51 protein-coding genes and 1 pseudogene (2 of these 52 running past the window's edge) are annotated in these 57,216 nt (G+C 68.5%); 27 read left to right on the top strand and 25 right to left on the bottom strand.

Features of this window, described 5'->3' with window-relative positions:
• The 6 genes and pseudogenes from ACFVVM_RS09575 to ACFVVM_RS09550 form a co-directional block, all read right to left on the bottom strand.
• Positions 1–445, bottom strand: partial view of a TetR/AcrR family transcriptional regulator gene (locus tag ACFVVM_RS09575; protein ID WP_387615336.1) — the 5' portion only. It extends 179 nt beyond the left edge of the window; 445 of the gene's 624 nt are visible here — the first part of the coding sequence; its start codon is at positions 443–445; its stop codon lies off the left edge, out of view.
• An 89-nt stretch (positions 446–534) separates the two neighbouring features.
• Positions 535–2,624 (bottom strand): annotated as a pseudogene (locus tag ACFVVM_RS09570) (neutral/alkaline ceramidase).
• Between the two features lie 26 nt (positions 2,625–2,650).
• The gene (gene ald / locus ACFVVM_RS09565) at positions 2,651–3,748 is read right to left on the bottom strand and encodes an alanine dehydrogenase (protein ID WP_387615333.1); all 1,098 of its coding nucleotides are present in this window, start codon (positions 3,746–3,748) and stop codon (positions 2,651–2,653) included.
• A 29-nt stretch (positions 3,749–3,777) separates the two neighbouring features.
• The gene (locus ACFVVM_RS09560; RefSeq protein WP_387615330.1) at positions 3,778–4,929 is read right to left on the bottom strand and encodes an MFS transporter; all 1,152 of its coding nucleotides are present in this window, start codon (positions 4,927–4,929) and stop codon (positions 3,778–3,780) included.
• Entirely contained in the window at positions 4,926–6,203 is a 1,278-nt protein-coding gene (locus ACFVVM_RS09555) for an aminotransferase class III-fold pyridoxal phosphate-dependent enzyme (protein ID WP_387615327.1), read from the bottom strand. Before ACFVVM_RS09555 ends, ACFVVM_RS09560 begins: the two co-directional genes overlap by 4 nt.
• On the bottom strand, positions 6,200–7,066 hold the full coding sequence (locus ACFVVM_RS09550; protein ID WP_387615324.1) for a hypothetical protein: 867 nt from the start codon (positions 7,064–7,066) through the stop codon (positions 6,200–6,202). Before ACFVVM_RS09550 ends, ACFVVM_RS09555 begins: the two co-directional genes overlap by 4 nt.
• Before the next feature lie 339 nt (positions 7,067–7,405).
• Between ACFVVM_RS09550 and ACFVVM_RS09545 the strand changes: the two genes are divergently transcribed.
• Complete coding sequence (locus ACFVVM_RS09545) at positions 7,406–7,879, top strand: hypothetical protein (RefSeq protein ID WP_387615322.1); 474 nt, start codon at positions 7,406–7,408, stop codon at positions 7,877–7,879.
• Between the two features lie 62 nt (positions 7,880–7,941).
• On the top strand, positions 7,942–8,739 hold the full coding sequence (locus tag ACFVVM_RS09540; protein WP_387615320.1) for an SGNH/GDSL hydrolase family protein: 798 nt from the start codon (positions 7,942–7,944) through the stop codon (positions 8,737–8,739).
• Positions 8,740–8,773: 34 nt separating this feature from the next.
• Here the strand turns inward: ACFVVM_RS09540 and ACFVVM_RS09535 are convergent, their stop codons facing one another.
• Positions 8,774–9,625: a LysR family transcriptional regulator gene (locus ACFVVM_RS09535; protein WP_387615317.1), complete on the bottom strand. Its 852-nt coding sequence runs from the start codon at positions 9,623–9,625 to the stop codon at positions 8,774–8,776.
• 69 nt (positions 9,626–9,694) lie between these two features.
• Here ACFVVM_RS09535 and ACFVVM_RS09530 point away from each other — a divergent pair, with 69 nt between their 5' ends.
• Positions 9,695–10,984: a YbfB/YjiJ family MFS transporter gene (locus ACFVVM_RS09530; protein ID WP_387615315.1), complete on the top strand. Its 1,290-nt coding sequence runs from the start codon at positions 9,695–9,697 to the stop codon at positions 10,982–10,984.
• Here the strand turns inward: ACFVVM_RS09530 and ACFVVM_RS09525 are convergent.
• The 6 genes from ACFVVM_RS09525 to ACFVVM_RS09500 all read right to left on the bottom strand — a co-directional run bounded on the left by ACFVVM_RS09525 (position 10,895) and on the right by ACFVVM_RS09500 (position 17,567).
• Complete coding sequence (locus ACFVVM_RS09525; protein WP_387615312.1) at positions 10,895–11,650, bottom strand: alpha/beta fold hydrolase; 756 nt, start codon at positions 11,648–11,650, stop codon at positions 10,895–10,897. The two genes, ACFVVM_RS09530 and ACFVVM_RS09525, sit on opposite strands and share 90 nt — an antisense overlap.
• A complete protein-coding gene (locus ACFVVM_RS09520; RefSeq protein ID WP_387615308.1) occupies positions 11,647–13,146 on the bottom strand; it encodes a flavin-containing monooxygenase in 1,500 nt (499 codons plus the stop codon). The genes ACFVVM_RS09525 and ACFVVM_RS09520 overlap by 4 nt, the downstream gene beginning before the upstream one ends.
• On the bottom strand, positions 13,143–14,408 hold the full coding sequence (locus tag ACFVVM_RS09515) for an NADH:flavin oxidoreductase/NADH oxidase family protein (protein ID WP_387616803.1): 1,266 nt from the start codon (positions 14,406–14,408) through the stop codon (positions 13,143–13,145). Before ACFVVM_RS09515 ends, ACFVVM_RS09520 begins: the two co-directional genes overlap by 4 nt.
• Before the next feature lie 116 nt (positions 14,409–14,524).
• Entirely contained in the window at positions 14,525–15,511 is a 987-nt protein-coding gene (locus ACFVVM_RS09510; RefSeq protein ID WP_387615305.1) for an NAD(P)H-quinone oxidoreductase, read from the bottom strand.
• A gap of 84 nt (positions 15,512–15,595) precedes the next feature.
• Complete coding sequence (locus tag ACFVVM_RS09505) at positions 15,596–16,504, bottom strand: bile acid:sodium symporter family protein (RefSeq protein WP_387615302.1); 909 nt, start codon at positions 16,502–16,504, stop codon at positions 15,596–15,598.
• 214 nt (positions 16,505–16,718) lie between these two features.
• Entirely contained in the window at positions 16,719–17,567 is an 849-nt protein-coding gene (locus ACFVVM_RS09500; protein ID WP_387615299.1) for an alpha/beta fold hydrolase, read from the bottom strand.
• Positions 17,568–17,754: 187 nt separating this feature from the next.
• Between ACFVVM_RS09500 and ACFVVM_RS09495 the strand changes: the two genes are divergently transcribed.
• Positions 17,755–18,678, top strand: a complete 924-nt coding sequence (locus ACFVVM_RS09495; protein ID WP_387616801.1) for an acetoacetate decarboxylase family protein — start codon at positions 17,755–17,757, stop codon at positions 18,676–18,678.
• A 109-nt stretch (positions 18,679–18,787) separates the two neighbouring features.
• Here ACFVVM_RS09495 and ACFVVM_RS09490 read toward each other — a convergent pair whose 3' ends face one another.
• Together ACFVVM_RS09490 and ACFVVM_RS09485 are read right to left on the bottom strand one after the other, a co-directional pair.
• Positions 18,788–19,390 (bottom strand): TetR/AcrR family transcriptional regulator, encoded by a 603-nt coding sequence (locus ACFVVM_RS09490; protein WP_387615295.1) that lies wholly within the window; start codon positions 19,388–19,390, stop codon positions 18,788–18,790.
• A gap of 54 nt (positions 19,391–19,444) precedes the next feature.
• Positions 19,445–20,539, bottom strand: a complete 1,095-nt coding sequence (locus tag ACFVVM_RS09485; protein ID WP_387615292.1) for a saccharopine dehydrogenase NADP-binding domain-containing protein — start codon at positions 20,537–20,539, stop codon at positions 19,445–19,447.
• Between the two features lie 298 nt (positions 20,540–20,837).
• Here ACFVVM_RS09485 and ACFVVM_RS09480 point away from each other — a divergent pair, with 298 nt between their 5' ends.
• From ACFVVM_RS09480 to ACFVVM_RS09470, 3 genes are all read left to right on the top strand, one after another.
• On the top strand, positions 20,838–21,581 hold the full coding sequence (locus ACFVVM_RS09480) for a type 1 glutamine amidotransferase domain-containing protein (protein ID WP_387615289.1): 744 nt from the start codon (positions 20,838–20,840) through the stop codon (positions 21,579–21,581).
• Between the two features lie 129 nt (positions 21,582–21,710).
• Complete coding sequence (locus ACFVVM_RS09475) at positions 21,711–22,427, top strand: type 1 glutamine amidotransferase domain-containing protein (RefSeq protein ID WP_387615286.1); 717 nt, start codon at positions 21,711–21,713, stop codon at positions 22,425–22,427.
• Positions 22,428–22,494: 67 nt separating this feature from the next.
• Positions 22,495–24,093 (top strand): succinic semialdehyde dehydrogenase, encoded by a 1,599-nt coding sequence (locus ACFVVM_RS09470; protein ID WP_387615283.1) that lies wholly within the window; start codon positions 22,495–22,497, stop codon positions 24,091–24,093.
• 23 nt (positions 24,094–24,116) lie between these two features.
• On the opposite strand, the gene ACFVVM_RS09465 is transcribed toward ACFVVM_RS09470, so the two are convergent.
• Entirely contained in the window at positions 24,117–24,722 is a 606-nt protein-coding gene (locus tag ACFVVM_RS09465) for a TetR/AcrR family transcriptional regulator (protein ID WP_387615281.1), read from the bottom strand.
• A gap of 127 nt (positions 24,723–24,849) precedes the next feature.
• On the opposite strand from ACFVVM_RS09465, the gene ACFVVM_RS09460 reads away from it, so the two are divergent.
• The 4 genes from ACFVVM_RS09460 (at position 24,850) to ACFVVM_RS09445 (ending at position 29,369) form a co-directional block, all read left to right on the top strand.
• Positions 24,850–26,145 carry an NADH:flavin oxidoreductase/NADH oxidase family protein gene (locus ACFVVM_RS09460; RefSeq protein WP_387615279.1) on the top strand — a complete coding sequence of 432 codons (1,296 nt, stop codon included), beginning with the start codon at positions 24,850–24,852 and terminating at the stop codon, positions 26,143–26,145.
• 68 nt (positions 26,146–26,213) lie between these two features.
• Positions 26,214–26,831 (top strand): TetR/AcrR family transcriptional regulator, encoded by a 618-nt coding sequence (locus ACFVVM_RS09455; RefSeq protein WP_387615276.1) that lies wholly within the window; start codon positions 26,214–26,216, stop codon positions 26,829–26,831.
• Positions 26,832–26,895: 64 nt separating this feature from the next.
• Positions 26,896–27,564: a TetR/AcrR family transcriptional regulator gene (locus ACFVVM_RS09450; protein ID WP_387615274.1), complete on the top strand. Its 669-nt coding sequence runs from the start codon at positions 26,896–26,898 to the stop codon at positions 27,562–27,564.
• Positions 27,565–27,683: 119 nt separating this feature from the next.
• Entirely contained in the window at positions 27,684–29,369 is a 1,686-nt protein-coding gene (locus tag ACFVVM_RS09445) for an FAD-binding dehydrogenase (protein WP_387615272.1), read from the top strand.
• Between the two features lie 71 nt (positions 29,370–29,440).
• On the opposite strand, the gene ACFVVM_RS09440 is transcribed toward ACFVVM_RS09445, so the two are convergent.
• From ACFVVM_RS09440 to ACFVVM_RS09425, 4 genes are all read right to left on the bottom strand, one after another.
• The gene (locus tag ACFVVM_RS09440; protein ID WP_387615269.1) at positions 29,441–30,409 is read right to left on the bottom strand and encodes an alpha/beta hydrolase; all 969 of its coding nucleotides are present in this window, start codon (positions 30,407–30,409) and stop codon (positions 29,441–29,443) included.
• Between the two features lie 311 nt (positions 30,410–30,720).
• Complete coding sequence (locus ACFVVM_RS09435) at positions 30,721–31,203, bottom strand: SDR family NAD(P)-dependent oxidoreductase (protein ID WP_387615267.1); 483 nt, start codon at positions 31,201–31,203, stop codon at positions 30,721–30,723.
• 4 nt (positions 31,204–31,207) lie between these two features.
• Positions 31,208–32,110, bottom strand: a complete 903-nt coding sequence (locus ACFVVM_RS09430; RefSeq protein ID WP_387615264.1) for an alpha/beta hydrolase — start codon at positions 32,108–32,110, stop codon at positions 31,208–31,210.
• A gap of 76 nt (positions 32,111–32,186) precedes the next feature.
• Complete coding sequence (locus tag ACFVVM_RS09425; RefSeq protein ID WP_387615261.1) at positions 32,187–33,428, bottom strand: PucR family transcriptional regulator; 1,242 nt, start codon at positions 33,426–33,428, stop codon at positions 32,187–32,189.
• 141 nt (positions 33,429–33,569) lie between these two features.
• On the opposite strand from ACFVVM_RS09425, the gene ACFVVM_RS09420 reads away from it, so the two are divergent.
• The 6 genes from ACFVVM_RS09420 to ACFVVM_RS09395 all read left to right on the top strand — a co-directional run bounded on the left by ACFVVM_RS09420 (position 33,570) and on the right by ACFVVM_RS09395 (position 40,512).
• Positions 33,570–35,072, top strand: coding sequence for a flavin-containing monooxygenase (locus ACFVVM_RS09420; protein ID WP_387615258.1), 1,503 nt, complete (start codon positions 33,570–33,572; stop codon positions 35,070–35,072).
• Between the two features lie 288 nt (positions 35,073–35,360).
• The gene (locus ACFVVM_RS09415; RefSeq protein ID WP_387615255.1) at positions 35,361–35,702 is read left to right on the top strand and encodes an LGFP repeat-containing protein; all 342 of its coding nucleotides are present in this window, start codon (positions 35,361–35,363) and stop codon (positions 35,700–35,702) included.
• A 156-nt stretch (positions 35,703–35,858) separates the two neighbouring features.
• Positions 35,859–37,226 carry an MFS transporter gene (locus ACFVVM_RS09410; protein ID WP_387615253.1) on the top strand — a complete coding sequence of 456 codons (1,368 nt, stop codon included), beginning with the start codon at positions 35,859–35,861 and terminating at the stop codon, positions 37,224–37,226.
• A 46-nt stretch (positions 37,227–37,272) separates the two neighbouring features.
• Positions 37,273–37,932, top strand: a complete 660-nt coding sequence (locus ACFVVM_RS09405; RefSeq protein ID WP_387615250.1) for a response regulator transcription factor — start codon at positions 37,273–37,275, stop codon at positions 37,930–37,932.
• Positions 37,933–37,942: 10 nt separating this feature from the next.
• Entirely contained in the window at positions 37,943–39,592 is a 1,650-nt protein-coding gene (locus ACFVVM_RS09400; protein WP_387615247.1) for a sensor histidine kinase, read from the top strand.
• A 14-nt stretch (positions 39,593–39,606) separates the two neighbouring features.
• Complete coding sequence (locus ACFVVM_RS09395) at positions 39,607–40,512, top strand: TAXI family TRAP transporter solute-binding subunit (RefSeq protein WP_387616800.1); 906 nt, start codon at positions 39,607–39,609, stop codon at positions 40,510–40,512.
• A gap of 37 nt (positions 40,513–40,549) precedes the next feature.
• Here the strand turns inward: ACFVVM_RS09395 and ACFVVM_RS09390 are convergent, their stop codons facing one another.
• Positions 40,550–41,041 carry a beta-class carbonic anhydrase gene (locus tag ACFVVM_RS09390; RefSeq protein WP_387615246.1) on the bottom strand — a complete coding sequence of 164 codons (492 nt, stop codon included), beginning with the start codon at positions 41,039–41,041 and terminating at the stop codon, positions 40,550–40,552.
• Positions 41,042–41,295: 254 nt separating this feature from the next.
• Between ACFVVM_RS09390 and ACFVVM_RS09385 the strand changes: the two genes are divergently transcribed.
• From ACFVVM_RS09385 to ACFVVM_RS09360, 6 genes are all read left to right on the top strand, one after another.
• Positions 41,296–43,728, top strand: a complete 2,433-nt coding sequence (locus tag ACFVVM_RS09385; RefSeq protein WP_387615244.1) for a hypothetical protein — start codon at positions 41,296–41,298, stop codon at positions 43,726–43,728.
• A gap of 18 nt (positions 43,729–43,746) precedes the next feature.
• Positions 43,747–44,169: a hypothetical protein gene (locus ACFVVM_RS09380; protein WP_387615241.1), complete on the top strand. Its 423-nt coding sequence runs from the start codon at positions 43,747–43,749 to the stop codon at positions 44,167–44,169.
• Positions 44,166–46,715 carry an Hsp70 family protein gene (locus ACFVVM_RS09375; RefSeq protein ID WP_387615239.1) on the top strand — a complete coding sequence of 850 codons (2,550 nt, stop codon included), beginning with the start codon at positions 44,166–44,168 and terminating at the stop codon, positions 46,713–46,715. Before ACFVVM_RS09380 ends, ACFVVM_RS09375 begins: the two co-directional genes overlap by 4 nt.
• Before the next feature lie 187 nt (positions 46,716–46,902).
• A complete protein-coding gene (locus ACFVVM_RS09370; RefSeq protein ID WP_387615236.1) occupies positions 46,903–47,283 on the top strand; it encodes a hypothetical protein in 381 nt (126 codons plus the stop codon).
• A 206-nt stretch (positions 47,284–47,489) separates the two neighbouring features.
• Positions 47,490–48,314 (top strand): alpha/beta fold hydrolase, encoded by an 825-nt coding sequence (locus ACFVVM_RS09365; protein WP_387615233.1) that lies wholly within the window; start codon positions 47,490–47,492, stop codon positions 48,312–48,314.
• A gap of 167 nt (positions 48,315–48,481) precedes the next feature.
• Positions 48,482–49,708 (top strand): serine hydrolase domain-containing protein, encoded by a 1,227-nt coding sequence (locus ACFVVM_RS09360; RefSeq protein ID WP_387615230.1) that lies wholly within the window; start codon positions 48,482–48,484, stop codon positions 49,706–49,708.
• Between the two features lie 95 nt (positions 49,709–49,803).
• On the opposite strand, the gene ACFVVM_RS09355 is transcribed toward ACFVVM_RS09360, so the two are convergent.
• The 4 genes from ACFVVM_RS09355 to ACFVVM_RS09340 all read right to left on the bottom strand — a co-directional run bounded on the left by ACFVVM_RS09355 (position 49,804) and on the right by ACFVVM_RS09340 (position 53,391).
• A complete protein-coding gene (locus ACFVVM_RS09355; protein WP_387615228.1) occupies positions 49,804–50,739 on the bottom strand; it encodes a hypothetical protein in 936 nt (311 codons plus the stop codon).
• A 4-nt stretch (positions 50,740–50,743) separates the two neighbouring features.
• Positions 50,744–50,962, bottom strand: coding sequence for a hypothetical protein (locus ACFVVM_RS09350; protein WP_387615227.1), 219 nt, complete (start codon positions 50,960–50,962; stop codon positions 50,744–50,746).
• Positions 50,963–50,988: 26 nt separating this feature from the next.
• A complete protein-coding gene (locus ACFVVM_RS09345) occupies positions 50,989–51,969 on the bottom strand; it encodes an alpha/beta hydrolase (RefSeq protein ID WP_387615224.1) in 981 nt (326 codons plus the stop codon).
• 180 nt (positions 51,970–52,149) lie between these two features.
• The gene (locus ACFVVM_RS09340; RefSeq protein ID WP_387615222.1) at positions 52,150–53,391 is read right to left on the bottom strand and encodes a PucR family transcriptional regulator; all 1,242 of its coding nucleotides are present in this window, start codon (positions 53,389–53,391) and stop codon (positions 52,150–52,152) included.
• A gap of 320 nt (positions 53,392–53,711) precedes the next feature.
• Here ACFVVM_RS09340 and ACFVVM_RS09335 point away from each other — a divergent pair, with 320 nt between their 5' ends.
• The 4 genes in view from ACFVVM_RS09335 to ACFVVM_RS09320 are tightly spaced (at most 2 nt apart) and all read left to right on the top strand, a layout consistent with a single transcriptional unit that may run on beyond the window.
• Positions 53,712–54,521 carry an ABC transporter permease gene (locus ACFVVM_RS09335; protein WP_387616798.1) on the top strand — a complete coding sequence of 270 codons (810 nt, stop codon included), beginning with the start codon at positions 53,712–53,714 and terminating at the stop codon, positions 54,519–54,521.
• Positions 54,518–55,378, top strand: coding sequence for an ABC transporter permease (locus ACFVVM_RS09330; protein ID WP_387615219.1), 861 nt, complete (start codon positions 54,518–54,520; stop codon positions 55,376–55,378). The genes ACFVVM_RS09335 and ACFVVM_RS09330 overlap by 4 nt, the downstream gene beginning before the upstream one ends.
• A gap of 2 nt (positions 55,379–55,380) precedes the next feature.
• Complete coding sequence (locus ACFVVM_RS09325; protein ID WP_387615217.1) at positions 55,381–56,418, top strand: MlaD family protein; 1,038 nt, start codon at positions 55,381–55,383, stop codon at positions 56,416–56,418.
• On the top strand, positions 56,415–57,216 hold the 5' portion of the coding sequence (locus ACFVVM_RS09320) for an MCE family protein (RefSeq protein WP_387615214.1). The gene runs 206 nt beyond the window's last position; the window shows 802 of its 1,008 coding nt (coding positions 1–802); it begins with the start codon at positions 56,415–56,417; the stop codon falls past the right edge of the window. Before ACFVVM_RS09325 ends, ACFVVM_RS09320 begins: the two co-directional genes overlap by 4 nt.

The raw sequence follows: 57,216 nt of genomic DNA, 5'->3' as shown, positions 1-57,216 counted from the left end.
CGGTGCCGGATGCGATGCCGTCGCGAAAGACATCGGCCAGTTTGGCGTTCTGTTCCCGGGTGAGGTCGGCGATCCGCTCGAGCGTCTCCGGCTCGTGCGGGGGATTGGCCAGGATCTGGAACTCGTGCGGGCGCTCCCGGGCGAAGCGCACGTATTCGGCCGCGGCCCGCAGCAGCCGCTCCTCGGGGCGGCCCGGCGTGGCGTACGCGGCGTCCATGTAGGCGCGATTCTCCTCCATGGCCAGTTCCGCGACGGCGACGAGCAGCGCCGACCGGCCGCCGACGCGGTTGTAGATCGTCTGTATCGCGACATCCGCGCGCTCCGCGACGGCCTCCAGCGTGAGCGCCTCGGTGCCGTGGGTCGCGATGATCTCGCGTGCGGCATCGATGACGGACCGGCGGTTGGCCGCGGCACGCCGTTGGGTTCGGGTTTCGGAGGTCGGCACACGGTGAGTGTAACGAATGTCAATACTGGATGCCGGATCCATCATTGGAAGGGTTGGGTCACGCCGCCGACCAGCGCGACCCAACGGGGTCATCCGATCCGGAAGGTGTCCGTGCGGGCGGTGAACGGCGAAAGGGTTCCTGCCGCGTCGCGGCTGTCGCCGGTATAGGTGATGCGATAGTTCCCCGGTTCGGTCGTGGTCGGTACCGTCCAGTGGACGCGGATGACCGAGGCGGTCGGCTGGCCGTCGGGTCGTGACCAGTGCATCTCGGTACACCAATCGTTGTCGTCGAAGACCGGCACCCAGCCGGCCGGTGTCTCGCGCTGGACCTCGAAATATGTGTCGCCGGTGTGGAAGTCGTTGTTCGGATGCGCGCCGACGAACTCGACGGTGACGGTTCGGCCCGGCTGGTACTCGGGTTCCGGGGCGGTGAGCACATCCCCGAACCGAGTACCGCTGATCGGGTCGTCGGGGGCACCACCGCCAGCAGTGACGGTTGCGGCCCGGACGACCAGTCCAGGGGAGCGGGTCCGCGACCCAGGGACGCTCGCGCGGCCAGCGCACGCGCCAGGTGGTCGAACTCCTGCATGTACGCCGACAGCGTCCAGCGGCCGTACAGTGTCTCGCCGCCCTCGTATGCCTGTGCGTTGTACTCCTCCGGCGTCGTGACGTAGCCGTTGTAGCCGTTCGCGAAGCCCTGCACCAGGACGTTGTCCACCGGAACGCGCAATGCCCGTGCGACGACGCGCCGGATGCGCAGGCCCGCGACAATCGTGTATTCCGAAGGCCCGCAAGCCAAGACGAGATCGCCGATCCGCAGGAGCTGGATCGCGATGATCTGCGGGACCCAGGGGCGTGGCGCCAGGATCCCGAGCGGGACGCCGATCAGTTTGGGCGCCTGCGCGTCTCGCACCCACTGCGCGATCGGCGCCTCGATGCCACCGAACGCGTCGACCAGCGGGTTCGTCTGCCCCTCGTAGAGGAACGGGAGCTGACTGCGCGCGTTGTCCTCCGAGCTCGTCGCCATCGCCGAGGCGCCCATCATGGCCGGTGTCGTGCGGGCGGGTTCGCCGTCGGGTGTGTAGGTCCCGTCGATCGCGATATCGGCCAGATCGATGTAGCGCAGGACGGCGTCGACGCCGCCGGTGGCCATGGGTGTCGCCGAGTCGAAGGCGTTTCGGCCGGCTTGATATTGCCGTTCGCCGATGAGCGCGCAGTTGGTGCGGTTGTCGTCGGTGGGCCCGTTCGGCCGGAATTTGCCGAGTCCCAGATTGGGCGTCATGTCCCCGGCGTTGGTCTGGGCGAACGCGGCGACGAAGCCGGGCTGCCCGTCTCGATACCGCACGCCCCGCTCGTCGTGCTCCCAGCGGTAGCTGGCGTAACCCTTGTTGTCGGTCGCGATCAACCGGTTCTTGTCGGTGAGCGAGGTGCCGTGCGTGGCGAACCAGGAGACGGCGCCGATGTCGTTGTCGCCCTGCCGGAATCGGAGCACCGTGACCGCCGGATCCACCGCGTTCGGGAAGGCGTTCTTGTCCTCGGCCGGGTTGAGGTCGAACGCTTCCCGGGAACGGTTGGCGCTGGCATCGTGCAGTTCGGCCCGCCCCAGCGCGACCGTGCCCGGCGCGAGTCGTTCGTGTGCGCGGGCGATGGCCTCGACGATTCCGGCGACCTCGGCATCGTGCGAGTTCTGCTGAAACCCGTAGGCGGCCAGGGAATACGCGTACTCACGTGCCGTTCCGCCGCAGGAATTGTGATTGTGCGTCGCGTTGAGATTGACGTTGCGTTCGCTGTAGAGATCGCCGAAGCGCTGGGCGAGCCGCTGCAGGACGGCCAGGTGCACCGACTGGAACACACAGCCGATGTCGGCGGTGACGAATGCGACCCGATCTCCGGTCGCGGCATCGACGACGACGAAGGCGCGCGCCCAGCATCGCATCAACAGGCCCTCGGCGACCTGCTCGAGGTCGGAATAGCCCATCATGCCCTGGCCCGCGACCGCGCCGGTGAGATCGGCGATGCCGCAGCCGACCAGGAGCCCTGCCCCGTCCGCCGCGCGGCGAGCGGGGTGTGCCGTGCTTGCCGTCGGCGTCCCGGCCGCGGCGGGAGCGCGAAGCATCGCCATGGTGCCGGCCAGCGTCGCTGTTCCTGTGGTGAGTGCCGTGCGACGGGTGAATGTCATGGGAGTCCTTCGGATTCGAGTGCGGGTCAGACGAGGATCGCGGACTTGTCGGGGAACACCGCCGCCACCGACGGGTGGGTGATCGCGCCGTCGATGGTGTTCACCCCGCCCGCGAGTGCGTGGTCGTCGTCGGTGGCGCCTTCCCAGCCCTTGTTCGCGATGTCGAGGACGTAGGGCAGCGTCGCGTTCGTCAATGCCGGTGTCGAGGTCGCCGCGGCGGCACCGGGCATGTTGGCCACGCAATAGAAGATCGACTCCGCGACACCGTAGGTGGGTGCGTCGTGCGTCGTGGCCCGGGAGTCGGCGAAACAGCCGCCCTGGTCGATGGCGATGTCGACCAGCACGCTGCCGGGCCGCATGCGCTCGACGATGTCGCGGGTGATCAGCTTCGGCGCCTTCGCGCCGGGGACCAGGACGGCGCCGATCACCAGATCGGATTCCAGTGCGGTGCGCTCGATCTCGTATCCGCTCGACATGACGGTCGCGACCCGGCCACGGTAGAGGTTGTCGATCTCGCGCAGGCGGGGCAGCGAGATGTCGAGCACGGTGACATCGGCGCCGAGCGCCACGGCCTGGTGCACCGCGTTCAAGCCCGCGATGCCCGCGCCGATGACGGTGACCGTCGCCGGTCGCACCCCGGGCACACCGGCCAGCAACTTCGCCCGGCCGCCGTTGCTGCCGAGCAGGTGATAGCTGCCCGCCAGCACCGACAGCCGCCCGGCGACCTCGCTCATCGGCGCCAGCAGCGGCAGGCTGCCGTCGGGTGCCTGCACCGTCTCGTAGGCGATGCCGGTGGTCCGCGACGCCAGCAGCGCGTCGACGAGTGCTTCGTCGGCGGCCAGGTGGAGGTAGGTGAACAGCACCAGATCCGGTCGCAGGTACTGGTATTCGCTGGGGACGGGCTCCTTGACCTTGAGCACGAGTTCGGCTGCCCAGGCCTGCTCGACCGTGCCGAGGACGGCGCCCGCGGCGAGGTAGTCCGCGTCCGCGATCGCGCTGCCGATACCCGCACCCGCCTGGACGGTGACGCGGTGTCCCGCGCGGGTCAATTCCATGACTCCCGCGGGCGTGACGGCGACCCGGGCTTCCTTGTTCTTCACTTCGGTCGGTACCCCGATGTGCATGAGACTTCCTTTCTGCGTGGAGTGCTCGGTCAGACCCGAGAGCTCCTGGTGAAGGTGTGGCGTGGCAGCGTCGGGACGACGGCCAGGAGGACGACGGCGGGGATGATGAACGCGGTTCCCAGGGACGGTCCCGTCGCGACCAGTCCGAGGGCGACGGCACCGGCGACCGCGCCGCCGTAGTTGAACAGGTTGACCCGGGCGATCACCTCGTCGCTGCGAGCGGGCTCGAGCTCGCCCGCCGCGGAGAAGGCGATCGGTACCAGCGCGCCGATCGACAGCCCGGCCGCGGCGAATCCGATGATCGCGCCGAGGAGGGTGGGCACGACCGCGACGGTCGCGGTGCCGAGGACACCGATGCCGATGGCGGCGGCGGTGACCGCGCTGCGATCGAACCTGCGCACCAGCGGATCGACGGTGAGCCTCGAGACGAGCACGGCGGCCTGGTACGCGGCGAAGCCGAGGGGAGCCGTCGCGGCCGCGACCGCCAGTCCGTCGCTGAGGTAGACGGTGCTCCAGGTGGCCACCGCCGAATCGACCGTGAACGCCGCCAGGACCAGCGCGCCGACGCGCCAGATGCCCGGCCACGGCAGCGGAGTCCGGACTGTGTTGTCCTCGTGGATCTTTCGCGCCGCCCGCGCGGGATCGAAGAGCTTGGCACCCGCCGCGACCACGGCGATCTGCACCGTGGCCGCCACCGCCAGCGGCAGTAGCGGGAACCCGCCCGCGACCGCCGCCGACACCACCACCGCGCCGAGCACGGCCGCCGCGGTGTAGGTCGCGTAGAGGCGCCCGAAAACCGGTGTGCCGCTGCGCCGCTGGACCAGCGCGCCTTGCATGTTCGCGGCGGCGTCGACGACGCCCAGGCCGATGCCGTAGATCCCGAAGGCGACCAGGAACGGCCCGAGATCGCCGAGCACGGTCAGGGTGAGCAGCGCGGCGGCCTCCATCGCCAGCCCGGCGCACAGTGCCTGCTTGCTGCCCCATCGCACGGCGATGAGATCGGCCAGAATCGACCCACCCGCCGCTGCCGCGCACATACCGAGCAGCAGCAGCGCGATGGTCGTCTCGGTCAGGTCGAGGCGCGACTTGAACTCGGGCAGCACGGTGACCGCGATCGCGTACCCCAGCCCCTGCGCGCCATAGGCTCCCGCGACCGTGATCGTTCCGGCGGACGACCTCACCGTGACTCCGGTTGATCGCGGACGGCGCGGAACGCCGCGTCGGCGATGTCGAGGGTCTTGTCGATGTCGGCCTCGGTGAGCGCGGCACTGATGAAGTGATTGTGGTGGTTGGTCAGGAACACACCACGGCGAACGCATTCGGCGATCCACCGCTGATGCAGCATCAGCGAGTCGTCGTCGGCGAGCCGAAGGTAGAACAGCGCCGGTTCACCGGAGGCGACGAGCTGGAATCCGTTGGTGGCGGCCACATCGACCAGACCCTCGGTGAGCCGGGTGCCGAGGCGCCGGAAGAGTGCGGGGCCGTCGATCTCCCGAAGTTTGGTCAGGGTGGCGATGCCCGCCGCGAAGGGAACCGCGCTCATCCAGTAGCTGCCGGTGAAGGTGATGCTGCTGACCGCCTCGCGCAGACTGTCGCGCCCGCACAGCGCGGAGACGTTGTAGCCGTTGGCGATCGCCTTGCAGAAGCAGATCAGATCGGCCTGGAAACCGTAGTAGTGGTCACTGCCCGCCAGATCCAGCCGGAAACCCGCGCGGACATCGTCGACGATCAGCACGACGTCGAATTCGTCGCACAGCCGGCGCACACCGGCCCAGTACTCGGCCGCGGGCAGGATGTTGTCGCCGAAGTTGCGGTGCTGGTAGGGCTGGGCGATGAGCGCGGCGATCTCACCCCGATGGGCGGCGAAGGTCGCGCGCAGGGCGGCGAGGTCGTTCCAGGGGATCTCGATGTTGCCCGCGACATCCTGGTCGAGCACGCCGGGGTAGTCCAGCTTCTGCGTCCACGGCGCGACGCCGTGGTAGTAGCCCTCGATGAAGACGATGCGACGTCGGCCGGTCGCGGCCCGCGCGGTCATGATCGCCAGCGTGGTGACGTCGCCGCCGTTCTTGGCGAAGAACGCCCAGTCCGCGCTCGCGACGGTGTCGACGAGGAGTTCGGCGAAATCGACCATCGTGGTCGTCGGGATGGTGACGACATCTCCGAGTTCGCCCTGCGCCTGGGCGGCGGCCTGCACGTCGGGGTCGCGGTAGCCGAGGACGTTGGGGCCGTAACCGCACATGTAGTCGATGAATTCGTTGCCGTCGAGATCCCAGAAGCGGGTGCCCTCCGCGCGGGCGGAGAACAGGGGGTAGGCCGAGCGGGGGATGTAGCACCCGTCGCGGGGGCCCTGGTGGCCGTGGATGCCACCGGGTACGACGCGCACCGCGCGTTCGAAAGCAGCTGCACTGCGGGCATATTCGTAGGTCGCGGGGGTGAAGAGGTCGGACGAGGTCATGATCGGTGTGCTCCCAGGTAGGCCCCGACGCGGTCGAGGATGCGATTGGCGTTGTCGACGAGGGGGATGAACCCCCGCATGGTCAGGCGGCCGTCGCACAGACACGTGAGCGCGCTGTCCTGGCCGGAGAGGATGGAGCCGGCGACGCCGAGATCGGCGAAACGCAGTGCGGCGCGCGGTGAATCGGTGTGGTCCTGATCCACCCGTAGCCGGTGGTCCTTGACTTCGAGGCGGTAGCGGAGGTCGTCACCGACTTCGAGGTCGAAGTCACCGTCGGGCATGTGGCGGGCCGAGAACTGGCCGCTGCGGTCTTCGTTGCCCACGACAGTGATCGCGATGGCCGAGATGTGCAGCGCGAGCATGGTCGCGATGTCGGCCTGGATCTGCGTGGTCCCCGGCTGGAGGTAGCCGGCCAGAATCTCGGTCAGCGGCCCGAATTGCTGGGTCAGGAACCGGATTCCGGCCGGTCCGCCGAGGGGAATCGGTCGCGCGTCACCGTCGAGAACGGCTTGCAGATGGGCAGGCGAGGTGAACAGCAGGCGCGGGCCGATGCCGCGTCCGCCCGGCCGGATCGAGGTCGGGGTGAAGGTGTAGCGGGCCTCCGGACCGCCGTACACCATCAGGGTGAGCGTGACTTCGCGGTCAAGGGTGCCGAGCACGGCCGCCGCCGCACTGTCGAGTTCGACCAGTCTCGGCAGTGCTCCCAGGACGGCGTGCAAATTGATCGCGGCGTGGACGCGGTCGTCGAATTCGGTCAGCATCGAATGTCTCTCGGGTAGTTCGGGATTCGGATCGGGGTGGGGGTCATGGGCGCGCTGGTGCCCGGGTGGCGCGTTCGGCCAGGGCGAGGGAGACGCGGGCATGGGACTCCTTCTCGAAGGATCGGAGATCAATAACTGGACGAATGACCAACTACTGCGATCAGACTCCTCGGCAGGTGGCGCGGCAAGGGCGCGGCGAGGTGATTTACGGCTTTGTCACCGGCGGAAACACTGCAGGTCGGCGCCAGGAAACACGCGGAAACACAAGTGGGCGGGACTACATCGATACGGCGTGGCCGCCGTCACCTCGTCGGCGATTTCGGGTCGCCGTGTGAGTCCGTTCACGAACGGTTGCCGATGCTTGCACAAGGCTGTGCAAGCGGAGTATTTTCACATTTACGTGCAATTGCACGTCATTGTGAAAATTAGAAGGAGAGGGACATGACCAGCCAGGTGATGAATGCTCGGATCGGAATCGCGCCCCAGTCGACCGTGCGTCGCACGCGCGGCGGGGTGTCCCTGTCGGCGATTCGTGGGGTGGGCGCCGTGCGCGCCCTGTACGGCCTCGTCCCGTTCGTGTTCCTGATGACGGGAGCCGATGCCGGTACGGGACTCGCGGGCGCGGCACTGCTGCTGGTCGGGGTCGTGACCCTGCTGCAAGGGCTCGGCGTGGCGGCCATCGCCCCGCGATTGGACCGCGATGACTCCAGCGCACTGGCCGCCGTGGTCGCCGATGCGATCGCCGTGGTCGCGGGACTGGCGCTGATTCTCCTGGCCTGGGACCAGTTCTCGGCCTCGGCCGCGCTGGTCGTGCTCGGCGCTGTAGTTGTCGCGGGGTTGTCCATGGTCGCGATCGCGCTGGCGACAGCCGTGAACGCGAGTGGAGTCGACCGTCCGCGTAAGGTACTCAATTAATTGACTATGAAGTCGGCGTGTCAGCGGGATGCGGATGGAGCCGACGCGGAAGGTGGCTGACCATGACGACACGTGACCGCACCGGCTCCACCTCGTTCTTCCGGTACGTCGCCCTCGGCGACAGTCAGAGCGAGGGAGTCGGCGACGGCGCGGACCACACCGGGCTGGTCGGCTTGGCCGACCGGCTCGCCGCGACCATGGCCGAGTCCAACCCCGCACTGCAATACGCCAACCTGGCCGTGCGCGGCAAACTGGCGGGGCAGGTCCGCCGTGAGCAGCTCGACGCCGCGCTCGCGTTGCGCCCCGACGTCGCGACGGTGATCGCCGGTATGAACGATCTGCTGCGGCCACGGTTCGACGCCGAGTCGGTGGGCGAGCATCTCGAGGTGATGTTCGCCGCCCTGACGGCGCAGGGTGCCGAGGTGGCGACCCTGACCTACCCCGATGTCACTCGCATCGTTCCCTACGCCCGGTTCCTCGGTCAGCGCACGATCGCGCTCAACGACGTCATCCGCGATGTCGCTGCCCGCCATGGGGTTCGGGTCGCGGAGACCAGCGACCACCCGGTCGTCACCGACCCCCGCCTGTGGTCGTCGGACCGCCTGCACGCCAGCCCGCTGGGCCACCAGCGCATCGCCGACGCACTGGCGCAGGTACTGGAAGTGCCGGGGTCGAACGGCAGCTGGGCCGATGCGCTGCCGCCCGTGGCGGCCGAGCGCGGCCCGGTGGCCGCCGCGGGCGCCGAACTTCGCTGGCTGGCAGGCTTTCTCGGACCGTGGCTGCTCCGACGCCTCACCGGCAGGTCTTCCGGCGACGGCCGGTCGGCCAAACGGCCACATCTGACACCCGTTCACGCGTGAGCGAATTCCGGTCATCGGACCCGGATCGCCCTCGTCAGTCGCGTGGAACGGTCAGTGCGGTGTCGATGAAGAGCCGGGTCGATCGTGCGGGCTCGGGGGTGCGGCGCCAGCCGAGGTAGAGGGTCGAGGCGGGAATGTCGGGCAGTTCCCGGTAGACGACATCGGGGTGTGGCGCGCGGTGGATGGCCAGGGCCGGGACGACGCCGATGCCGCGGTCGGCGGCGATGAGTTCGATCCATTCGTCGAAGTTCCGGCAGGTGACGGTTTCCCGGTCGGGATCGGGGTCGAGCCAGGAATCGGGGGTGGTGGTTCCCGATTCTGTGTTGACGACCAGGCGGTGGCGGGCGAGATCGGCCCAGCGCAGCCCGGGTGCCCGCGCGAGGTCGGAGTGGACCGACACGGCGAGCACGCGTTCTTCGACGCCGATGCGACGCCAGGCGATCGACCCGGTCGACTGGCGGATGTTGCGGACGACAGCGACGTCGACGGTGCCGTTGCTCAGGTCCGCGGTGGGGTTGTCGCTGCGCATCAGGGTGAGCTGCCCGCCGTGTTCTTCATAGCGGGTGCGGGTGGCGGCGAACCATTCGGTGGGCAGCAACCAGGCGAATCCGACCCGGACCGTGACCAGGGCCCGCATCTCCGCCTGTAGTTCGGTCAGGTCGGTCAGGATGGCGCGGCTTCTGCGCAGGAACAATTCGCCGTTGGCCGTGAGCGTGAGCGTCGGTGCCGAACGATCGATCAGGCCGCAGTCGAGGATGCGTTCGAGATCTTGGATCGTCCGGCTGAGCGACGGCTGGGAGACGTGCAACCGCGTGGCGGCACGCGTGAACGTGCCTTCCTCCCGCAGCGTCACGAACGCTTCGAGATGCCGTATCTGCAAGTCCATACTTTCAGCGTATACACCATGCTGAGAAGGTATTTTCTTGGCGTACAGAACGCTCGTAGCGTGGCCGGGGTGAACGTATCGCGCCCGCCTGCGCCCCCTACCCGACGTCGGATCAGCGGGCCTCGGGTCGGTGTGGCCGCCGCGGCGGGTCTCGCGGCGGCGATGGGTGTCGGGCGCTTCGTGTTCACCCCGCTGCTGCCGATCATGACGTCCTCGGCGGGGATCAGCGCGGGGGACGGGGCGATCATCGCGACCGGCAACTACGCGGGCTACCTGGTCGGTGCGGTGCTGCTGACCCGGATGCCGCACCTGAGCCGGCGGAGCACCTTCCTCGCGTGGTCGGTGGTGCTGATCGCCAGCGAGGCGGCGATGGCGCTGTCGGCGCAGGTGGTTCCGCAGGCGGGACTGCGCTTCGCCGCCGGGGTGGCCAGCGCCGCCATCTTCATCGCCTGCGCGTCCACGGTCGCCCGGCACCGACGGGAAGGCGCGTCCATGGGAGTCGCGTTCGCCGGTGTCGGCGCCGGTATCGCGATCACCGGTGTGTTCACCCTCGCCGCCGGGACCTGGCTGTCCTGGCAGGGGCTGTGGGTGGGCTCGGCGGTGTTGACCGCGGTTCTGCTGGCCCCGGCCTGGATGCTCGACATCCGCGACGAGACCGACGCCGACCTCGGGATCGACCCGGCTGTCCGGGCCCGCCTTGACCCGAACGTGCGCCGAGCGTGGTTGCTGCTGTTGAGCGCCTACTTCGCCGAGGGCCTGGGCTACATCATCCTGGGAACGTTCCTGGTCGCCGCGGTGGCAGGCCACGGCGGTGGACATTCCTCGACGGGAGCGTTGCTGTGGACGCTGGTGGGCGTGGCGGCGGTGCCCGCGACGATGATCTGGCACGCAGTGGCACGGCGCATCGGCACCGGCCGAGCCCTCGTCGCCGCCTTGGTCATTCAATGCGTCGGAACCGCCGCACCAGCCGTGAGCGACAGTGTGATCGCGGCGCTGATCGCCGCGGTCACCTTCGGGGCGACCTTCATGGCCATCGTGATGCTGGCCGTCGATGCGGGCAACCGGCTTCCCGTTCCTCGCTCGGCAGCCACCCTGACCGCTGCCTTCGCCGTAGGGCAGATGATCGGTCCGCTGATCGTGGCACCGGTCATCGAGAACTCCTATGACATGGCATTCGCGATCGCCGCGGTCATCGTCGCCGTGTCCGCGGGTTTGGCGGCGGCAGCGACCCGGGCGATGGATTCGATCCCGGACTCCGCACGGACGCCATCACCGCGAAGCAGTGCGGGCCGTTCGAGTGATCAGCTCGGCGATCTCGACCGGAGCCTCCCAGGGCGGAGTGTGGCCGACGCCCGGTAGCACTGCCGTTGTCACGTGACGAAGATGTGCGAAGGCGTCGGCGGGTGCGGCGACGCGCGCGTCCACCTCGCCGAAGACGAGTTCGGTGGGCACGAACAGGTTTCGGAGACGGTCGGGTAGTGGGGCAGCGTCGAGGTAGGTGTCGATGGCGCGTGAACTTCGCACGAAGTTGCGGCGGCCGCGGGCTCGGGCGTCGGCGAGGAACTGGTCCGGCACGTTCACGCCGGGGCCGAAGGCGCTTCGCTGTGCCGCACGTTGGCGTTCGTCGGAGGCGAGCGACCACATCAGGTCGCCGATCCCGGGGATGGCCAGCGCCCGCTCGATCGGTGAGCGAGCGCTCAGTCGAGCATCCCGCGACCACGGTGGGCACAACAGAACCAGTGCGGAGACGAGGTCTGGGCGACGTTCGGCCAGCGCGGCCGCGACAAGGGCACCCCGCGAGTGTCCGACGACGACCACGGGACGACCGGGATCGAGCAGTGCCGCGACATCGTCGGCGTCGTCCTCGATCCGACCGTCCGACGCCAATTCCACGGCGAGACAAGCGGTCTGCGGCTCGATCTTCGGCAGCACCCTGTCCCAGACCCGGTAGGAGCTCGCCAGACCGTGGACCAGCACGGTCTTCGGTGCGCTCGGTCGGCCCGCGATCACCCCGCCCGCGCTCACGAGACCACCGCCTCGACGCGGGCATTGCGGCGGTGCAGCAGGTGCTGGTGCGGATCGAAACGTACTGTGCGGCGCCGGAAGTCGAGAGTCGAGCCGGGCCAGATATTGGTGTTGCGGCCGTTCTCGCCGAGATACCAACTGGTGCAACCGCCGCTGGTCCAGACGGTGCCGGTCCCCAGCTGCTCGACGTCGTCGGCGAACGCCCGCTGGGCCGCGCGGGTCGGTTCGACCGCGGCCAGACCGTGCTCGTCGACATGGCCGATCGCGCCGGCGATGTAGGTGGCCTGCGACTCGAACATGTGGATCACCGAGGTGTGCCCGAGGCCGATGTTCGGGCCGTGGATGAGGAAGATGTTCGGGAACCCGGCGACCGCGGTGCCCAGATACGCGGCCGGGCTCGTGCCCCAGACCTCGGACATCGTGCGCCCGTCCGGACCGTGGACGGAATCGGTCAGCGGCAGTCGTGCGGTCTGGAACCCGGTGCCGAAGATGATGACGTCGACTTCATGATGGGTACCGGTGGTGTCGGTGAGGCCGCTCGCGGTGATCTCGCTGATGCCCGCGGTCTCGAGGGTGACGTTGGGCTGCGCCAACGCGCGCAGGTAGTCGTCGGAGATCAGCACCCGTTTGCAGCCGAGCCGGAAGTCGGGCGACAACTTGGCCCGCAACTGCGGATCACCGACCTGTGCCTCGAGGAAACGCCGAGCACCACGCTCGGGCAGCCTCATGAGCGCGGGATGGCGAAAGGCGACGACCTTCCACTCGCGCCGCAGATACACCCGCAGCCGCGCCATCCGCTGGGTGATCGGGAACCTGCGATAGAGCGCCCGGCGCGTCTCGCCGACCTCGTGATCGTGGCGGGGAACCACCCAGGCGGGTGTGCGCTGGAAAACCGTCAACTGCGCCACGTCGGGCTGGATCGCCGGAACGAACTGGACCGCGGACGGGCCGGTGCCGACGACCGCCACCCGTTTACCGGTGAGGTCGAGGTCGTGGTTCCAGCGCGCGGAGTGAAAGCTGTTGCCCTCGAACAGATCCGCCCCCGGGATCGCCGGAACGACCGGATCCGCGAGCGCCCCGGTCGCCAGCACCACGTGGGTGGCGGTCCGCGGTCCCTGTGATGTCTCGAGCCACCAGAGCTGCTCGACCGAATCCCATTCGAGTCGCTGGACCGTGCAATCGAGCACCAGGTTGCCGCGCAACCCTTGCCTGTCGGTGACATCCTCGAGGTAGGCGAACAGTTCCGCCCGCGTGGCATAGGTGTTGCGCCAGTGCGGGTTCGGCGCGAACGAGAACGAGTACAGATCGCTCTGGACGTCCACGGCGGCACCGGGATAGTCGTTGTCGCGCCACACGCCACCCACTGCGCCCGCGCGCTCGAGCAGGGCGAAATCGGTGATGCCCGCCTGCCGCAGCCGCACCGCCGTCGCGATGCCGCCGAAGCCGGTACCGATGATGGCCACCTGATGGTGGGGGAGGGGTGTGGGTGCGGTCATCGGTTCTCCGAGGGTTTGTTCACGGCCAGCCATTTCGAATAGCTGCGCAGCGCACGGGCTTGCGCGCGCTGGTCGGCCACCATGGCCAGCGCCGGGCTGACATTGAGGGCGGGTTTCGAGCCGGTGGCCATGCGGCGCATCTGGTAGCGCACCATCGCCATCTCGGTGGCGGAGGCCAGTGTCTTGTCCGTCCAGGTCACCGGCTTCATGGTCCGGGGTGCTTCCTGCCCAGCACGCCAGCGATGCGGCAAATCGGGCGTGACCGCCAGTGCTGTGGCCATGCCGATGAGTTCGACATTGTTGTCCAGGACGCGTTCCGCGGTCTCTCGGCGGGAGATGCCGCCGGTCAGCATGAGCGGCAGCACGCTGGATTTGGCCAGTTTCGCGGCGAGCTCCAGGAAGTAGGCCTCCCGGGTGGCGGTGCGGCCATCGGTCGGTCGACCGGACATGGCCGGGCTCTCGTAGCTGCCGCCCGATATCTCGACGAGGTCGGCTCCGATCGATGCGAGCATCGCGATCACCGCGTTGGCATCCCCGGCACCGAAGCCGCCCCGCTGGAAATCCGCGGAGTTGAGTTTCACCGCGACCGCGAAGGATGCAGGCACCACCGCGCGAATTCCGCGCACGATCTCGATCAGCAGCCGCGCGCGATTCTGCAGCGAACCACCGAACTCGTCGGTGCGATTGTTCACCAGCGGTGAGAGGAACTGCGAGAGCAGATACCCGTGTGCGGCATGAACTTCCACGCCGTCGAACCCGGCGAGCTCGGCACGGTGCGCCGTGGTGACGAAGCGGGCGACGGTCTCGCGTATCTGCTGGACTGTCATCGCTGTCGGCTGACCGAAACGCTTGGTGTGCCGACCGAGGTCGAGCGCGATGTCCGACGGGCCCCAGACGACGCCAGGCATGCGCGCCTGCACCTGGCGGCCGGGATGGCTGATCTGCATCCACATGGCGGCACCGGCGGCTTTGCCTGCCGCGGCCCATGCGGCGAAGGGCTCCAACGGCGATTCGGCATCGAGCACGATGCCCCCGGGACCGGTCAGCGCTTCGGCGTGAACCATGACGTTTCCCGTGATCAGCAACCCGGCGCCCCCGGTGCCCCATCGTCGATACAGCTCGACCAGACGCGTGTCGGGCAGTTGCGCCCTGCCTGCCATGCCCTCCTCCATGGCGGCCTTGGCGATCCTGTTCGGCAGGGTCTGGCCGGAACGTAGCCGCAGAGGCGAGAACAACCCGCCCGAGTCCGGATCACTCGACATCGGCAACATCCTTCGATCACCTAGAGTTACAGTGCTTACATTGGTCGACGGGCCAACCGTAGAGACCAATGTAAGCAATGTCAACACATAGGTGATCCCGGGTCCGATGGAGTGTTCTAGCGGACGGTGAGAAGTACCTTCCCGACGGTTTCGTCGGAATCCAGCAGCGGGTGCGCGGCAGCGACGTCGGCGATGGGGATCTCCGTGGCGACAACCGGTGCGACAGCCCCTTCGGCGATCAGCGGCCACAATTTCTCGCGCAGTTCGGCGATGATCTCGGCCTTGGAGCCGGGCCCGGTCTGTAGGCGGCGGCGCAAATTGGTCACATGGACCGACGCTCGCTTGAACAGCATGAGGCCGAGGTCGAGTTCGGCGGTCGAGCCGGATTGCAGGCCGATGATCGTGAGGTCGCCGCCGACGGCGAGTGCTTCCACATTCCGGGCGAGATACTTGGCGCCCATGATGTCGAGAATGACGTCGGCGCCGCCGTATTCCTCGGTCACGACCTTCACGAAATCGTCGTCGCGATAGTTGATCAAGGTGTCCGCGCCGAGTTCGCGGCACCGGTCCAGCTTGCCCTGCGACCCGGCGGTCACCGCGACCCGGGCGCCCAGGGCGCGACCCACCTGGATCGCGTGGGTGCCGATGCCGCTGCCGCCACCGTGGATCAGCAGCGTCTGGCCCGCGCGCAGCCCACCGGTCATCACGATGTTCGACCAGACGGTCGCGGCGGTCTCGGGCAGCGCCGCGGCCGCGGTCAGGCTCACGCCGGCGGGGACCGGCAGCAGCTGTGTCGCCGGGACATTGACCCGTTCGGCATAGCCGCCACCGGACAACAGCGCGCACACCTCGTCGCCGGGTTGCCAGTCCGTCACGCCCTCGCCCACCTCGGCGATCACGCCGGACACCTCGAGCCCGAGGATGTCGCTGGCGCCAGGGGGCGGTGGATAGAAGCCCTGGCGCTGCATGATGTCGGCGCGGTTCACGCCCGCGGCGACCACATCCACCGCCACCTCGCCGACGGCGGGTGCGGGCAGGTCGTCCACCCGGCCCCACTTCATGACCTCCGGACCGCCGTGGCCGTCCAGCGTGACTGCGTACATATCGTTCCCTTTCGGTCAGCGAGCGAGAATGTAGGCGCCGCTAACATTACTCCGCGGTGCGGCGAGGTCAACCACGCGGCGCTGTCAATGCGCGTGCTGGGTCGTCGGCGCTGCCGCGCCACCGGCGGAATCCTTTCCCGTGCCGTCGATTCGAGTGATCAGGTATCCGAAGACGGCCGCGAGGACGTACATCAGAACCGAGTACACGGCGGCGGGGATCGCGGCCTCGGCGCTGTCGAGAACGCTGAGTGCGATGGTCATCGCCACGGCCGTGTTGTGGATGCCGACTTCGAACGATGTCGCGATCGCCTGCGGCCGGGCGAGCCGGAGCAGGCGCGCTCCGGTGTAGCCGAGGGCGAGGCTGCCCAGGCAGAAGATGGCGGTGACCAGTCCGACCTGGCGGGCGTAATCGGCGACGTTCTCCCGCTCGGCGACCAGCGCGCCGACCGAGACCAGTGCCAATACGGCGACCGAGAAGGTGCGGACCGGCCGGTCCGCGGACGCCGCGAAGCCGGGGAAGAAGCGGCGCACGATCATGCCGAGGATCACCGGTGCCAGCACGATCGCGATCACCTGCACCACCTTGCTCAGCTGCAGGCCCACCTGGCCTTCCGCGCCGAAGTAGTTGATGGCGAAGTTGGTGATGATCGGGACGGTGATGGCGGCCAGGACGGCGTTGATCGCGGTCAGGGTGATGTTGAGGGCGACATCACCGCGAAACAGGTGGCTGTAGAGATTGGCGGTCGTCCCGCCGGGAGAGGCGGCCAGCAGCATCATGCCGATGGCGAGGAGCGGGGCCATGTCGAAGAGCTGGATCAGGCCGAACGCGAAGGCGGGTAGCACGAGGAGTTGCAGGGCCAAGGCGACCACGACGGCCCGTGGTGACTCGGCGATTCGGCGGAAGTCGCCAACGGTCAGGGTGAGTCCCAGTCCGAACATGATGATGCCGAGTGCGCTCGGCAATCCGATGGTGAGCAGGGCTGATGATTCCATTGACTTCTCTCGATATCGAGGGGAGAGCGGATTCGCTCCCGTGTTCGCCGTCGGTCGGCTGATCGATTCGGCGGATACCGAATCAGGTCCCGGTAATGCCGCAATGTAATTGCCGCTAACATGAGTGTCAAGGAAAGGGCTGAGTTCGGCCGCTGTGACGCTGAGCTCGTATCAGTGGAGCGTCGGCTGGTCTCGGAAGGCTGGGTGTTTCGCGTCAGATCAGATTCTGATCGGCCTGGGCGGTGCGGGGGATCGGAGCTGTATTCCGCTGCGGCGCGGCACTTTTCCACCAGGACACGATGCGGTCCACGACCGGCTGCGGTGTCCGCACCCAGTTGACGTGGCCATTGCTGCCACCGGCCGGGACCTCGTCGGTGCGGTAGTTCCACCGGGTCGCGACATCGGGTTCGAAGAGTCGACGGGCGAATTCGTCGACGCCGGGCTCGGGCGCCAGGGAATCGCGCTCCAGCGCGATCACCAGTGCGGGAATGTCGATGGTGCGCTTCGACGGAAACGGTGTTCGGCCGGTCAGCACCATTCTGGCCCATTCGCGCATGAGTGTGCGTGCGCCGGGTGCGCCGAACGCGGGGGGCGGAAGGTACCCGAACGCACTGGTCAGGGCGGGCACCAGCGCGGCCATGGCGGCCACGTGCACGCCGTATGCGGCGAAGTGGCGATGGTGGGGCAGGCAACCGCCGATCGTCACGAGACCGTCCGCGCCGGGATGGTTGATCGCCTGTCCGGCGGCGAGTTGGGCGCCGAGGCTGTGGCCGAGGACGAGCACCGGCCGCGCGGGGTACTGATGGCGAATCCGCGCGACGGTGTGGGTGATCGTGTCGATCTCGTCCTGGTAGGACCAGTCGTGATCGCGCGACGCCCGGGGTTCTCCGCGCTCGAATCCGCGGCGCGGCAACGTTTGCGCACTCCATCCGTGCTCGGCGAACGCCGTGACCAGCGGTGCGTAGAAGTGTGAGCCGATCGCCATCGCGGGCGCGATCAGCACGATCGGCGGATCGCTGTGCGGACCCGCCGGTCCGGCGAAGTCGGCGCTGGAGGTTGTCACTGTGGGCTCCTTGGCTGTGCGGGTTCGTCGCATCGACAACCTTAATGTAAGCGCCGAGTACATTAGAGGGTGCGGCGACCCTGCCGAAAAGCCGCCCGAATGGAGTCGCGACTCCGACAGCGTGTTGACACTGCTTACATTTGTGCTAGCGTCGGCCGTACAACGAGTGAGCAAGGGAGCTACGCCGATGTCGCCGACGAAGAGCGCAACCGTCAAGGTCGATCTGGGTGGCCGTGTGGTCGAAGTGCCGAAAGGCGGACTGTACGACCGGTATCGCATGAACACCGACTTGGATGAGATCGACCGCGATTCCCGGGTGAGTGGCGTCGAATTCTTCCGCCGGCTCCCCAAGACGAAGGTGCAGTCGCCGATCGGCGAAACGCTGACACCGAATTTCTACTACCGCATGTCGAGCACGCGCATCACGATGCTCGCCAAGTCGAAGGCCATCCGTTCGCGGCTGCCCCAGGAACTGGCGCCATTGGAAGTCGTGCCCGGAATCGGGCTCGTCTCGGTCGTGTTCTTCCGCTACGACGTGTGCGATATCGACTTCTACACCGAGGCCGCGGTGGCGGCGGCCGCGCGACCGGCGCGCCACGGCGGGCCGGGATTCGTCGACCTGGTGTCGGGCCTCGGCAACGACCACCTCCACTCCTACGTGCTGTCGCTGCCGGTGAGTTCCCAGATCGCGCAGGTGCGTGGCCACGACGGCTACGGGTTCCCCAAGTGGGTCACCGGACTCGACGTCGAGATCGACGCGACCGGGACCACTGCCCGGGCGGCGAACGACGACGGCGAGGCGGACCTGACGCTGTCGGCACCCACGCCGAGCGTGAAGCGATACGCCAGTGGCGAGCGCGTCTCGACCCTGACCTCGTACACCACGATCGACGGCGCGTGGCACGCGACCCAGACGCAGATCAACATGCTCGCGGGTGGTTCCTCGAGCCTGCCGCGTGGTGTCGATCTCCAGCTCGGACGCGGTCGGCTCTCCGATGACGTCCGCTCGCTCGGCCCGATCAAGACCGTCCGGCTCGACGTCATCACCGAGGGGCAGGTCGCACTGCACATGCCGACACCGACCTCGATGCCCGGTCTCAGGGCGTCGTAGATCCGTCACAGCGCCCGGTTGCTCCGGTAACCGCCCTCGGTGCTGCGTCGGGCAATGCCCGGCGGTGGTTTTCGCCACCGTCGGGCATTGTCGTTGGGCCGAGTGCTCGTCAGGTGAGAATCGAGCGTGGTGCCTGTCGCACCGTCAGCACCGCGAACACCGCTGCGCGGACCGTGTCGGCCACGGTCTCGGCGGAGGTGCCATCCAGCTTGCCGTCCAGGTGCAGGAAGGCGAGGCCGTGGACAAGAGCCCAGACGGCATTCGACATCGAGTCCGGATCGGATCCGGGAAAAGCTTGTCGCACAACGGCTTTGACGTAGCCGTGAATGGCCTCGGTCGCGGCCACGCGTTCCGGGCTGGTCGGATCGCACGGTTCGGCGAACATCACCCGAAACAGGCCGGGCCGGTCCAGCGCGAACCGAACGTAGGCGACCGCGATGGCGGCGAGATCCTCGGGCGTGGTCGGCGACTGGCATGCCGCGATCAGCCGGTTCGCGAGATCTTGGTACCCGACCGCGGCGACGGCGGACAGCAGGGCGTCGCGATCGGCGAAGTGCCGGTACGGTGCGGCGGTGGACACGCCCGCTCGGCGGGCAACGGCGCGCAACGAGAGCTCGGCGGCGCCGTTCTCCTCGAGCAGCTCCACTGCCGCGCGCAGCAGCGCGGAAGGTAGATCGCCGTGGTGATACGGCTGGGTGCCCGACGTTGTCATGGGATCAATCTAGCAAAGTGTTTGCGTCGCTAACATCCCGAGCCGCGCGTCGGATCAGATCGGTGCGAGCCCGATCTCGGCGCAGCCGTCGCGCAGGGTGGCGAAACCGAAGGCCTCGACCGGGCTGACGACACCCGCCGCCCGCGGCGCTGACGTGGTCAGTTGCTGTGCCGCCCAGGCGATGAGCTCACCGGTCAAGGTGTAGGAGTTGGGGCCGCGGACCTGGACCTCGGACAGGACGTCGGGGCCGGAGTACGCGACCGCGGTGACATGCGACCCGATGCGAGCCCTGCGGTCGGCGTCCGGTCCGCCGGCGGGTCCGATCATCGGCCGGGTCACCCGGTCGACCAGCTTGCGACCGATCGCGAATCGGCTGGTCACCGCTGCCGCTGCCGCGGCCACGGTGATGGGTCGGCTGAGGGCGGGGAACCATCCGTTGTAGACGCTGACCGCGTCGAGCAATGGGAATTCCGCGGGGAGGAACAGGACCTCGGTGCCCGAGACCAGGAACGCGTTCTTGCGGTGTTCCCGCACGGTGAACTTTCGGACCTCGGCGGCGGTCCGTTCCTCGGTCAGGTGGTGGTCGCGCCACCGCGGCGCGGGCAGCGTCAGGCCGTCCCGCATGGTCGTCCTGGTTCCCTGGCTGAGTCCGCGCCAGAGCGGACCGCTGGCGAAGTAACCGATGTCGACAGCGCGCGCCGCCGCCCCGGCTTCGTGCGCGGCAAGGGTTCCGGCGAGGATTCCCGGCACGTAGTCGTAGCCGAAGGCGGGCAGCATCAGCGATCCGGTCTCCCGGGCGCGATCGTGCAGCCTGCGGCGCAGCTCGAGCACGAACCCGACCTCGCCGGTGGTGTCGATGTAGTGCGCTCCCACGTCGGCGGCGGCCGCGGCGACGGCGTGGCCGAAGCGTTCGAACGGGCCGACGGTGGAGATGAGGATGTCCCCGCGCCGGACCAGCGTCGCGACGCCGACGGGGTCGGTGACGTCGACCAGGGCGTGGTCGAGGCCGCCGTGGCGGTCGGCGATCGCGCGGAGGCTGTCACGGTTGCGACCTGCCAATACCGGTTCGATGCCGCGGTGCCGCAGGGAGTCGAGAACGAGGCCACCGGTGTAGCCGGTGGCGCCGAGCAGGACTACGCGTCCGGTCATCTGTCGGTCTCCTCGGGGTGTTCGGTCGAGTCGTGGACGGCTGTGCGCCGAGCTCATACATGGAAGAGCTTACAGAAGTGGAAATACATCTAAGCTATGAGGTTGATCCCACTCGGTGCGATGGCTGTCCCCGGGGTGGGGTGGGTCGCCGAACAGTTGACGGCATCACCCCAGCGCCTTAATGTTAGCGGAGTTTACATACGGGTCCGGCGAGGTCTCCGGGTGCGAGAGTGCTGCATCGTTGGATGGCCGGACCTGATCTCGTCGAGGGTTTCGTTCGCGTTCAAGGGAGTCGGCAGTGACGAAGGTTCTGTTCGTGCTGTCGGCTGCCGACCGTTGGTCGTTGACCGACGGCTCGGTGTATCCGTCGGGGTACTGGGCCGAAGAGGTCGTCGTACCGCACCGCACGTTCGCCGAGGCGGGGTGGGACATCGCCTTCTCGACGCCGGGTGGTCGCCCGCCGACCCTCGATCAGCGCAGTCTCGCCTCCGTGGCGAACGCGTCGCCGCGGCGCGCTGCCACCGGTGTCGTCGATCGACTTCTCGACACCATCGCGCACCGCTATCTGGCCAGACTCGGTGACGAACTCGCGTATCCGCTGGCTCTCAAAACCGTTGCGGCCGACACCTTCGACCTGATCTTCTACCCGGGTGGGCACGGACCGATGGAGGACCTCGCCTACGACGACGTGTCCGGAGTGATCCTCGCGGAACGTCTGATCTCCGGCAGGCCGGTCGCGATGCTCAGCCACGCGCCCGCGGCGGTGCTGGCCGTGCCGTCTCCGCGCGGTGTGTCACCCTTCGCCGGCTACCGGATGACGGCGGTGTCCAATCGCGAGGAACTGCTCAACGGTTTCGCGAAGAAAGCACCGTGGCTCCTGGAGGACCGGCTGCGGGCGCTGGGTATCGACTATGTGAAGGGCCGGCCGCTGCGGCCCTTCGTCGCGGTCGACCGAAATGTCTACACCGGCCAGAACACGCGATCCGCGCAGGAGCTGTCCGAGCGGCTGGTCGCTGATCTCGGAGCGCGGTCGACGAGATGAGGCATTCGTGCCGGGCCGTGCCGGTTCATTGACGGAGGGCAACACATCGGCTAATGTAAGCGGCATAAACATTCGATCGAGTGTTGCTCTTCTCGGCCGTCTGTACCACCGCATCCGAAGGAGTGGATTGTGACTACGGTTCTGATGGTGATCTCGGCCGCGGATCGCTGGACTCTGAATGACGGAACCGTGCATCCGTCGGGATACTGGGCGGAGGAGGTGGCCGTCCCGCACCGGGCCTTCGCCGAGGCGGGGTGGGAGATCACCATCGCGACACCGGGCGGGAAAGCGCCCACGCTCGACAAGCTGAGCGTCGGAATCGCCGGTGGGATGCCGTGGAAGCGCCGCGAGGTGCAGCGATATCTGGACAGCATCGGAGATGTTCTCGCCACGCCGGTGCCCCTCGATTCGGTGCGCCCGCAGGACTACGACGTCGTGTTCTATCCCGGCGGACACGGTCCGATGGAGGACCTCGCCTACGACGAGACCTCGGGAGCGCTGCTGGCTCATCGGCTCGAATCGGGCAAACCGCTGGCACTGTTGTGCCACGCGCCCGCGGCCATCGCGGCCACGGCCGGGCCCGACGGTGTTTCGCCGTTCGCCGGGCGGCGGATGACCGGCCTGTCCAATCGGGAAGAGCTGCTCAATCGATTCGCGCGCAAGGCGCCCTGGCTATTGCAGGACAAACTCGAGGGACTCGGCGTCGACTACTCGAAGGGCCGAATTCCCTTGCGGCCGTATGTCGTCGTGGACGGGAATCTGTACACGGGCCAGAATCCGCAATCCTCGCACGAATTGGCGGGGCGACTGATCGCCGACGTGAACGCGGGCCGGACGCCGAATTGAGCATCGGAACCGCCGCCCGTCCTTCGCCTTTCACCCGGAACGCCTCGAACACCAGGAAGTGACCACCATGTCGATCGACCATGCCATCCGGCCCACGTCCACCCCGCCCGTCGGTCTGCCCGCCGCGCTGACCCCGGCGCTGCTCGAACGATTGGCGGCGCGCGTCGCCGCGAGCCGGGACGCGGACCGGGTCGCGACCGCCGTTCCGTTCACCGGCGAGCCGCTGGCGAACCTGCCGGTGTCGACGCCGGACGATGTCGAGGCGGCCTTCGCCCGCGCCCGTGCCGCCCAGGCCGGATGGGCCGCCACTCCGGTGGCCACGCGCAAGGCGATCTTGCTGCGCTTCCACGACCTGCTGCTCGAACGTCAGCACGAGGGCCTGGATCTGATGCAGGCCGAGAACGGCAAGGCCCGCCGGGATGCCTTCCTCGAAATCACCGACATCGCGATCGCCACCAGGTACTACGCCCGCAGCGCCGCGAAACTGCTCGGCCCGAAGCGGCGTCGCGGCGCCATCCCGGTGCTGACCCACACCACCGAGCTGCATCATCCCAAGGGTGTCGTCGCGATCATCTCACCCTGGAACTACCCGCTGAGCATGGGTGCGGGAGATGCCATTCCGGCGCTGCTGGCCGGTAACGCGGTGGTCCAGAAGCCCGACACCCAGACCGCGCTGACCGCGCTGTGGGCACTGGATCTGCTGCACGAAGCCGGTCTGCCGGCAGGGGTCTGGCAGATGGTGGTCGGCCGCGGCAGCTCCATCGGCACGACGCTGATCGGCAACGCCGACTACCTGATGTTCACCGGTTCCACCGCCAGCGGCCGCAAGATCGCCCGCGACGCCGGCGAACGCCTGATCGGCGCCTCCCTCGAACTCGGCGGCAAGAACCCGATGATCGTGCTCGACGACGCCGATATCGCGCGCACCGCCGAGGGTGCGGTCTCCGCGTGCTTCTCCTCGACCGGGCAGCTGTGTGTCTCCATCGAGCGGATGTACGTGGCCGAGTCGATCCGCGAAGAGTTCGTGGCCGCCTTCGTCGCGCGGACCGAGGCGCTGACGATCGGCGCGGCCTACGACTTCAGCACCGATGTCGGCAGCCTGACCAACCAGTCGCAGCTCGACACCGTCACCGCGCACGTCGAGGACGCGGTCGCCAAGGGGGCGACCGTGCTCGCCGGTGGCCGCGCCCGGCCCGACCTCGGGCCGCTGTTCTACGAGCCGACCATCCTCACCGGTGTCACCCCCGAGATGACGCTCTACGACCACGAGACCTTCGGCCCCGTCGTCTCGATCTACTCCTTCGGCGATGTCGACGAGGCGGTCGAGCGGGCCAACGCCACCGCGTACGGGCTCAACGCCAGTGTCTGGACGGGCAACGGCGCCAAGGGGCGTGCGGTCGCCGCCCGCGTGCACGCGGGCACGGTCAACGTCAACGACGCGTACGCCGCCGCCTGGGGCAGTGTCGACGCCCCGATGGGTGGGATGGGTGACTCCGGCCTCGGCCGCCGCCACGGTGCCGACGGGATGCTCAAGTACACCGAAGCGCAAACCGTCGCCCACCAGCGGGTGCTGGGTTTCACGGCTCCGCGGGGCGTTTCCGAAAAGGCCTGGGCGGCAACGCTGACCACGTTCCTGAAGGGAGCGAAGCGGCTCGGGGTTCGATGAGATCTCGGCCGCCGCACTCCCGGCTACTCGTCTCGGTCGGTGCCGGGAGCGGGCGGACGTAGCTCGAGAATCGAGTAGACCGCCGCGCGGATCCGGTCGGCGAGTTCGCCGTCCACGCCTGCTTCGAATTTCCCGTGCAGATACAGGAAGGCGAGGCCGTGCACCATCGCCCACATCGCGGTGGCGAGCGCTTCCTCGTCTGACTCCGGAAAAGCCTGTCGCACAATCGCTCTGACGTACTCGTGGATCGCGGTGGTCGCCGCCACCCGCTCGGGGCTGGTCGGATCGCAGGGCTCGGCGAACATCGCGCGGAAGAGCCCGGGGCGGTTCAAGGCGAACTGGACGTAGGCGATGGCGATCGCTGTGAAGTCTTCGGCGGTCGAGGGCGAAGCGCTCGCAGCGAACATGTCCGCCGCGAGATCTCGATACCCCACCGCCGCCACCGCGGACAGCAGCGCGTCCCGGTCGGCGAAGTGGCGGTACGGCGCGGCGGTGGAGACCCCCGCCCGCCGAGCGGCGGCGCGCAGCGACAGCTCGGCGGCGCCGTTCTCCTCGAGCAGCTCGATCGCCGCGCGGACGAGCGTGGCCGGGAGGTCGCCGTGATGATAAGGCGTGTTCAGCGATGCCATGGGATCAATTTAACAACCGTCAGCGGCGCTCGGCATCACGCCAAGGGGGTTGACGATGCTAACATCCGGCATTATGTTAGCGGTGCACACATTTGTGTGGTGAAGCGGCTATCGAAAGGCGGTCTGCATGTCGAGCGGTTCAGGCACGAGGGCACTGTTTTCCCCGCTGCGTTTGCGCAACGGCCAGGTCCTGTCGAACAGGATCGCCAAGGCGGCCATGGAAGAGGGCATGGCGGGGACGGACCAGCTTCCCGACGAGCGCTCGATCGCGCTGTACCGGCGTTGGGGCGCGGGTGGGGCCGGCCTGCTGATCACCGGCAATGTCATGGTGCACGCGGAAGCCCTCACCGGTCCCGGTGGCATTGTGCTGGACGCGGACTCGCCGATCGAGCCCTTCGCGGCCTGGGCCGCGGCAGGCAAGGCCGCCGGTGCCGCCATCTGGATGCAGATCAGCCACCCCGGCCGGCAGATTCAGGCACGAATGCCCGGTGTCGTGTGGGGGCCTTCGGATATCGCCGTCGATGTCGGCAAGCATTCGAAGCGGTTCGGCCGGCCGGTGGCGATGACGCACCGGCAGATCCTCGATACCAGGGACCGGTTCGTCACCACCGCCGTCCGCGCCGAGCTGGCCGGGTTCGACGGCGTCGAAGTCCATGCCGCCCACGGGTATCTGCTCTCACAGTTCCTGTCGCCACTGGTGAACGATCGCACCGACGAGTGGGGTGGCTCGCTCGAGAATCGCGCCCGGCTCCTGCTCGGGATCGTCCGCGGGATTCGTTCGGCCGTGGCTCCCGGATTCGCCGTCGCGGTCAAGCTGAACTCCGCGGATTTCCAGCGTGGCGGATTCGACGCCGACGATGCCGGAAAGGTCATCGACATGTTGGTCTCGGTGGGGGCCGACCTCGTCGAGGTGTCCGGTGGTAGCTACGAGAGTCCGGCGATGTCGGGTCGGCCCGCCGACGGTCGGACGGCGGCGCGGGAAGCGTATTTCCTCGAGCTCGCCGCCGAGCTGGCTGAAACCAGTGCGCTGCCACTGCTGCTGACCGGTGGGATCTCGCGCCGGGAAACCGCCGAACGGGTGCTGGACAACAGGGTCGCCCTCATAGGTATGGCGACTGCCCTTGCCGTGACACCCGACCTGCCCAATCGGTGGCGCGAGGATCTCGATGCTGTCGGCACCTTGAAGCCGGTGACCTGGTCGGACAAATCACTCGCCTCGATCACCGAGATGGCGATGGTTCGCTACCAGATGCGCCGCATGGCCGCCGGGAAGAATCCCGCGCTCGGCGTCTTCCCGGCGTGGGCGCTGATCGCCGATCAGCGGGTGCAGAAGCGTGCGCTCCGGCGATACTCGAAGTGGCTGGCAACCCGCGGTGACCGCCGGGTCGAGTGGCCTCGGGTGGCGAGCTCGGCGAGGCGCTGAGACCCGCACGGCGAGGGATTTGCACGTTATTGCGCAAATGTGCGAGGGTGGTGAGTGAAAGGACTCACATGACAGCTCCGAACCCTCCCCTCGTCGCCGGGCCGCGGGCGCTCGCCAACCGTCAGCGCATTCTCGCTGTGGCGGGCGAGGAACTGCTGCGTGATCCCGCCGCGAGCATGGAGGACATCGCCGCCGCCGCCGGGATGGTCCGGCGCACGTTGTACGGTCACTTCCCCACCCGCGAGGCGCTGATCGAGGGACTGCTCGACCAGGCGTTCGAGCAGGTCGACCGCGCTCTCGACATCATCGACACCCGACGTCCGCCCGCGCGCGCCGTCGCCGACCTGACCATCGCGCTGTGGGCGGTCGGCGACGAGTTCCGGCTGCTGCTGCGCCTGGACGAGGCGCAGTCCTGCGTGCGGATGACCGATCGATTGGGTCCGGTCCGCAGCATGGTCGTCGCGTTGATCAAGCGGGGTCAGAGTGACGGAATCTTCACCGACGACCTGCCGCCGGAGGCGGTCGCCAGGGTGCTCACCGCCATGGTCCTCGCGCTGTTGAACGCGCGCAACGATGGCGAATGGGTCGGCGCGGGCGCCGCGGAAGTGGCCGCGCGAACCTGCCTGATCTCGGTCGGCGTCGAGCGGAACGCGGCGGTCGAGATCGCCCGGACGGCTGCTGCCTGACCGGGGTACCACGAACAAGTCGTACGCTGGGCCCGGATCTTTCGACGAGAACGGCGGTGTTCCTGTGGCAACGACGGAGGTCTCCGGCACCGCGCGGGCGGCGGTGGGGGAGGGCGGTCAGCGGCGAGTCACCAAACGTAGGGCCGAGACTCGCCAGCGACTGCTCGATGCCGCCTACGAGGTGTTCACCGAGGTGGGTTTCGGCCGGACCCGCCCCGAATTGGTCTGTGAGCGCGCGGGTTACACCCGTGGGGCGTTCTATTCGCAGTTCGGCTCGATGGACGAATTGTTCCTGACGCTGTGGGAACAGTGGTCGGTCCGCATGCTCGACCGCATGCGGGAGATCCTGGCCTCGCGCGAGGTCGCCGAGGTCGAGGACGAACGCGAGCTGGTCGAGCACGTGCTCCGGGCGGTGCCGATCGATGGCAAGTGGTACCGCGTCAATGCCGAGTTCACCGTGCACGCCTTGCGCAATCCCGAACTGCGTGCCCTCGTCGCCGCCCGCGAGCAGGCGAACATCGACGCGATCATGCCCGTTGTCGAGGTGTTGCTCGCGCGCGTGGCGCGCACGATCACGGACCGGGAGGCTCTCGGGCAGGCGTTGATCGCGGTCCACGACGGCACCATGGCCCAGTGCTTGATCGAACCGGATGACCCGCGGGTCCTGGCCCGGCGGGTCGACCTGTTCTATCGCGTCATCCTGTCGTTCAGCACTCGAACCTCGCCCGGCTGAGCCCCATTATTGGATACATAATTGAATCGGATTCGATAGTGTATTGACACCCGGCGTTCTCGCCAGGGTGTGGTCCGCTCGCTCCGGGTCGGCCCGCCGTACTCGTTCGAGGAGTATCCGTGTCCGACAGCAGTCACCCCTCCGGTCCGCAGGCCGAAGTCATCGTGATCGGATCCGGCCTGGCCGGTCTCGTCGCCACCTACGAACTGATCCGGGCAGGCCGGCGAGTGCTGGTGCTGGACCAGGAGAATCGCGACAATCTCGGTGGGCAGGCCTTCTGGTCGCTGGGTGGCCTGTTCTTCGTCGACAGCCCGGCGCAACGCCGGCTCGGCATCCGCGACTCCTATGAACTCGCGCTGCAGGATTGGCTCGGGTCGGCCGCGTTCGATCGGGACCGCGAGGACGAATGGGGCCGCCGGTGGGCCGAGGCGTATGTGCGGTTCGCCGCCACCGAGAAGTGGGATTACCTGCACGAACTCGGCCTGCGCATGACCCCGGTGGTCGGCTGGGCCGAACGCGGCGGCGCCGAGGCCGACGGACACGGCAACTCCGTGCCCCGGTTCCATCTGACCTGGGGCACCGGCCCGGACGTCGTACGGGTCTTCGCCGAACCGGTCCTCGCCGCCGAACGGGCAGGGCTGGTGCGCTTCGCTTTCCGGCACCGGGTCGACGAGCTGGTGGTCGAGGACGGCGCCGTGATCGGTGCCAGGGGCGCCGTGCTGGCCGCGTCCGAACTGGCGCGCGGCGTCGCCTCGTCACGAGAAGTGATCGGCGAGTACGAGTTTCGCGCCGACGCCGTGGTGGTGGCCTCGGGCGGGATCGGTCACGCCCACGAGCTCGTACGCCAGAGCTGGCCGACGCAGCGTCTCGGACCGTGCCCGGAGACCATGATCCCCGGTGTGCCCGCGTATGTGGACGGCCGGATGCTCGCCATCACCGAAGCCGCCGGCGGCGCGGTGGTCAACCGGGATCGGATGTGGCACTACACCGAGGGGATCCACAACTGGGATCCGGTCTGGCCCGACCATGCGATCCGCATCATTCCCGGCCCCTCGTCGCTGTGGTTCGACGCGTGCGGCAAACGTCTGCCCGCACCGTGCTACCCCGGATTCGACACCAATGCCTCGATGAAGGCGATCCTGGCCACCGGATACGACTACTCCTGGTTCGTGCTCGACCAGGCCATCGTCGAGAAGGAGTTCGCGCTCTCGGGCTCCGAGCAGAACCCCGACATCACCGGCAAGGACCTGTTGCTCACCCTCCGTAGCCGGTTGGCCAAGGGTGCCCCGGGGCCGGTCGACGCGTTCCTGCGCCACGGCGAGGACTTCGTGGTCGCCGAGACCCTGCCCGAGCTGGTGGCCGGAATGAACGCGATCGCGCGCGGTCCCCAGCTCGACGCCGCCGATCTGGAACGTCAGATCGTGGCCCGCGACCGGGAAGTGGGCAACTCCTACGGCAAGGACGGTCAGCTGGCCGCCATCGCGAACGCACGCCGCTACGTCGGGGACCGGCTCGGCCGGGTGGCGGCGCCGCATCGGATCCTCGATCCGGCCAAGGGGCCGCTCATCGCCGTGCGGCTCAACATTCTCACCCGAAAGACCCTGGGCGGGTTGCAGACCGACCTGGACTCCCGTGTCGTCGGCGCGGACGGTGCGCCGGTGCCCGGCTTGTACGCGGCAGGCGAGGTGGCCGGTTTCGGTGGTGGCGGCGTGCACGGCTACAGCGCGCTGGAAGGAACCTTCCTCGGTGGCTGCATCTTCTCCGGTCGTGCGGCGGGCCGGTCGCTGGCGCGATCCCTGTCCTGACCGGAGTACCGGCGAACTCGCGTCGGTCGGCGGGGTGACCCGGCCGACCGACGCGGAGACTGCCTCGGGCGTCAGTTCAGTGCGGTCCTGAGTGCGTCGATGGCCAGTGTGCGAGCGACATTGGCGGCGCGGGTGTCGCGCAGACTGTCCAGGAGCAGGAAGTCGTGGACCATGCCCGCGACGCGGACCGAGGTGACGTCGACGCCGGCTTCGCGCAGCTTGTTGGCGTACTGCTCGCCCTCGTCGCGCAGCACGTCGGCCTCGTCGGTGATGACCAGGGTGGTCGGCAGCCCTTTGAGGTCCTCGAGGGACGCCTGCAAGGGTGAGGCGTACTTCTCGGTGCGTTGGTCGAGGTCGGTGGTGTAGGCGTCCCAGAACCACTTCATCGCGTCGCGGGTGAGGTAGTAACCCTCCGCGAACTGGAGGTAGGACGGTGTGTCGAAGTCGGCGTTGGTCACCGGATACAGCAGCACCTGGGCTTTGAGGTCGATGCCGCCGCGGTCCTTGTTCATCAGCGCGAACACCGCCGACATACAGCCACCGACCGATTCGCCGGTGACCGCGATGCGGCTGGTGTCCAGCCCGTGTTCGGCACCGTGCTCGAGCACCCACTGGCCGACGGCGTAGTTCTGTTCGACCTGGGTGGGGTAGTGGTGCTCCGGCGCGCGGTCGTAGACCGGGAAGACGCCCGCTGCACCGGCACCCACGGCCAGTTCCCGGAACAGGCGATCGTGGGTCTTGTCGTCACCGAGCACCCACCCCGCGCCGTGGATGTAGAACACCACCGGCAACGGACCGCTCACCCCTTTGGGACGAATGATGCGGGTGCGTACCGTGCCCCACTCGCCGGCATCCACGTCGACCCATTCCTCGTCGACCTCCGGACGCGGCACGCCCTCGCCGCTCTGCAGGTCGACCAGGATCTGGCGGCCCTGCTCGGGCGGGACCTCATAGATTCGCGGATGCGGATCGGTGGCCTCGGCCAGCTCCTTCGCGGCCGGTTCGAGGTAGGGGGTGATGGGGGGCGGAAGCGCGGTCATTCGTCTCTCCATACGTGAGAAGTGATGGTGAATGTCCAACTGCCCGTACCGATTCGAGATGCTGTGCCCGGTTGCGCGCACCGGGAAACCCCATCGGTCCCGGGTACTGGCAGGGTGGGAGTCGTTCGCTGTCAGGCGCGGGCAGGTGCCCACGACATGGGGACTCTCCTGGTCGAGCGCTGTGAACCGGCGGTGCTGCAGCACCCTGCCCGTCCCTCTCGAGATTGCTCGCCTGTTGCCACTATTGTCCGCCGGGAGCCGCAGTGTCAAGGATTATTGTAATCAGTGTCCACATTGAGTCGCCGGTGCTCTCAGCGACGTGCCGGACCGTCCTCGATCATCTGCTGGAAATGCTCGGAGATCGCGTCAGGGATGGTGTTGCCGCCCCACAGTCGTGTTCCCGCGGGATCGGTCTGCACCGCGTCCATCATCGGGGTTCGGAAGAAGGTCGGGTGCGCGCTGCCGACGCCGACGCCGAGGTTCCGGAGTTCGAGGCGGGTGGAATCGCACAGTGCCCACACGCCCGCTTTGCTCGCGCAATAGGCACCCTGTAGCGGGGAATGGACGAACGCGGCCATCGAGGAGATGGCCAAGAGGTACCCGCGGCGTGCCGTGACGCGCGCCACGGTCTCCGGACCCAGCGCGGCGGCCTGGTCGCGGACGCCCTGTTCGTCGAGGTCGAGTAGGGCGAGGTTGGCGCCCCGCTGCCGGAGCGCCGTGGCAAGGGCGGTGCCGAGGCCGCCGGTGGATCCGGTGAGGACGACGGTGCGTCCATTCAGGTTGTAGTGGGTCATGGCCTCATTGATCGACGGGAATGTGGTGTGCCAGAAAGGCGAGTTGGTCGGCGACATTGCGTTCGAACGCGTCCCCGACATAGATGTCGAAATGGCCTGCGGCGTAACGGCGTATCTCACCCCGCGGTGCCCGCACGGCGTACTTCAGCGTCGGACCGGCCGGGGCGACCGAATCGTTGTCACAAACGACGAAAAGAATGGGGCACGAGACATTCTCGGCGCTCCGGCCAGGGAAATGCCGCACGATCTGCAAGGCGAAGCGGGCGGCGACCTGATCGGATACGTGGGTGCCCTCGGGAATGAGCGACAAGACGCCGGGCTCGCAATCCGGGGCCGTCATCAGCGCGGTCGATCCGGGCGGCCCGTAGGCCGGGACCGTGACGGGTTCACGCCCGGTCAGCATGTGGGTCACATCGCGGATCGCCCGCACGGTGAGCCGTAGCGAGGTGCGCGTCGGGATCGCGGTGGACGAGGCGAGACCATCGGTGAACGGACACTGTGCGACAGCAGCGGCGACGCGCTGATCACTGGCGGCCGTGACGATGACGTGCCCACCGCCGAACGAGGTACCCCAGAGCACGACTCGGTCCGGATCCACCCCCTCGATCGTGCGGGCGTAGGCGATGGCCGCTTCCCAGTCCTCGAGTTGACGGCCGACGTCGAGCAACTGGCGCGGTGTGCCGCTGCTCGAACCGAAGTGGCGGTAGTCGAAGACGAGACAGGCGTAGCCGGCGGCGGCGAATCGTTCGGCGAAGGCGTCCAAACGCATCTCCTTCACACCGGCCAGGCCATGCGCCATCACGATGATCGGGCGCGTTCCGGGGGCGGCTGATGGCCTGTCCGGCTGGTACAGCCAGCCGGCGCACTGGCCACCGGCGGCTGGAAAGGTCACGTCGGAGCGAGTCATGACACCCACAATATAGAATCGAATCCAATATTGGAAGTCATTCCAATATTGGGTCCGCGGCGACGAGGCTCTGCGGCTACGTCGCCCGCGGTGTCTCGGCAGCCCCGCCGCGCCAGTACAGAATCTCCAGCGCCATCGCGACGTTGAGCGTGTTCTCGTGCAGCGGCCGGGGCAGCAGTTCGTCCGCGCGCTGGATCCGGCGCAGGATCGTATTGCGATGGGCGAACAGGCGTTCGGCGGCGCGCGAGGCATTGCACTGCTCGCGCAGATACGCGCGCAGCGCTTCCCGGACCGCAGGCGCGGCATGCTCCAGTGCTCCCAGTGTGTGCGCGATGAACCGGTTGGCCCGGTCGGCGTCGGCGGTCAGGGGCAGTACACCCTCGACCTCGGCGAACGTCGCGACCACCTGGTCGGTGTGGAGACGCGCCATGGCCTGCTGGGTGCTGAGCGCGTCCAGATGGGAGACCCGGAAACCGTCGAGCCCGCGCCCGGTCGAGCCGATGGCGATCCGGAGGTCGGTCAGGGTGCCCAGCTCGCGATGAGCATCGCGCAGCAGAGCCTCGTTCGCGCCGGCGAGCCACACCCACACCGTCCCGGCGCTGGCGACGACGCGCAGACGTTCCCGGGCCTGCGACAGGCGCGCCAGTGCGTCGGCGACCTGCTCCAGCTCGGTCAGTCGTGGATCGGCGACCGTGGTCCACACGACCACGGCGGTGTGCGTCTGCGTCAGCCGATAGCCCAGCGCCAGCTCCGCGGCTGTGCGATCGGACCCGCCGCCGTTGACCAACGCGGTCACGATCTCGCGGAGCTGGGAATCCCTACCGCGACTGAGGAAGTCGCGCTCCAGGGTGATCTGGGCCTTCGTGGCCGCGATGGTCGCGTCGATGAACTCCGAGATCGACCGGGCGGTGACATCGAGCAGCTCGCGCAGTTCCTCGGGGTCCGAGGTCAGGTCGAAGACGATCTTCATCCAGCGTCGCCACGCGACATTCTGCCCGAGTCGATAGGCGTCCAGACTCGCCTCGTTGTAACCGCGGCGGGTGGCCAGGCGCGCCGCTTCGATGGGCTCCTCGGTATTGGCGGGCACGGGGGCGCCGGGCTTGCGCAGATTGGCGCTGGCCCAATGGATCAGGTTCGCATGCGTCCCACGGATGGCGAACGCGCGCAGTTCGGGATCGTCGGCGATCGGCCGCATGTCCACCGCCGAGAAGGCCGCGGCATCGATCTCGTCGAGCCAGTCGGGCGGTGCGGTCAAGACGATCTCGGCCCCGCGCCGGATGAGTTCCTTCACCCGCGCGGACGGTTCGGTCCATGTCACGTACCGACCCTATCGGTCGATGGTGGTGCAGTCTGCACCTGAATTGCCATCAGTTGGTTACTTTGCACCTTCAATCGGTGCTGCCCGTGGCTCACCATGGAGAGCGATATCACGCGGACGACAGGCACGGGAGTCACTCACATGAACGCTGCTCCAGACATCGACGTCGATGTCCTCATCGTCGGCGCCGGGATCTCCGGCCTCGGCGCGGCCTACTATCTGCAGCGCGATCTGCCCGGCAAGTCGTACGCGATCGTGGAAGCGCGCGGGGCGATCGGCGGGACCTGGGACCTGCACCGGTACCCGGGAACCCGTTCGGACTCGGACCTTTTCACGTTCGGCTACGAGTTCAAGCCGTGGAAGGGCGATCCGATCGCCACCGCCGAATCGATCCGTGCCTACCTGCGGGAGACGGCCGACGAATACGGCATCCACGAGCGGATCTCGTTCCACACGACAGTGATCGAAGCGTCCTGGGACACCGCCGAGGCGCGGTGGACCGTCGAGGTGGCCGACACCCGCAGCGGACAACGTCGTCGGTATCGGTGCGCGTGGTTGTTCGCCGCGACCGGGTACTACCGCTACGACCAGGGCTTCACCCCGGAATTCCCGGGGCGGGCGGACTTCGAGGGCGCGGGCGGACAGGTAGTCCACCCGCAGCTGTGGCCGTCCGATCTGGACTACACGGGCAAGAAGGTCGTCGTCATCGGCAGCGGCGCGACCGCGGTGACGCTGGTGCCCGCGATGGCGGGCACGGCCGAGCACGTCAGCATGCTGCAGCGCTCGCCCAGCTACATCGTTCCCCTGCCCGCGCGGGACACGATCGCCGACGTGTTGCGCAAGGTGCTGCCGGAGCAGCGCGCGCACGAGCTCATCCGCACGAAGAACGTCTTGATGCAGCGGGCCACCTGGCGGCTGTGTCAGCGCTACCCGGGCGCCGCCCGCCGGGTGATCCGCTGGATGAACGCGCGACAGCTGCCGCCCGGCTATCCGGTCGACGAGCACTTCAACCCGCGCTACGACCCGTGGGATCAGCGGCTGTGCATGGTCCCCGACGGTGATCTGTTCGCCGCCATCTCGGCCGGCACCGCGTCGGTGGTCACCGACACCATCGACACCTTCACCTCGACCGGGATCCGGCTGACCAGCGGCGAACACCTGCCGGCCGATGTCGTGGTCACCGCGACGGGCCTGAATCTGCAAGCCTTCGGCGGTGTGGACATCACCGTCGACGGACGGCGGGTCGACACCTCCGAAACGGTCGCGTTCAAAGGGATGATGCTGAGCGACGTACCGAACCTCGCCTTTTCCATCGGCTACACCAACTCCTCCTGGACGCTGAAGGTCGGACTGCTCTGTGAGCACTTCGTCCGGCTCGTCGACCACATGGACTCCCACGGCTACGACACCTGCGCACCGGCACTGCCGAACGACCTGCCGACCCGGCCGCTGCTCGACTTCGAAGCGGGCTACGTCTTGCGCGCCCTCGACAAGCTGCCCAAGCAGGGACCCGCGTTCCCCTGGTTGACCTCGCGGGACTACCTCGCCGACGTGAAACTGCTCCGGCACGGCGACATCGCCGATCCCAATCTGCGCTTCGCCACGAACGCCGAACGCCCGTCGGCGGTGACACCGGCGATGTGAGGACATCTTCACATCGGCCGGATTCGCGGCGTGTCGAGGTGTGGCGTCGCGGTGACTGGGTATTGATTTCGGTAGGGAAGTGCTGGCTCGGGGAGCGCTGGATCGTAAAGATGCTGGTCGGTAGCTGGTAGTGCCTTGGATGTGCTTCGTTCAGGGTGATTCTTATGTGGGGAACACCGTGTGTACGGCTGTTCTGTCGTCGCGTGAATCCCGGTGCGGGTGGGTCGCCATGCGATAGCGTCGCCGCTGGCATCTGCCAATTGGTATCTGTACGAAAGGGATTGTGGGATGGCATTCGAAGTCAAGGGCACTATCGGCGACCACTACAACGAAGCGGGTGGCGCTTCGAGCCCCCTGGGTGAACCGATCTCGGCGGAGCTGGATGCCGCGAACGGTGGCAAGTACCAGGAGTTCGCTGGTGGGGTCATCTACTTCAACCTCGCGACCGGAACCAAGACCGTCTACGGCGCGATCCGGCAGGCCTGGGAGGCCGAGGGTGGCGCGGGTGGCCGCCTCGGCTACCCGACCTCCGATGAGCAGGACATCGAGGGCGGCAAGATCAGCCACTTCGAGAACGGGTCGATCAGCTACTCGATCGCCGACGACGCGGTGACCATCAACGCGAACTGACCCGCGCGGTCGTCTCGGTGGGCACCGATCGTGCGTCGGTGCCCACTGTCGTCCTAAGGGAAGGTTAGGAACCGTTCGGGTGGGTTCCGTCGGCTTGTGACAGCCGACACAGTGATCTCCGATGGCGCATCGTCGCGCCGAAAGAGGAGGTCCAAGGTGACAACGACACAGGCCGGTGGGGAACGGCGAGTGGTGGCCAATGTGCTGCGTGGCTCGATCGGCAACCTCGTCGAGTGGTACGACTGGTATGTCTACGCCGCGTTCAGCGTGTACTTCGCGAAGGCGTTCTTCCCGGACGGCGACCCCACGGCGCAACTGCTGTCGACCGCGGCGGTGTTCGCGGTCGGGTTCATCATGCGCCCGATCGGCGGCTGGGCGCTGGGCCGCTACGCCGACCGGTTCGGCCGCCGCTCCGCGCTCACCCTGTCGGTGACGGTGATGGCCGCGGGCTCGCTGATGATCGCGGTGACACCCGGATTCCAGACCATCGGCATCGCGGCGCCGGTGCTGCTGCTCATGGCGCGGCTGCTGCAGGGCCTGTCCGTCGGCGGCGAGTACGCCACCAGCGCCACCTACCTGTCGGAGGTGGCGTCCCCGGGCCGGCGTGGTTTCTACTCGAGCTTCCAGTACGTGACGCTGGTCGCGGGTCAGCTCCTCGCGCTCGGGGTGCAGATCGTGCTGCAGCAGGTGCTCTCGTCGGAGCAGATGTACAGCTGGGGCTGGCGCATTCCGTTCCTGATCGGCGCCGGTGGCGCCATCGTGGTGATGCTGCTGCGCCGCGGCATGGACGAATCGGACTCGTTCAAAGCCGTGGCCACGACCGAGACCGCGGCCCCGAGCAGCAGCCGTGGTTCGCTGCGGGTCCTGCTGCAGTACCCCCGGGAATGCCTGCTGGTGGTCGGCCTGACCCTGGGCGGGACCGTGGCCTTCTACACCTACACGACCTACATGCAGAAGTTCATGATCAATACCGCGGGCATCTCCAAGGACACCGTGGCCTGGATCAACTTCGTCGCGCTGTTGTTCTTCGTGGTGCTCCAGCCGATCGCGGGTGGGCTGTCGGACCGGGTCGGCCGCCGCAAACTGCTGATCTTCTTCGGTGTCTCCGGCACGCTGCTGACGGTGCCGATCATGACCGCCCTCGCGCACACCTCCAATGCCTTCGCGGCCTTCGGCCTGATGATGGTCGCCCTGGTGATCGTCACCGGCTACACCTCGATCAACTCGATCGTGAAGGCCGAGCTGTTCCCCACCAAGATCCGCGCGCTCGGCGTCGGCCTGCCCTACGCGCTGACCGTCGCCATCTTCGGTGGCACCGCCGAGATGATCGCCCTCGCGCTGAAGAAGGCCGACCTCGAGTCGCTCTACTTCTTCTACGTCGCGGGATGTATCGCCATCTCGCTGGCCACCTACTACTTCATGCGGGAGACCTCGACCGAGTCGACCATCGAGGCCGAACACGCCACCGAGGCCGAGGCCGCCGCGGTCGAGCCGGAGCGGGCGATGGCCAGGGTGCGTGGCTGACCGTCCGGAACGCCGGCCGATTCTCCCGCTGTGGGAGGATCGGCGCGTGCGGCTGGCGGTGGTCGAGGACGACGACGGAGTGGGCGATGCCCTGGTGGAGGCGCTCACCGCGCGCGGCCACCAGGCCGAGCGCATGCGCCGTGGCGCCGACCTGCTCATGGGCCACCGCCACTACGACGCCGTGCTCCTCGACCTCGGCCTGCCCGACGCGGACGGGCTCCAGGTCCTGCGTCAGCTGCGCGAGATCAGCGCGGTCCCGGTGCTGATCCTGACCGCCCGCAGCGATGAACGTTCCATCGTGCGCGGCCTGCGCGGCGGGGCGGACGACTATGTGGTCAAGCCACCGCGGATCGCCGAGCTGATGGCGCGGCTGGAGACCGTGCTGCGCCGGGCCGCGGCCGTCGCCCAGCAGGCCAGGACCGAAGTCGTCACCGGCGATGTCCGGGTGGATCTGCGGGCCAGGGTGGTCGAGGTGGCCGGTGCCCCGATCCCGTTGACCCAGAAGGAATTCGAGCTCGTCGAGGTGCTGGTGGAGCGGCCGGGCGCCGCCGTGAGCAGGCAGCAGCTGATGGACCGCATCTGGGGCGACGCGTTCGTCGCGGTCTCGCGATCGCTCGACGTCCACATGACCGGGCTGCGCGCCAAACTGAACCGGCCCGGACTGATCACCACCATTCGCGGCTACGGATACCGGTGGGGCGCGTGAGAGTCCGGGCATGCGCCGTCGGCTGCTGATCGCGCTCACCGTCTTCGCGGCACTGGCCGTGCTGGCCTTCGCGGTGCCGTTGTCGCTGACCGCGGCCACCAGCCGCACGCAGCAGCTCGTGCTCGGCCGTTCGGGTGACGCCGACCGTTTCGCGAGTCTCGCCGACGCGGCCGGGTCGGTGGGTGGGGTGCGGGCGCTCGCCGACGAGGTCGACCGCTATCACGAGCTGTACGGGGAGAACGTGCTGGTCGTCGATGCGCGCGGGGCGCCGATCGTGAACTCCGGGGTCGAGGTGAGCGATCCGCGGATCAGCGCCGCCGTCGCCGCGGCCCGCCGCAATCAGCGCCCGCAGCAGGTGGACCGGCTGATGCCGTGGAGCGCGCCGGTCGTGCTCATCGCGCGTCCCGTCGGCACCGGCGTGCAGGTGAACGGCGCGGTCGTCATCGAGGCGTCGACCACGGCGGCGCGCGCGGCGATCGCCGGGGTGTGGGCCGTCATCGCGCTCGGTGCGCTCGCTGCGATGGTCGTGTTCGTCCTGTTGGCGCTGGTACTGAGCCGATGGGTGTTGCGCCCGCTGGCCGTGATGTCGGGTGCGGTCGCCGAACTGACCGCGACACTGCCGAAGCCGTCGGGCCGCACTCCCGCGCCGATCACCAGGAGCTATGGCGGTCCACCCGAGATCCGTGCCCTCGCGGAGTCCGTCGACGCCATGGCCACCGCCGTCGCCGACTCCGCCGACGCGCAGCACCAGCTCGTCGCCGACACCGCGCACGCCATGCGCAATCCGCTCGCCGCCTTGACGATTCGACTCGACTCACTGGAACCCTCGGTCGCCGACAGTGCCTCGGCGACCTTTCGCGGGGCGACCGCGGAGGTGGAACGGCTCACCGCGCTGCTCGACGATCTGCTGGAGTTGGCCGTGGCGCAGGCGCCCGCGTCGTTCGGGACCGCGGCGTCCGCCGAGGAGCAGTGTGATCCGGCGCAGGTGGTGGCCGACCGAATCGACGCATGGGCATCGGCGTTCGACGAGGCGGGGATAGAGCTGACCGTGGCGAGCGCCGACCACACTCCGGCGCCGGGCGCGGATATCGCGACGACGCCTGCGCGCACTCCGCAGCCGGGCAGCACTCCGCTGCCGGGCAGTGCCGCAGTGCCGGGCAGTGCCGCGGTGCTGGGCAGTGCCGCGGTGCTGGGCAGTGCCGCGGTGCTGGGCAGTGCCGCGGCGCCGGGCAGTGCCGCGGCGCCGGGCAGTGCCGCGGTGCCGGGCAGCGCGGCGGTTATGGGCAGTGCCGCGGCGCCGGGCAGTCGCGCCGCCGCCGCCGCGATCAGTTCGGCGGCTCTCGCGCAGATTCTCGATGTGGCGCTGAGCAATTCGTGCCGATACGCGGGATCCGGCGCGCGCACGATCGTCGGTGTGACGGTCGAGCCGGGGTGGGTGCGGGTCAGGGTCGCCGACGACGGGACCGGTGTCGGGCCGGACGAACTCGGCAAACTCACGGCGAGGTTCTTCCGTGGCACGACCGCGGCCGCGGGAGGAACGGGACTGGGACTCTCGATCGCGCAGGCGCTGGCCAGGGCGCGGGGCGGGACCTTGACGGTCGAGGCGGTATCGCCGCACGGCCTCGCCGTGGTGGTCCGGGTGCCGGCGGTGGCGCGATGAGGGGCGGCGCGCCGATGTCACGGCGCCGGATGCTGGCTTTGACCGCACTCGCGTCGGCCGGCGTGTTCGGCTGCGGCACGAACGACTCGGTGACGGTGCGGCTGGCCTCGGGGGAGGACGGCGGCTTCTACTACGCCTTCGCCCAGCTGCTGGCGGCGGCAGCCGTGAACGAAACCTCCCTGCGCATCGAACCGGTGGAAACCGCCGGCTCGCAACAGAATCTGCGGATGGTCGTCGACGGCGAGGTCGACCTGGCACTGGCCCTGGCGGATTCGGCGAGCGACTTCGGTGGGCGAGTGGTGGCGCTCGGCCGGGTCTACGAGAACTACCTGCAGCTGGCGGTCCGCACCGATGGCCCGATCGCCGAGGTCGCCGATTTGCGCGGGCGCCGGGTCAATCTCGGCGCCGCGGGCTCGGGCGCCGCGGTCACCGGTGAGCGGCTGCTGGCCACGGCCGGTCTCGATCCCGCCGTCGACGTGCTGATCGAGCACCGGTCCCTCCGCGATGCCGCGCAGGCGCTGACCAACGGCACCATCGACGCGCTGCTGTGGGCCGGTGGCGTGCCGACCGCCGCCCTCACCGTGCCCGACCCGATGCGCCTGCTCGACCTCGGGGCCCTCACCGCGCCGATGCGCGAACGGTACGGCCCCGTCTACGACCGGGTCGCCATCCCCGCCGACGCCTATCCGGCGGGCCCGGCGATCCACACGATCGGCGTCGCCAACCTGCTCCTCGCCGCCGCGACCCTGCCCGAGGCGACCGCGGCCGCCATCGTCGAACTGCTGGTCTGGCACGCGGACGCCCTGGTCCCCGCCGAGGCCGCGGGCACCCAGTTCCTCGACGGCCGGTTCCTGATCGGCACCGGAACCGTCCCGCTGCACCCGGGCGCCGTCGAGGTCTACCGACGCTGGCACGGTTGACCCGGGACGGCGCCCCGGCGGGATCGAAGGTGTCGGGTCAGCCGAGCACTTCGTTCAGTTTCCCGGTCGCGACGTCGAAGACGAATCCGCGCAGGGAGGTGGTGCGGGTGACGAACGGGCTGCCTTCGATGCGGCGCAGCGAGTTGCGGACGTCTTCGTCGAGATCGCCGAAGGCCTCGGGAGACCAGGCCGGCTTGACGCCGATCTCGTCCTGGATCGCGCGTTTGAAATCGTCGTCGGTGAAGGTGAGCATGCCGCAATCGGTGTGGTGGATCAGGATGATCTCGGTGGTGCCGAGCAGCCGCTGGCTGATGGCGAGGGAGCGGATCTCGTCGTCGGTGACCACGCCGCCGGCATTGCGGATGACGTGGGCTTCACCGTCCTGCAGGCCCAGGATGCGGTAGACGTCGAGGCGGGCGTCCATGCACGCCACCACGGCGACGTGCTTGCTGGGCGGCAGCGGGAGCGGGCCGCTGAACTGCGCCGCGTAGGTGGCGTTGTTGCTGAGGTATTCGTCTGTGACGGTCATGGTGACGTCCTCGGGTCGATGGATGGCGACATACGAATCTCGGCATTCATCGTTGGCGCTGTGCCGGAGGGCGGCCAGGGATCGACGCAGGTCGAGGAAAAGGGTCGTTCGCAGCGGTGCGAACGAGTAGTGGCGCGCGATCGGTGGTCATCGATCTCGAGGGACCCTGGTGGCTGATTCCGGGTGACGATCCCAGGTGGGCGCTCTAGACTGCCAGCATCGGCGTGCAGGTGGTCGGGGGGAGGGGAACCCAGGTGTTGCGCGAATTCGAGCGGAAACTCGAACAGGCCGACGCGGAGCGGGAGCCAACGGAACGCGCGCGGCGGATCGTCGCGACGATTCACGAGTTCCTGGCACTCGGCGAGGACCACGAGCTGTCCGCGGAGCGGATGCGCCTCTACATCCGCGCCGAGGAGGTGGCGCGGCTGTCCCCGGATGCCGCGGTGCGGCTGTTCGCCCGCCTGACCGGGTTCTTCGGCCCGCACGAGCAGCGGGCCCAGTTCGTGCTCACCGCGTGGCTGCGGGCACCCGAGGCGGCGACCTTCGCGCAGACCTGGGCCGCGGCGAACGACATCGTCTCGGTATCGAGCGATCTGGCGGTGTGGCTGTCGAACACCGTGCGCGCGGCAGGAGCGGAGGTCGCCCCGGATTTCCGGACACTGGCCCGCGCCCACCTCGTCGACCTGGTCGACGCCGATTTCAGTGCCTACGAGTTCGCCGGCGCCACCTCCCCGCTGTGGATGCTGCTGTTCGCGCTGGGGCCCGCCGATCGCCCTGACTGGTTTCTGCACTTCGGTGACCGGGCGGCCGAACGCGGCGACGAGGCCGAGGCGGCCCGCCGTTACGAACTCGCCGATCGCTTCGGCGCGGGTGTCCGCGCCAAGAACCGACTCCGCCGCCTCCACGACCTCGCCGCCTATCACCGTGTGCGCCAAGGGGTCACCGCCACCGACGCGGTGAAAGGCCCAGGGACCCCGACGCCCTACCGCCACCTGGCCCTGGCCACCGCCGCCGTCATGGCCGACCGGTCGCCCACCGCCGCCCTCGCCGAGGTGACCCGCCACGGCGGCAAAACTCTCCAACCACTCGCGACCTTCCTGGCCGCCCTGACCAGCTTGCGCGCCGGCGACCGCGACGCCGCCTGCATCCGGCTCCGGGAACTCTCGGCGGTCCTGCCCGAATCTCCTGTCCTGGACGAGAATGTCGCGCTCGGCGCGAATGTGCGGCTGGTGCTGGGGGCGCTGGAGTCCGACGACGAGCTCATCGCGCGCGGGGCAGTGGAGTTGGTGCGGCGGTTCGGAGCCGGATGGCCGGAACGGTCGATGGTGGCGGCCACGACCGTGCTGACGGCGGTGTCGCGACAGGACATGACGCTGCTGCCGGAGCTGATCGGGAGCGGGAACCTGCACGACACGAGCGGGCGGCTGGATCGGCTGCGGATCGACGCGGCGCGCGAGTACCTCGCGCAAGCCGCGCTGGCCACTGTCTTCGCGCGATCCGGCGAGGCGGACGAGCACGTCGCCCGAGCACGGCAAGTCCTTTCCGGGGCGGTCGGCGCGGAGGTCGACGAACTGCGGAACACCGCCGCGCGGATCGCCGAGGTGGCACCCCGGCTGCGTGACATCGCGGCGCCGGAACGCCCGCTGGACCGGCTCGCCTATGCCGCGCTGCGTGCCGACGGAGTGGTGCAGCCGTGGACCGAGGCCGCGCTGCGCCTGTGGTCGGAGCACACCGCCGAGGATCGTGGCGCGGGCGATTCGCACAGCCTGCATCACCTGGCCATCGCCGAGCACGCCCGCGCCTATCAGCTCGAGATCGCCGGTGATGACGGTGCCTTCGCGTCGTGGCGGCAGGCGCATGCCGCCTGGGCGCGGGTGTGGGCCGACGATCGGTTCTGGGAACGGCTGGGCACCCGGCTCCAGGCCGCGGCGCCCGACCACACCCCGGCGGAGCTGGCCCGCATCGTCGACGAAGCCCGTGGCGAGCTACCGGCCCAGGTGCTCGAACCGCAGGTGACCCGTGTGCAGGAGCTGCGCCGCGACCAGTTGCCCAGGGCGCGTGCGCATCTGGACCTGATCCGCACCGCACCCTTCGCACCCGCCGACATCGCGCGGGCCCGCGGCCGCCTGGCCCGTGAGGCCGGAACACAGATCCGGCGGCTCACCCGGGAGGGACAGCACGACCGGGCGCTGCACGAGGCGCGGGCGTGGATCGAGATCGATCCGGACAACGTCCCGCTGGCCGAACAGGCCCTCGATGTGGGGATCGAGCTGGTGGAGACCGAGCGCGAGCGCGGTGAGGACTGGGCCGAACGCTCCCGGCCGACCCTGGAACGCCTTGCGGCACTGGTCGATCCACTGCGCGCCGAGCTGGGACTCAGCGCGCGGCAACTGATCACCCGCGGCCGGCCGAGCACCGACGATCAGGACCGGCTGGCCTTCGCGGCGAAACTCGCCCGCCACGAATTCTGGCTGGGCGCGGCCACCCTGGTTTCCACCGCCGACCGCACCCAGGCCAACCCGTACGCGGACCGCACCGGATTCCGCACCGCCCTGAGCCACTTCCAGACCGCGCTGACCCTCGGCGTGCCCGCCATCGCCCCCTATTCCAGCGCGCGCGAGCTGCTCGTGTCCGCCGGGAAGCTGGAGCAGGCAGCACAGGGTGGCGGCGTGGTCGGCTTTTTCTGACGAGACCGGAGCCCCAGCATGAATCCCTGGTCCTGGCACGGCCGAAACCCTTACTACGAGACCGCGTTCCAGGTGCTCGACGTAGACCCGGCCGCCGACCGCGCCACCGTGCGCGCCCGCATCGCCGCCCGCCGCAAGCGGATCTCCTACGACGCCAAGCGCTTCCCGCTCTTCGGCGAGATTCTCACGGTGGCGCGGGTCAACGCGGCCGAGGAACAGCTGTCCACTCCGCGCACCCGGCTGGCCGCCGAACTCCTCACCCACCCCACCGAACCGGACGGCGAGGATCTCGCCATCCTGTCCGCGATGCTGGAACTGAGCCGAACGCTTTCGGCCACACCGGAATCCGGCGCCACCTCGCTGGAGGGTGACCTGAACTTCGACTACCGGGTCCTGGCCCAGCTGCTGCCGAACCCCACCGACCAGGAGCCCACCGCATGAGCATCGTCGCCGGTATCGACCTCGGCACCACGAACTGCTGTGTCGCCGTGCCCGCCGACGCCGACATCCCGGACAAGCAGGCGCTCATCGACGCGCGCAAACTGCGGCCGCTGGGCGGCGCGCTCATCGTGGCGAATCCGGACCTGTCGCTGACCACGCCCTCGGCGGTCTGGATCGCCGCCGACGGCAGCCCGATGGTGGGCGCGCTCGCCAAACGCAAGGCGCGCCGACCGGGCCGACCACCCGCGATGTTCTTCAAACGGAACATGGGCACCGATCAGCCGGTCACCGCGGGACACGCGGTGCTCACGCCCTTGCAGGCCTCGGTCCATCTGCTGCGCCACCTCAAGCAGACGGCCGAGACGACGCTGGGCATCCCCATCGACCGCGCCGTCATCACCGTGCCCGCCTATTTCGAGACCAGCGCCAAGACCCAGACGACGCAGGCGGGCGCGGCGGCCGGGCTGGACGTGGCCGAGACGCTCATGGAGCCGGTCGCCGCCGCGCTCGCCCACATGCACGAGAACAGCTGGTCGGAGTCCGATCGCCGCCGCTTCCTGGTCTACGACCTCGGCGGTGGCACCTTCGACACCTCGGTGGTGTCCTGGGATCCCGAGGACGGCTTCAGCAGCCGCTCCTTCGGGGGCGACCGCTACCTGGGCGGGTACGACTTCGACCAGGCCATCGTGGACTGGATCGTGTCGCAGCTGCCCGCCTACGACCTGCGCGCCGAGCCCGGTGACCGTGCCGACGCGGAGCGGCTGGCGCGGCTGCTGTCGCTGGCCGAGGCCGCCAAGCACGAACTCTCGCGCGAGCCCGACACCGAGATCGTCGACCAGGATCTCGAGGACCGTGCCGGCCTGCCCATGACGATCAACCTCGCGCTGGACCGCCACCAATTCGAGCGGCTCATCGACGGCCATGTGCGCGGCACCCTCGACCATTGCGTCGAGGCGCTGGACAAGGCCCGCCTCACCCACGCGGATCTGGACGAGATCGTGCTGGTCGGCGGCTCGTCCCGGGTGCCGCTGGTGGCCGAGCTGCTGCACGAGCGCTTCGGCGTGGTGCCGCGGCTGTTCCATCCGGAGCTGGTGGTCGCCGTCGGTGCCGCGCTGAAAGCGGGTGGGCTCGCCTCCCGGGGTGCCGTCTTGGAGTTGGAACCCCTTGTGCTGGACGGGGAGTCGGCCGATATCGCGGGCCGGGTGCTGGCCATCGACGGGGCCGAGGTCGTGGTGGAGGTGCGCCTCGACGGTGGCGAAGTGCTGCGCGAGCGGATCACCGACGCCGACGGAACCTTCCTGTTCATCGATGTCGTCCTCGGTGCGGGTACGTGCACCGTCGCCGTGCTCGCCGACGGCGTGGAGATCGCTGCCGAACCGCTCGGCACGCGCGCCGAGATCGGCCCGCCCGTCACCGAGCTGGCGGGTGACATCCTCGCGCACGACTTCTCGGTGGAGCTGCTGGACCGCCAGCTGTGTCGAGTCGCTCAGGCGGGCACCAAGATTCCGCATCGTGTGTACCAGCGCCTGGAGACCGCGACCCGCGGCACCGCACTCGCGGTCCGGCTCTACGAGGGCTGGATCCCCATCGGGATGGTCAAGATCCGCGACCTGCCCGACGATCTCGAACCCGGCACGCCGGTGGAGCTCACCCTCGAATTCGCGGTCGGCTGGACCATCCACGCGTCGGTGCGCATCCCGCACCTGGACCGCTCGGCCACCGCCGCCATCGAGATCCCGATCCGCGAGGTCGCCCCCTGGAACATCCTGCGCACCCGCACCACCGCGGCCCGCACCGACTGGCGACAGATCAGCCGCGAGGCGCACCAGGCCGAATCGGCCAAGGCGATGCCGGAGATCGAACCCCGGCTGGCCGTCCTGGAACAGCTGGTGGCCCGCACCCAGGACCAGGCCAAGGCGCACCACCTGCTGCTCGAGGCCGAAACCATCCTGCAGGGCCTGATCGACAGCCGCGGCCCGGAGGACTATCTCGAGCCCCCGCTCACCGAATTCGAACGCAGACTGGACTCACTCGACGATCTGGTGCTCTACCTCCAGCGGGTCGAACCCGAGCGCTCGGCGGTCTTCCGCCTGCGCCGCGACGACCTGTACGCCCAGGGCCGCGCCGCCTACGACACCGGCGACTTCGTGGCCTGGCCCCGCGTGAACGACAAGCTCGAGGACCTGATCCAGGAGGCCATGCAGATCCCCGCGATCCACGAGATCGTCATGATGCGGTCGACCCCGAGCAGGCTGCGCGAATGGCTCGGCGAGCGCATCGACGAAGCCGACACCGCGATCCGCACCAAATACACCGAACTACAATCGGATCCACGCGTCGACCCACCGGACCGCCAGAAACTCCCCGGCCAACGTGACGACCTCCTCGCCGACCTGTCCGCCATCACCCTGGCCGTCGACGACGTCGACCCCCAACGCCCCTCCGCCCCCGAACAACTGTGGAACATCTTCCACGACAAGCTACGCCCGCTGGAACGACGCGTCGCAGGCTGGGGACGCGAGACGGGCATGCGGCAGCTGCCTTGACCTGGTGGTTCGTCTCGAAACGCCCTTGCTGCAAGGCATTTCGACTCGTTGATTCCTACGTCGCTGTAACAAGCTAGCATCGAGTCCCGATCATTGCTTTGGCTAATGAAATTGCACCGTGGCGTGTGGTGCGTAGCCGCAGCAGCAGGCTGGAAGTGGTCTGCTCGATCTGAGGAGTCGGTACTCGATGAGAAGTGTTCGGAAATTCGCGGCGGGCGCGATCGCGGTGGCGGCCGCGGGGCTGGTCGTCGGTGCGCCGCAGGCGTCGGCCGAGATCGGGGCCCAGGTCGTGATCGCGGGCGGTGGGATCAGCAACGGGTTCGGGACGGGGTGCGCCTATACGGTGGCCGCGACCGGGAACAGCAGTGCCGGGATGGATTTCTATGACAACGGCGTGTGGTTCGCCGCCACGGAAGGCAGCGCTAGCCCGAAGACGCATTCGGCGCGCTGGGTTCCGGCGACGCCGGGGACGCACACCATCCTGATCACGCAGGACGGGGACGCGAAAACGATCGTCCTCACGGTCGGCACCGGGATCAACGCCGGAAGTTCCTGTCTGGTGATCTAGGCGCGAACCGATCCGCCCACCGCACGACCGGTGCGGTGGGCGGAACGCGATTCGATCGAAGCACCGGAATCGGATTGATGCCCGGGCACCAATGTGGCGCTCGTAGTTCTGCGATCGGTGCAGTGACAGCCCGGGAAGCGGTCGCACATACTCGCCTTGGTCATCACTGCGGCCCGCGGCCGCGATCGGGAGAGGCGCCGGTGCACATGGGAGTTTCCGTGGAGGCCGCGGTCCGGCTGGGGCGCGGGGAGCCGCTGGTGCTCCTGCACGATCTCGGGCTCACGTGGCATTCGTGGGGGCGATGTGTGGAGGCGTTGGCGCGCCGGTACGAGGTGTGGGCGCCGACTCTACCCGGGCATTGGGGCGGCCCGGCTTTCGTCGGTGCGGTGACGCCGACGACGATGGCGGATCTGGTCGAAGGTCAACTCGACGAGGCGGGCCTGACCCGGGTGCACCTGGCAGGCAATGGGTTCGGGGCCTGGATCGCCGCGGAACTCGCTGATCGCGGACGAGCGGAATCGTTGTCACTGATCGCACCGCTCGGCCTGTGGCGGGACGATCCGGTGACGTCGGAATCGGTGCGCACCGAACTGTCGCGCCGCGCCTCGGTCAGCTCCTTTCTGGCGCACGTGCGCCATCCCGTCCTCGGCCCGATCACGCGGCGTGCGGCCATGCGAACCCTCACCGGTCGATCCGCACCCGCGCTGCTCGAACTGTGCGCGGCGACCGATCATCGCGCCTCGATCACCGCCGAGGCCCCGAGTCACTGCGCGATACTGGGCGAGATGGTGCGATCCAGGGAATTCGCGCTCGGCTGGTATCCGCGGATCGATGCCTCCTCGGCCATCACAGTGCTCACCGGTGAGTGGGACAACCTCGTCCACCGGCCCGCCCGCGAGCTGGTCCCGGACGGCATCGTGCGCGCACACCACGTCCTCGAGCACGGGCACGTCCCGATGCTCGACGACCCCGACACGATCACCGCACACATCCATACCCGAATCTCCGGGCCTTATGTTCGGCTCCGGTGACAAATAATCCGTGCGAATTTCTTCGGTTTCGAGGAAAGGGATTCGGCGGCCTGTCAACAGTATTCGAGGCCTCGGTTCGATCGTTTCATCGGATAAGGTGAATATCCTGATCTGTTCCGGACTGTGTTCCGGAATCCATTGTCAATGGTGACATGTGAGGTTTCGTCATGCGTGGAGCATCGTCCCCCTCGGGGCAACCGGATACCGTGATTCGCGGGAGCGCCGCACCGCAATTCCAGGAGGCGATCGACCGGTTCGGTCGGCTGTTCGGTGGCGGGCGCGGTGGCGGTGCGCTGACGGTCTACCAGCGGGGACGGCGCGTCGTCGACGTGTGGACCGGCTGGGCCGACGCGACGGGATCCACGCCATGGCAGGAAAACACGGCCGCGCTGTCGTATTCGACATCCAAGGGCGTGACCTCGACGGTGCTGCACGCGCTGGCCGAACGGGGCCTGATCGACTATCGCGCGCCGGTCGCGCGGTACTGGCCCGAATTCGCCGCCAAGGGCAAGGCCGAGATCACCGTGGCCGAGGCGATGAGTCATCGGGCGGGACTGTCACGCCTGGGCGTCTTCGCGCACACGGTCGAGGAACTCGCCGACCATCGCCTGCTCGAGGAACGCCTGGCCGCGGCGGCACCGGACCGCTTCCGCGGGATTCCCGCCTACCACGCGATCACGTACGGCACGCTGATCGCGGGCATCGCCCGGGCGGTGACCGGCAAGAGCATGGGGGAGTTGTACCGCACGGAACTGGCCGAACCACTCGGCGTGGACGGGCTGCACCTCGGTACCCCCGCGCCAGGGAGTCGCGTCACCGTGGCGGCGACGCACGGATCGGCGGTACCTTTCGGAATTCCCCAGGCCGGCAGGATGATCCACCTCGGCTCGCGCACACCGATCCCCGGATCCGGCTTCCTGCGGTCGATCTACACCGAGGGCATCGACCGGCTGGCGCACGGCGCGGAACCGGCGATTCTGCGCGGTGAACTGCCCGGTGCGAACGGTGTTTTCACCGCCCGTTCCCTCGCCGCGGTGTACAACGCGATCGCCACCGAATCCTCGCTGTTCTCGCGCGAGCGGGTGCGTTCCATGGCGCGACTGCAGTCGGTGCTGCCCGACCGCAACCTGGTGCTCCCGATGGGCTGGCGGCTCGGCTACCACTCGATTCCGGTGGTGGGCGCGCCGAACGCGTTCGGGCACATCGGTTTCGTCGGCTCGGGCGGTTGGGCCGACCCGGCCTCGGGACTGGCCGTCGGATTCGTCCACAACTGGGCGGCGGAGGTCCGGCTGCTGCCGAGGGACCAGTTCGTGCTGCTGGGTCTGCTCACCGCCATCGTGCGGGGCGCGGGCAAGGAATCCGGCGATCCGGTCGAACTGCCGATCGCGGTCTGAGGACACAGCGATGCCGCCGACGAAAAGGGTTCGTCGGCGGCATCTTTCCGTGTCCGGCGAAGTTTCCCCGCGCGGGAATCGCCGGAACGGAAGTATCAGGCGTGTAGCGCGCGCAGGTCGGCCAGCAGGCCACGCAGCTCGTCGGTCGACGCGGCCTCGCCGAGTGCGGCAGCGAGATCGCCTGCGGCGCCGATGATCTCGGCGACACGCCGCCGGACGGGCTCCCCGGTCGCCGCGAGCGCGGTGAGGAGTTCACCGAGCGCGTCATTCTCGGCGGCCACCGACACCACACGCGTCAACTCCTCGGTGTCGAGTGCCTCGATCAGCGCGGTGACCTGGTGCGCGCGGGATTCGTCGTCGAGCCTGGCCAGGATCGACAGCCCGGCGAGCAGCGTCTCGTCGGTATCGGCCGTGGTCGCACGGAGAACGGCGGTCTGCCGCGCAGCGGGAATCCGGGCGAGAACGGCATTGAGGCGGTCGGTGTCCGGGGTGACCGACACCGCGCGCAGCAGGCCGATGTCGTCGTCGATGCCCCGCTCCAGATCGTCGATCAGCGCATCGGTGGCGTGCTCGATGAATCGATTCGCCGTGGTGTAGTCCCGGCGCCGCAGCAGCTCGATCGCGGTGGGGATGAGGGTGGTGCCCGACAGCAGCGGGGCCAGCGCGCCGATGGTCCGTGGATCGAGGTGTGGTGCCGCGTCGGCGAGGTACTGCGCGGGCAAGGCGGACAGGACGTCGGCCACCCGGTTGGGGTGGGCCAGACCGAGCGCGCCGCCCGCCCGGCCACCCACCTCGGGCGGAACCACGGTGGCGACGACCTTCGTCACCAGGGTGTTGGGGACCAGCGGTGCCAGGGTGGACAGTCGCGCGAAGACGGGCTCGTCGGCGTCGAAGAGCAGTTCGGAGATCCGTTCCCGCAGTGCGCGCAGATCCTGCGCGCCGAGCCGGGCCAGGCTCTCGATCATCGCCGGCTCGACATTCAGGGTCTGGGCGAGCATCCGGAGCTGGCTGCGAGTGAGTAGGTCGGTCATGGCGCTACTTTCCGAACATGATCTTGCGGGCGGGAATTCGCACGAGCCGTGGGAGCACGCCGAGGATGTCGTCGATGGCGGTGTCGAGGTCTCGGCGCCGCTTCTGTTTCGTCGACAGATAGAGGGTCAGCACGGTCACCGCCTCCTCCGGGGTGAGTCGCCGGATGACGTCGGCGGGCTCGCCGCCGAGTTCGGTGAGCAGGACCGTGGTCGCGTCGGACACTTGTCTCCTTCGAATCGTGGTGCGGGTCAAGCTGTTCGGCGTGCGTCCAGGGCGCCGAGGGTGCGGTCGAGGAATCGGCTGATCTCGGCGACCGCGGCGGCCGCCTCGGGCGTCAGTGACGCGGCGGCCTGGAAGACATGCACCTGCCCGGCCCAGGTCTGCAGTTCGCAGGCCACACCCTGGTCGGCGAGGTGCTGCGCCATCGCGACGGCGTCGGGATAGAGCAGTTCGGCGGTGCCTGCCTGGATCAGGGTCGGCGGCAGTCCGGCGAGGTCGCAGTGCGCGGGCGACTCCAGCGGTTCGGCTTGCGCGGCGCGCAGGGCGAACGCGCGGAACATGGTCCGGGCCGAGCGGGGGAACACCGCGCAGGAGCCGCCGGTGTGATCCGGGAGGTCCCAGTCGGTGAGCGGCGACATCGCCACGAGGGCGGCCGGCATGGGCAGTCCCTGCCTGCGGATCTCGATCGCGGTCATGAAGGTCAGGTATCCGCCCGCGGAATCGCCCATGATCGTGATGTTCTCGGGGCGCGCACCACGCTCGAGCGCGTACCGGTAGCCGTCGACGCTGTCGGCGACGGAGGTCGCGATGCTGTGCAGCGGCAGTTTGCGGTAGGTGACGGCGAGTACCTCGGCGCCGAGTTCGGCGGCGAAGCGACTCGTCATCTGCCGGTGCAGATGGGTGCCGCCGACCAGGAAGCCGCCACCGTGCAGGTAGACGATGAAGCGAGCGGGGTCGCGTTCGGTGGGGCGGGTCAGCACCGCGGCACAGGAGGGAAGGGCGACCGCCGAACGGGTGACACCGCGCGCCGCGCTCAGTGGACGGCCGAACCAGTCGGCGAGGTGATAGGGCCACCGCAGGCCCGGCGTACGTGTCCACAGCGCGATGACGGGTTTGACGGTGCAGCGCAACCCTGCCGACACCGCGCGGGAGCGCAGACTCCCACCGGGGAAATCGGTACGCCGCAGCGGCGGGGAACCCACGGAATCGTGATCGGACGACGAGATCATGTCAGCGCCTTTGCTGTTCGGGCACAGGGATCCCGCCGTCGTCGATTTCCCGGCGCGGCAATGCCCTGCTCTCGATGTGGTCGAAGGACAAGTATCGAGTTGGGAAATCCGTCTTGTCACTGCACATCGAAGAGAACGATGCCGCCCGAATTTGTGTTCGGGAACGAATAACTCAGGCGATCATTCGGTGTCCGGCACCTTGTCCGGCGGAAAGAGCTCATAGACCGTCAAGGCGGCGGCGAGCATTCGTGAATCATAGGGATCGGAGGGGTCGAAGCCGGTCAGATCCGCGACGCGACGGAGTCGATAGCTGAAGCTGTTCGGATGCAGGTGCACCGCGGCGGCGGCGCGCTTGCGATCCCAGCCGAAGCGGATGTGGGCCTGCAGCGCCTCGAACAGATGGGGATGCTCCAGCAGCGGCGTGATCCTGGTCGCGAGCCGGTCGCGCGCGGGCCCGGGGCGGGTGAGCTGATACTCGAGCATCAGGTCGTCGAGGGTGTAGGTACCGGCCGGTTTGCCGATGCTCACCGCCAGCTCGGACAGCTCGGTGATCTGCTTGACGGCCTCGGGCAGCCGTGAGCGCGCCACGGTGTGGAATTCGATCACCACGACCTGGGTGTCGAGCTGGCGCGTCATCTCCTCGGCCAGGCGCCCGTGGCGTACCGCGTCGGTCCCGTCGGCGGGCGGCGGGAGCAGGACGTATCCGGTCGTGCCGTCGAAGGTGTGCAGGGGACTCAGTCCCGACATGTCGTCGAGCATTTCGGTGGCGAGCCGGACGCGTCGGCGGGCGATGGCGTTGTCGGCGAGCGGAACACGGCGGTGACCGGCCGGAACCTGGACCGCCAGCAGGTCGTATTCGTCGGCGAGGGTGATGTCGGCGCGGATCGCCAGCTCCTCGGCCGCGCCGCCGTGCAGCAGCGCCGACGACAGTTCGCGACGAGCTTCTCGCTCGGTGCCGAAGATCGACTGGACGACGTCGGCATGGGTCTCGGCCATGATGATGTTGAGCTGTTCGAGGAGCCCGAGCAGCAGCCCGGTCAGACTGATGAGATCGGCCATGTCCTCGGGTTCGGCCTGCTCGGCGATCTCCTGCCAGAGCCGGTGCACCCCGCCGAACAGGGCCTTGAACGCCATCCGGAGGGGGATGCGCTCCTCGGCTTGGCGTTCGATCACCGGCACCACGAGGGCCGCGATCTCGTCGGAGCCGAGATCGCGTTGCTCGTCGATCGCCCGCAGGACCGCCGCCACCATCGCGACGATGGAGGGCGCGACATCCTCGGCGAAATGACCGGGCGGCAACTGCTCGGTTCCGGGTATCTGGGCGAGCCCGGCGTCGAGCAGCTCGGTCGCCATCCCCGCCAGCCGGGGCATGGTCCGACTGATGAGCGGTGTATCGAGGCTGAGCGGGCGCGCGGGTGACATTGCCAGATTGTGACCGCAAACCAGCGCGCCGCACAATTTTCGTGAACTGGTCAGTTGACCGTTTGGATTCGATTGCTCAATAGCAGTCGAAAAGGGTCGCGATTAGTTCTTGGAGACAAATCGGTACCGGCACGTTCTCGACATCGTGCAGTGACAACACCTGACGCACTTCCATAGATTCGGAACCCGGTTCACAGTTATGGCCCGGATCACAATTTCCGGGTGGGTTTTCGAGGGAAGGCACCACGGCATTGGCGGAGTACCTCCCCGGGGAATCACCGACCATTGCGCCGCGACCGGTGCGCGAAACGGTCCCCGGACTGCCCCGCCTGATCGGGCGCAACTTCATCGACACGCTCGGCTCGGCCGTCCGCACCCTGGGTCGCGCGGTCGTGCTGGCCTGTTCCGCGGTGATCGGCGCGTGCACCGACCTCCTCGGCCGCACGCTGCAGTGGCGCGAGATCCTCACCCAGGCTTGGCGTCTGGTGACGGTGACGGCGATTCCCGCGATTCTGATGGCCGTGCCCTTCGGGGTGATCGTCTCGGTGCAGGTCGGGAATCTGATCCAGACCCTCGGCGCCGACTCGCTGCTCGGCGCCACCGGCGGCCTGGGCGTGATCAAGCAGGGCGCGCCCATGGCGACCGGCTTCCTGCTCGGCGGGGCCGGCGCCTCGGCCATCGCCGCCGATCTCGGCGCCCGCACGATCCGCGAGGAGATCGACGCGCTGCACACCATGGGCATCAGCCCGGTGCACCGGCTGGTGATCCCGCGCATGATCGCGATGGTGCTGGTGGCGCCACTGCTCAACATCCTGATCATCTTCGTCGGCGTGCTGGCCGGGTACCTGGTGGCCATCGGCGGCCAGAACGTCACGCCGGGCAGCTACTGGGCCACCTTCGGTTCCTTCACCACCCTCGCCGATGTGTGGATCTCGCTGACGAAGGCGATGATCTTCGGATTCCTCGTGGTGGTGATCGCCTGCCAGCGCGGGCTCGAGGCCAAGGGCGGACCGCGCGGTGTCGCCGACGCGGTGAATGCCTCGGTGGTGCTCTCGGTGGTCTGCATCGTGGTCGTCAATCTGGCGATCACCCAGGTGAGCGCCATGTTCCTGCCGACGAGGCTGGCATGAGTTCGTCGTATGCCCCGTGGGGGCTGGGCCGGGCGAACCGGTGGGTGCGCGGCGGCGGAATCACCCGCCCGCTCGAAAACCTCGGATTCGCCCTGGGTTTCGTGTGGCAGGCGCTCGCGGCGATTCCGCTGACCCTGCGCCGCTACCGGGCCGAGACGATGCGCTCGATCTCGGGCATGACCTGGGGCAGCGGTTCGGTGATCGTCGGCGGTGGCACGGTGCCGATGATGATCGTGCTCGGCCTGGCCATGGGCGGTTCGGTGGCGGTGGAATCGTTCGCCACCTTGAACATGCTCGGCATGGGCCCGGTCACCGGCCTGGTCTCGGCCTACGCCACCACCCGCGAGCTGGCACCGATCGCCGCGGCCATCGGCTTCGCCGCCCAGGCGGGCTGCCGGATGACCGCCGAGATCGGATCCATGCGGATCTCGGAGGAGATCGACGCCATCGAGGCGCTCGGCCTGCGCTCGATCCCGTTCGTGGTGACCACCCGCGTGATCGCGGGCGCCATCGCGATCGTGCCGACGTTCCTGATCGGGCTGATCCTGTCGTATCTGTCCTGCCGGGCGGTGATCACGCTGGTGCACGGCCAGTCCGCGGGCGTCTACGACCACTACTTCTTCCAGTTCGTCACCGGGTTCGACGTGGTCGCCGCGGTGGTGAAGGTCGCGATCTTCGCGACGGTGGTGATCCTGATCCAGTGCTACTACGGCTTCTTCGCCGCCGGTGGCCCGCAGGGCGTCGGCATCGCCTCCGGGCGCGCGGTGCGCGCGAGCTTCGTCGCGATCATCGCCGTCGACATGTTGTTGTCCATCGCGTTGTGGGGATTCAACGCCGCCATCGATTTCACGGGGTAGGGATGCCGAATTACGGATTGCCGGGGGTGGCGATCGGGCAGCGCACCGCGCTGGTGGCGGGTGCGGTCGCAGTGGTCGTCCTCGCCGCGAGTGTGCTGGGTTGGCGGGTCGTGAGCTCCGGTGACGACGCCGAGGGCACCGAGATCGTCTTGCGCACCGAGCGTCTCGGGGACGGCATCGTCGTCGGGACCAGGGTGCGTGCCGACGGTGTGCTCGTCGGCGAGGTGACCGAGATCGCCGCGGTCGAACTCGGTACCCAGGCGATCACCTTGGCCGTCGACCGATCCCAGCTCGACGGTATCGACGCCAGTATGCGGGTCGACTACGCCACCTCGAACCTGTTCGGTATCAGCGAGATCCAGCTCCGGCCGGGGAGCGGGGGAGCGCCGTTGCGGGCCGGGTCCGTCATCGACCTGACCGGGGCCAGGGCCGCCGACGCGGTCGACGCGACGATGGGCAACCTGCTGCGCAGCCTGTCCCGGCTGGGTGATCGGACACTGACCGCGCGCCTCACCGACGTCCTCGACCAGCTCGCGACCGATGTGCGCGCCTTCACCCCGCTGCTGCAGGCGATGGTGGTCACGGCGCGCGTGGTCGCCGACAACCAGACGCTGCCGCCGTCGTTCCAGCTGGAGCAGCTCAGCTCCGCGGTCAGCGGTGCGGCGCCGTTCGCCGGTGCCACCATCGACGTGATCGACCGGGTCCATCGCATCGAGGCCCTGCGCTCCAACCGGCCCCAGTTCGACGCCACCGTGGAAATGATCGTCGAGCAGCTGTTTCCCGCCCTGGAGAACACGATGAACCATGCGGGCGAACAGCTCCCGGCCTACGCCGCGATGGCTGTGCCGCTGCTGTGGGCAGTGGCGAACGCGGTGCCCGATCCACAGCGCAGCAGCGCCGATCTCGCCGCGCTGATCGCGAACCTGCGCTCGGCCATGACCGACACGGACGCGGGGCCCGTGCTCAACGTCGACGTCGATCTGCGAATCGCGCCGGTCCCGATGATCCCGCTGCTCGGTGGGCAGGTGATTCCGCGATGACCTCGGTGGGTGGATCCGCCTGGCGGTTGGGACTTTTCGCCGCGGCGATGATCGCCGTGCTCTTCCTGGTCGCCACCGCCATCCAGCGGCCGGTGGCGGGTGACACCGTGGACTATCGCGCCGTGTTCACCGATGTGAACGGGCTGAAGACCGGTGACGACATCCGGCTCTACGGTGTCCAGGTCGGCAAGGTGAAGGACATCTCGCTGCGCGGCTCCGAGGCCGTCGTCGGGTTCTCGCTGCGCACCGAGTCCTCGGTGTACGACAACTCACGCCTGGCGATCCGCTATCAGAACCTGACCGGCCAGCGCTACGTCGATCTGCAGCAGGCGGACACGCCGACCGGCAGGACCCCGGCGGGCGCCACGATCGGCACCGACCGCACCATCCCCTCCTTCGATGTGACCGCGCTGTTCAACGGGTTGAAGCCGGTGCTGGCCACGCTCTCGCCCGAGGCGCTGAACCAGTTCACCACCAGCCTGCTCGCCGTGATCGAGGGCGACGGCGCCGGAATCGGCCCCGCCCTCGCCGCGATCGGCACCTTGAGCGGGTACGTGGCCGATCGGCAGGCGGTGATCACCACCATGATCACCAATCTCGCCGGCATCTCCGACTCGCTCGGCGGCCGGTCCCAGCATCTGGTGACCCTGCTCTCGAAGCTGGCCGATGTCTTCACCTCCCTGCAGATCAAGGTCGAGGGGCTGATCGACTTCGCCATGACCGCGCCGCCGGTCCTCGGCCCGGTCGACTCGCTGCTGGCGACCTTCGGGCTGACCGAGGACGAGAACCCCGACCTGG

Origin of the sequence: Nocardia sp. NPDC058176, from assembly GCF_042883805.1 — a bacterium.
Taxonomy (GTDB): domain Bacteria; phylum Actinomycetota; class Actinomycetes; order Mycobacteriales; family Mycobacteriaceae; genus Nocardia.
The sequence above is the reverse complement of the archived record's forward strand: the minus strand, read 5'-3'. Positions and strand labels throughout refer to the sequence as shown.

Excerpts from the sequence above, each read along its gene's own strand:
- ACFVVM_RS09330 (WP_387615219.1), top strand. The coding sequence starts at position 54,518 with ATGAGTTCGTCGTATGCCCCGTGGGGGCTGGGCCGGGCGAACCGGTGG.
- ACFVVM_RS09460 (WP_387615279.1), top strand. The coding sequence starts at position 24,850 with ATGTCGAGCGGTTCAGGCACGAGGGCACTGTTTTCCCCGCTGCGTTTG.
- ACFVVM_RS09375 (WP_387615239.1), top strand. The coding sequence starts at position 44,166 with ATGAGCATCGTCGCCGGTATCGACCTCGGCACCACGAACTGCTGTGTC.
- ACFVVM_RS09415 (WP_387615255.1), top strand. The coding sequence starts at position 35,361 with ATGGCATTCGAAGTCAAGGGCACTATCGGCGACCACTACAACGAAGCG.
- ACFVVM_RS09355 (WP_387615228.1), bottom strand. The coding sequence starts at position 50,739 with ATGACCGACCTACTCACTCGCAGCCAGCTCCGGATGCTCGCCCAGACC.
- ACFVVM_RS09345 (WP_387615224.1), bottom strand. The coding sequence starts at position 51,969 with ATGATCTCGTCGTCCGATCACGATTCCGTGGGTTCCCCGCCGCTGCGG.
- ald (WP_387615333.1), bottom strand. The coding sequence starts at position 3,748 with ATGCACATCGGGGTACCGACCGAAGTGAAGAACAAGGAAGCCCGGGTC.
- ACFVVM_RS09370 (WP_387615236.1), top strand. The coding sequence starts at position 46,903 with ATGAGAAGTGTTCGGAAATTCGCGGCGGGCGCGATCGCGGTGGCGGCC.
- ACFVVM_RS09340 (WP_387615222.1), bottom strand. The coding sequence starts at position 53,391 with ATGTCACCCGCGCGCCCGCTCAGCCTCGATACACCGCTCATCAGTCGG.
- ACFVVM_RS09365 (WP_387615233.1), top strand. The coding sequence starts at position 47,490 with ATGGGAGTTTCCGTGGAGGCCGCGGTCCGGCTGGGGCGCGGGGAGCCG.
- ACFVVM_RS09430 (WP_387615264.1), bottom strand. The coding sequence starts at position 32,110 with ATGACTCGCTCCGACGTGACCTTTCCAGCCGCCGGTGGCCAGTGCGCC.
- ACFVVM_RS09325 (WP_387615217.1), top strand. The coding sequence starts at position 55,381 with ATGCCGAATTACGGATTGCCGGGGGTGGCGATCGGGCAGCGCACCGCG.
- ACFVVM_RS09495 (WP_387616801.1), top strand. The coding sequence starts at position 17,755 with ATGTCGCCGACGAAGAGCGCAACCGTCAAGGTCGATCTGGGTGGCCGT.
- ACFVVM_RS09390 (WP_387615246.1), bottom strand. The coding sequence starts at position 41,041 with ATGACCGTCACAGACGAATACCTCAGCAACAACGCCACCTACGCGGCG.
- ACFVVM_RS09505 (WP_387615302.1), bottom strand. The coding sequence starts at position 16,504 with ATGGAATCATCAGCCCTGCTCACCATCGGATTGCCGAGCGCACTCGGC.
- ACFVVM_RS09435 (WP_387615267.1), bottom strand. The coding sequence starts at position 31,203 with ATGACCCACTACAACCTGAATGGACGCACCGTCGTCCTCACCGGATCC.
- ACFVVM_RS09455 (WP_387615276.1), top strand. The coding sequence starts at position 26,214 with ATGACAGCTCCGAACCCTCCCCTCGTCGCCGGGCCGCGGGCGCTCGCC.
- ACFVVM_RS09555 (WP_387615327.1), bottom strand. The coding sequence starts at position 6,203 with ATGACCTCGTCCGACCTCTTCACCCCCGCGACCTACGAATATGCCCGC.
- ACFVVM_RS09510 (WP_387615305.1), bottom strand. The coding sequence starts at position 15,511 with ATGTACGCAGTCACGCTGGACGGCCACGGCGGTCCGGAGGTCATGAAG.
- ACFVVM_RS09440 (WP_387615269.1), bottom strand. The coding sequence starts at position 30,409 with ATGACCGCGCTTCCGCCCCCCATCACCCCCTACCTCGAACCGGCCGCG.
- ACFVVM_RS09400 (WP_387615247.1), top strand. The coding sequence starts at position 37,943 with ATGCGCCGTCGGCTGCTGATCGCGCTCACCGTCTTCGCGGCACTGGCC.
- ACFVVM_RS09395 (WP_387616800.1), top strand. The coding sequence starts at position 39,607 with ATGTCACGGCGCCGGATGCTGGCTTTGACCGCACTCGCGTCGGCCGGC.
- ACFVVM_RS09490 (WP_387615295.1), bottom strand. The coding sequence starts at position 19,390 with ATGACAACGTCGGGCACCCAGCCGTATCACCACGGCGATCTACCTTCC.
- ACFVVM_RS09540 (WP_387615320.1), top strand. The coding sequence starts at position 7,942 with ATGACGACACGTGACCGCACCGGCTCCACCTCGTTCTTCCGGTACGTC.
- ACFVVM_RS09360 (WP_387615230.1), top strand. The coding sequence starts at position 48,482 with ATGCGTGGAGCATCGTCCCCCTCGGGGCAACCGGATACCGTGATTCGC.
- ACFVVM_RS09515 (WP_387616803.1), bottom strand. The coding sequence starts at position 14,408 with ATGTCGAGTGATCCGGACTCGGGCGGGTTGTTCTCGCCTCTGCGGCTA.
- ACFVVM_RS09420 (WP_387615258.1), top strand. The coding sequence starts at position 33,570 with ATGAACGCTGCTCCAGACATCGACGTCGATGTCCTCATCGTCGGCGCC.
- ACFVVM_RS09550 (WP_387615324.1), bottom strand. The coding sequence starts at position 7,066 with ATGCCCGCGTCTCCCTCGCCCTGGCCGAACGCGCCACCCGGGCACCAG.
- ACFVVM_RS09535 (WP_387615317.1), bottom strand. The coding sequence starts at position 9,625 with ATGGACTTGCAGATACGGCATCTCGAAGCGTTCGTGACGCTGCGGGAG.
- ACFVVM_RS09520 (WP_387615308.1), bottom strand. The coding sequence starts at position 13,146 with ATGACCGCACCCACACCCCTCCCCCACCATCAGGTGGCCATCATCGGT.
- ACFVVM_RS09470 (WP_387615283.1), top strand. The coding sequence starts at position 22,495 with ATGTCGATCGACCATGCCATCCGGCCCACGTCCACCCCGCCCGTCGGT.
- ACFVVM_RS09380 (WP_387615241.1), top strand. The coding sequence starts at position 43,747 with ATGAATCCCTGGTCCTGGCACGGCCGAAACCCTTACTACGAGACCGCG.
- ACFVVM_RS09465 (WP_387615281.1), bottom strand. The coding sequence starts at position 24,722 with ATGGCATCGCTGAACACGCCTTATCATCACGGCGACCTCCCGGCCACG.
- ACFVVM_RS09485 (WP_387615292.1), bottom strand. The coding sequence starts at position 20,539 with ATGACCGGACGCGTAGTCCTGCTCGGCGCCACCGGCTACACCGGTGGC.
- ACFVVM_RS09545 (WP_387615322.1), top strand. The coding sequence starts at position 7,406 with ATGACCAGCCAGGTGATGAATGCTCGGATCGGAATCGCGCCCCAGTCG.